This window comes from Enterobacter cloacae complex sp. 309I3, assembly GCF_050031595.1.
GTDB lineage: Bacteria > Pseudomonadota > Gammaproteobacteria > Enterobacterales > Enterobacteriaceae > Enterobacter > Enterobacter cloacae.
On record NZ_JBLGWI010000001.1, the window covers coordinates 2059009 to 2115416 of the forward strand.

Sequence of the window (56408 nt, forward strand, 5' to 3'; positions counted from 1 at the left end):
TCACGACGACCCGCGTGAGTCAGAAGATCCCTAATCCAACCTGGACCCCGACGCCGGGCATCAGAGCGCGCTCTCTGGAGCAGGGCATTAAATTGCCGCCGGTCGTACCCGCCGGGCCAAATAACCCGCTGGGGCGCTTTGCACTGCGTTTAGGCGTGGGCAATGGGGAATATCTCATCCACGGTACCAGTGCGCCGGACAGCGTTGGGCTGCGGGTGAGTTCAGGTTGTATGCGCATGAATGCCCCGGACATTAAAGCCCTGTTCGAACAGGTGCGGGTCGGCACACGGGTGCAGATTATTAATGAGCCGGTGAAGTTCTCCGTCGAGCCGGATGGCAAACGCTATATTGAAGTGCATCGTCCGCTGGCGCAGGTGGAGGGAGAAAACCCGCAGATTACACCTATTACCCATTCCGCTGACTTTGCCTCGTTTGTTTCTCAGGCAGGAAGTGACAAAGCGCTTATTGATAAAGCCTTGTCGCGCCGGGCGGGGATCCCGGTCGCCGTATCGGCGGCTAACGGCCCGTCGGCCAGCAACAACGTGCAGTCCGTGCAGAACAGCCGTGTCTCTGCTGCGGTAACGGAAGAGGATGGCGAGAAGGTGACGCAGTAGGGGGTTTGACGCAGGCAAAAAAAATGGCGCACAATGTGCGCCATTTTATTAACAGGTACTATTACTTACGGTATTTAGTAGCCTGGTTGTCCAGACGCTGGTTAGCGCGAGCTGCGTCGTCTTTAGCAGCCTGAACGTCGGAACGCATTGCGTTCACGTCGTTGCTCAGCTGGTCAACTTTAGCGTTCAGAGTCTGAACGTCAGAAGACAGCTGATCGATTTTAGCGTTGCTGGAGCAACCTGCCAGCAGAGTAGAACCCAGGATTACCGCGCCCAGTACCAGTTTAGTACGATTCATTATTAATACCCTCTAGATTGAGTTAATCTCCATGTAGCGTTACAAGTATTACACAAACTTTTTTGGGTTGAGAATATTTTTTTGATGGGAATACGCCTATTTTTGATCGTTCGCTCAAAGAAGCAACGAATTCGGCATTTTTGTCGAAAAAGCTATGTTAAAAAAGGCATTTTTCATCGGATTCGTCTTACATAAATCGCGATTAAATAGAAAAACCCGATTTGCTTTTTGAATAGAGTTGGCTAATACCACGAATAAAAAAAGCGCCCCGAAGGACGCTTTTTATCAAAAACTAATTCGTTTGAACATTATTACAGCACGTGAACAGAGGCGGTATTGGTTGTACCACTCGGTACCAGTGCACCCGATACCATTACCACCACGTCGCCTTTCTGTGCCAGGCCGCTTTCCAGCGCCAGTTCTTTACCCTGAATGTAGAAATCGTCAGTAGAGGCGATCTCTTTCACCAGATGCGCAACAACACCTTTGCTCAGCACCAGCTGACGCGCAGTGGTTTCATTGGTGGTCAGCGCCAGGATGGTAGCATCCGGGAAGTATTTACGTACGGCACGCGCAGATTTACCGCCCTGCGTTGCAACCACGATCAGTGGCGCTTCCAGCTTCTCAGCCGTTTCTACCGCACCGCGGCAGACCGCTTCAGTGATGCGCAGTTTGCGGCTGTCGTTGTTGAAGTCCAGACGGCTGGTCATCACGCGGTCAGTACGCTCGCAGATGGTGGCCATAATGGACACCGCTTCCAGCGGATATTTACCTTTCGCGGATTCGCCAGACAGCATGACGGCATCAGTACCGTCGAGGATGGCGTTCGCCACGTCGCCTGCTTCTGCGCGGGTTGGACGTGGGTTTTTGATCATGGAGTCCAGCATCTGGGTGGCAGTGATAACCACTTTACGTGCGCGGACACATTTCTCGATCATCATCTTCTGCGCGAAGATCACCTCTTCAACCGGGATTTCAACACCCAGGTCGCCACGCGCAACCATGATACCGTCAGACGCTTCGAGTATTTCGTCGAAGTTGTTCAGGCCTTCCTGGTTTTCGATTTTGGAGATGATCTGGATCTTCTCGCCGCCGTGCGCTTTCAGGTGCTCACGGATTTCGACCACGTCGGAACGTTTACGGATGAAGGAGGCAGCTACGAAATCAACGCCTTGCTCGCAGCCGAAGATCAGGTCTTGCTTGTCTTTTTCAGCCAGTGCTGGCAGCGCGATAGAAACGCCTGGCAGGTTAACGCCTTTGTTTTCGCCCAGGTCGCCGTTGTTCAGCACTTTACAGATGACTTTGTTGCCTTCGATGGCGGTCACTTCCATTCCGATCAGACCATCGTCTACCAGCACGGTGTTACCCACAGACAGATCGCTGGTGAAGCCTTCATAGGTTACCGCAACGATTTCGCTGTTACCGACCACAGACTTGTCAGTGGTGAAGGTGAAGGTCTGGCCCGCTTTCAGGGAGACGTCGTTACCGCCTTCCAGTTTGATGGTGCGGATTTCAGGACCTTTGGTATCCAGCAGGATGGCGGCTTTTTTACCGGTCTTGCTCATGACGTTGCGCAAGTTCTGGATACGCTGACCATGTTCAGCGTAGTCACCGTGAGAGAAGTTCAGACGCATAACGTTCATGCCGGCGTCCAGCATTTTGGTCAGCATCTCTTCAGATTCGGTTTTCGGGCCGATGGTACAAACAATTTTCGTCTTTTTCATGACAGTCTTAGTCTTTAAGTTGGGAAGGATATGGAAATCTCGCTCCGGGGGCGCACCGCCGCGGAGTCAAACCTGTGTTGCAAAAGAGTATATGACACGCACTAAGGATAGGAGACATCAAATGAGCGTGCAGAAGAAAGTGTGCCTGAGTGACAGCCCAACGAAGGAGAGGAGAAGTTGTACGTTGTTTTTTGTATTCCAAGCGCTGAAACCATTCACCAGGGATTTGGCGCGCATTATACGCTGATTTTAAGATAAAAGGAAAATGGAAACGGTGTTTCAGAAATAATCTGTGCAGTTTCACATAATATTGTTATCAATGCGTTAAGGCATAATGACATCTTATGGCGGCAGGCGAGGGGCCTGCCGCCTTTTGCTTATTTTTCCAGCGCCTGACTCAGATCGGCAATCAGATCGTGTGCCTCTTCGATCCCCACGGACAGGCGGATCAGCTGCGGCACAATGCCGTTAGCCAGACGCTGCTCGCGCGGAATTGAGGCGTGGGTCATGCTGTAGGGCTGACTCACCAGGCTTTCCACACCGCCGAGACTTTCTGCGAGGGTGAACAGCTTCAGCTTGCGGATCACCTCCGTCGCACGTTGCGCATCGCCTTTCACCACGACGGAAATCATCCCGCCCGGCAGCGCCATTTGCCTGCGGGCGAGCTGATAGTGCGGGTGCGAATCCAGCCCCGGATAGAACACCTTTTCGACCTGCGGCTGCTGCGCAAGCCATTGCGCAATCGCCAGCGCGTTGCTGCTGTGCTTTTCCATCCGCAGAGCCAGGGTACGCATTCCGCGCAGCGTCAGAAAACTGCTGAAGGGATCGAGCACGCCGCCGATGGCGTTTTGCAGATAACCCAACCGTTCCGCCAGCGCCGGGTTATCGCCCACCACCGCCAGCCCGGCTACCACGTCGGAATGGCCGTTCAGGTATTTGGTGGCGGAGTGCACTACGATATCAAAACCCAGCTCCAGCGGACGGTGAATGACCGGGGAGGCGAAGGTGTTATCCGCCACGCTTATCACGTTATGGCGGCGGGCAATGGCCCCGATGGCTGCCAGGTCGGCCAGTTTCAGCAGCGGGTTAGTCGGCGTCTCCACCCAGATCATGCGCGTTTGGGGACCAATGGCGGCTTCCAGCGCGGCCAGATCGTCGGGCTTTACCCAGCTGACCCGCAGCCCGGTGCTGCGCTTGCGCACGTTTTCAATCAGACGGTAGGTGCCGCCATACACGTCATCAATGGCGACGATATGGCTGTCTTTATCCAGCAGCTCCAGTACGGTGGAAATGGCGGCCAGACCGGAGGCAAAAGCATAGCCGCGCGTGCCGCCTTCCAGTTCGGCGATGGCGGTTTCCAGCGCATGGCGGGTAGGATTGCCGCTTCGGGAATATTCGTAGCCGGTATGCTCCCCCGGCGACGGTTGCGCAAACGTCGAGGTGGCGTAAATGGGCGGCATGACCGCGCCGTGTTGATCGTTAACCTGGCCGCTGTGTACGCTGAGCGTGGCGAGATTTTTCATTCTTGTTTCCTTATTGCTGTAGACGGTTGCGCCAGGCGGTGAGGAGGTCGCTGCGGGTGATCAGACCCAGAAAACGGTCATTGTCATTAATCACCGCCACCAGACCGCGGTCAAAGATGGCGTGCAGGGCGCTTTCCGGCGCGTGCTTATCAAGAATCTCCACCTGTTGCGTCATGGCCGCCGTGACGGGGAGGGCAAAGCGAGCCCCGTCACCGCCAATGTGGCGCAGCAGATCCCACTCATCAATAATGCCTACCACCTTGCCGTTCTCCAGCACCGGCAGCTGCGAGATGTCATACAGGCGCATGCGTGCCAGTACGGTGGAAAGCGTGTCGTCCGGGGCGGCGGTGACGGTGGCGCCCTCGTCGTGGCGCAGCGCAATGTAGTCGGAGAGATCGCCTGCCTGCGGGCGAGACATCAGCCCCTGCTGGCGCATCCAGTCATCGTTGAACATCTTTGAGAGGTATTTGTTGCCGCTGTCGCAGGCGAAGGTCACCACGCGTTTCGGCGTGGTCTGTGCCTGGCAATACTTCAGCGCGGCTGCCAGCAGGGTTCCGCTGGAGGAGCCAGCCAGAATGCCTTCCGTTTTCAGCAGCTCGCGCGCGGTGGCGAACGCGTCGCGGTCGGTGATGCGCCAGGCGCGATTCACCCCGTCAATGTGGGCCAGTGGCGGAATAAAGTCTTCGCCAATTCCCTCAACCAGCCAGGAGCCCGCGTCGCGGTAGCGTCCGGTTTCCACCTGGTCGGCCAGAACCGATCCTGCCGGGTCTGCGAGGACAAACTCAGTGTGCGGAGAGTGTTCGGCGAACCACGCCTGCAGGCCACCCAGCGTGCCGCCTGATCCCACGCCCACCACGATGGCGTCGATCCTGCCGTTAAGCTGTTCAAACAGCTCCGGCGCGGTGGTGGTACGGTGCGCCAGCGGATTGGCTTCGTTGTTGAACTGGTCGATGTAAAACGCGCCGGGCAGTTCACTCGCCAGACGCCGGGCGTAATCCTGGTAATAGGCGGGATGGCCCTTATTGACGTCCGAACGCGTCAGTACCACCTGGGCACCCAGCGCGCGAAGGTGGAAGATTTTCTCGCGGCTCATTTTGTCCGGTACCACCAGGATCAGCGAATAGCCTTTCTGGGCGGCGATCAGGGCCAGACCCAGGCCGGTATTCCCCGCCGTGGCCTCAATAATCGTGCCGCCCGGCTGCAGCTGGCCGGTGCGCTCCGCTTCATTAATCATCGACAGCGCCACGCGGTCCTTTATAGAGCCACCCGGGTTCTGGTTCTCCAGTTTCAGAAACAGCGAGCAGAGGCCGGTGTCCAGTTTATGCAGCTGGATAACCGGTGTTTGGCCAATCAGTTCAGTGACGGAGTGGTAAATCGTCATGGTTTTTTCCTTTCAGGAGGTCATGACGGGATGATAGGGCGGTGAAAATTTCGCAAAAAAGAACGAATCTCTGCTTTTTAGAACAGAAAAGAATATAAATGGTGTTTTTGGATGTCAGGATAGCAAGACGTAAAGTGCTCCGGATGTGAGGATGGCTATATCAACAGAATATGTTGAAAAAATGCGCGTTTTTGGCGTGGGTCGCCCCTGACATATGCATCGTGCAGATAAACATTGCTGAAATTGGTCTAAACGGGTCTCGCCCGCGACAGGCAGTGTTTATTCCCTCTGGTTATAACACATGCTTTTTTGTTCATTTAAAAGCAAGTAACGGCTGATTACTATCGTTTGGACATCCATACTTCTAAACCGCCAGGGCGGACGGATAACGAATAAGAATGATTGTTCTCAGCAATATTTCTAAGGTCTTTGACAACGGCAAGGTGGCGCTCACGGCCGTTGATAACGTCAATCTGACGATTGAGCAGGGGCAGATATACGGCATTATTGGCTACAGCGGCGCGGGGAAAAGTACGCTTATCCGCCTGTTAAATGGCCTGGAAAAACCGAGCAGCGGCAGCGTGACCATTAACGGTCAGGACATTTCTGCCGCAAAGGGGGAAGCGCTGCGACAGGCTCGTCTGAAGATCAGCATGGTGTTCCAGCACTTCAACCTGCTGTGGTCGCGAACGGTAGCGGAAAACATTGCCTTTTCGATGCAGATCGCCGGGGTGCCAAAGGCCAGGATTCAGGCCCGCGTGGCCGAGCTGGTGGAACTGGTCGGGCTGAAAGGCCGCGAAAATGCGTATCCGTCGCAGCTCAGCGGCGGGCAAAAGCAGCGAGTGGGCATTGCGCGTGCGCTGGCGAACAACCCGGACGTGCTGCTCTGTGACGAAGCCACCTCTGCGCTCGATCCACAGACCACCGATCAGATCCTCGATCTGCTGCTGGACATAAACCGTCGGTTCAGGCTGACCATCGTCCTCATCACCCACGAGATGCACGTGGTGCGCAAAATCTGTGACCGGGTGGCGGTGATGGAGAACGGTAAAGTGGTGGAAGAGGGCGACGTGCTGAGCGTCTTTACCCATCCGCAGCAGCCGATTACGCAGCAGTTTGTCCGCCAGGTGAGCCAGTACGCCGAGGAAGAGACCTTTAATACCGAGCTGGCAAACGATCTGGAAGGGACGGTCATCCGTCTGACCTTCACCGGGCACAGCACACATAAACCGATTGTGGGTGAATTGACGCTGCGCTACGGCCTGCCGTTTAACATTCTGCACGGAAAAATGACCCAGACGGCGCACGGCGTGTTTGGCCAGCTGTGGGTACACGTGGTGGCATCCGATGAACAACTGAACAATATCCTCGCCGACCTGAAGCACAGCGATATTGAAGGCGAGGTGATTAAACATGGCTGAGAATCTCTTTCCGCATCTGAAGTGGGATCAGCTCTGGGCGGCAACGCTTGAGACGCTGTACATGACCGCGCTCTCCGGTGTGGCGACCTTTGTGCTGGGGATCGTACTGGGTCTGGCGCTGTTTTTAACCGCCCGCGGCGGATTGTTCCACAACCGCACGGTCTATAGCGTCATTTCGATTGTGGTGAACGTGTTCCGCTCTATCCCGTTCATCATTCTGATTGTTTTGCTGATCCCGTTCACCAAGACCGTTGTTGGCACCATCCTGGGAGCTAATGCGGCACTGCCTGCCCTGATTGTGGGCGCCGCACCGTTCTACGCCCGCCTGGTGGAGATCGCCCTGCGTGAAGTTGACAAAGGGGTCATAGAAGCAACGCGCTCAATGGGGGCACGACTGAGCACCTTAGTGTTTCGGGTTTTACTGCCGGAATCATCACCCGCACTGGTTTCTGGTATTACGGTGACGCTGATTGCGCTGGTGAGCTACAGCGCAATGGCCGGGGTGATTGGCGCCGGTGGGTTGGGAAATCTGGCTTATCTGGAAGGATTCCAGCGCAACCATGGTGACGTCACGCTGGTGGCAACGGTGACCATTTTGATCATCGTTTTTGTTATCCAGTTCTGCGGCGACATCATTACCTCACTGTTAGATAAACGCTAATAAATACACACAGGAACCATCATCATGAAAAAGACACTGACACTGATCGCCGCAGCAACCCTCAGCGCCCTGAGCTTTGCCTCCTGGGCTGACACCCTCACCGTGGGCGCGTCCAATACGCCACATGCTGAAATTCTTGAACAGGCGAAGCCGATTCTGGCGAAGCAGGGTATCGACCTGGAGATCAAACCGTTCCAGGACTACATTCTGCCCAACACTGCCCTGGCGGGTCATGACATTGACGCGAACTACTTCCAGCACATCCCTTATCTGAACAGCGTGCTGAAAGATCACGAAGGCGATAAGGACTATGATTTTGTCAGCGCAGGCGCGATCCACATCGAGCCCATCGGCATCTACTCCAAAAAATACAAGTCGCTGAAAGACCTGCCGGAAGGCGGCAAAATCATCATGCGTGATGCCGTTTCTGAAGAGGGGCGTATTCTCTCTATCTTCGAAAAAGAAGGGGTGATCAAGTTGAAGCCTGGCATCGACAAAGTGACCGCGCGCATCAGCGACATCGTGGAGAACCCGAAAAAGCTGCAGTTCACCCCTAACGTGGAAGCGTCTCTGCTGCCGCAGATGTATAACAACGATGAAGGCGCGGCGGTTGTGATCAACGCCAACTACGCGATTGACGCCGGTCTGGATCCGGTTCACGACCCGATTGCAGTTGAGAGCGGTGAAAACAACCCGTATGCCAATATCATTACCGTGCATCGCGGTGACGAGAAGAAGAAAGATATCGTTGCGCTGGTGAACGTGCTGCACTCCAAAGAGATTCAGGACTGGATCCGCACCAAGTACAAAGGCGCGGTGATCCCGGTAAATAACTAATTAATTGATTTAGCTTAGGAAGCCCGGTGAGTTTCTCGCCGGGCTTCTTTTTTGTATCCGGGCGAGGGATCATTTAAGCTGACGGTTTAGGGCAACGGAGTGGATCGCCATGGGCAATGTGACCAAAGACGAAGAGTTGTACCAGGAGATGTGTCGGGTGGTAGGGAAGGTCGTTCTGGAGATGCGTGACTTAGGGCAGGAGCCCAAGCATATCGTGATTGCCGGGGTACTGCGTACGGCGCTGGCGAACCAGCGCGTAAAACGGAGCGAGTTAACCACCCAGGCGATGGAGACAGTGGTTAAAGCGCTGGCCGGGTAAGGCACCTGCGTTTCGCGAGTTACTCAAATCCTGCATATTAACTGTCGTTATTGTTATTTCCCCTTCCTGATGGAGGCGTGTTTTACTGAAGTCAGGTAAAGCGAGAGGGGTACAGACGATGAAAAAGTGGATAAGCACGTTACGGCGGTTTTTTGCGACCCGGCACGCGAATGCGGAGAACAGCGCGCAACGTGTTCTTGAGTCGATACTGCCTGTCGCCAGTCTGTATGGCGTGGACGTGGCCAACATTGACCCGGAGTGGTTCCATGATAAAACGTCACGCTGAACTGCGCCGCACGCGCGAAATGTACTGGAATGAGTTGTGCATCGACGCTGTAAAGCGTGGATGAGCGGAAAAATACGCTGGGAAATCCTCGGTTAACGCAGGCCGTTTTGTTACCAATATCTCCTTTCACAGATGGAGATGAAGATGAAACGGACTGTATTCACGCCCGCCCTTTTAGCCACCGCGTTACTGATTGCCATGCAGGCGGCCCATGCCGGGCCACAGGCGCATGTGGTCTGCAGTTACTCCCACACCCTCGGCGATGACGCCATCATGATGTTTGGTATGCCCAACCAGGCCATGTGGCACGATTTCTTTGGCAATACCCATACCGATGCCTTTTCAACCCGGGAAACCTTGCGCCAGCATGAAGAGACGACCTGTGATAACAAGGCCGACGGCTCTGCCTACTGGGCGCCTTCTCTGAGATTACCCGACGGAACGGTGGTCAAACCGGCCTATCAAAAAACCTATTATCAGGCCTCGAAGGTTGATGCCTATCCCTTGCACCCGTTCCCGGCCGGGCTGTCGCTGCTCGCCGGGGATCATCACGGCAGCACGCCCAACCCCCATATCAGCTTTTTATGCGCGAACGGGAATGGCTATAGCAGCAAAATCGGGGAGGTGTGCGGGCTGCGTAAAGCTAACGATGCCGTCCAGTTTAATATTGGCATTCAATTTCCGAACTGCTGGGACGGTGTGAATCTGAAGCCCGACCACGGTCTGGCCAATGCGGCGTATGACGTTAACGGCCAGTGCCCGAGCGCGTTCCCGGTAAAAATTCCAACGGTTAATATGAATGTGGCTTACGTGCTGCATGGTATTACCCGCCTGGACACCCGTCAGGCGCAACTGTCGCTCGATCCGGTGATGCAGGGGGCTGAACGTGAAGAACGCTGGGGTAGCCTCTACACGGCGCATGCCGATTTCATGAACGGCTGGACGGACGATGCCGCCCGCTTTATGACCGAACGCTGCATGAACCGCGGTATGGATTGTGGTTCAACCGTGCCCTATGGTTATTCTATGGCGAAGGCCAATGTCTGGCTCAGCAGTCTTGAACCGAACATCTCTCAGCCTTCACCGCAGGTGTTACTGGTAGAAGATAACTGGCAGAACGGTGGACGCACAAAAAACAGCGAGACGCTGAGCCTGGTAAAATTCCATATCCCACCGCTGCCCGCCGGGCAGGATCCGTCCTTGTTTAAATACCGTGTCCGTATTTTCGGTGGGAAGGTAGAAAACAATGGGGCCGATCAGATTTTCTTTTATCCGGCCAGTAATGACTGGGATCCTGCGACCGTGAAGTGGTCGTCGCGTCCGGCCTGTAATTACCGTTCAGATGCCGTGCTTTATCTGAACCATGTTCGTGAATACCGGATGGTCGACGTGGATAAAGCCGTGCGTAAGGCGCTGGCGGAAGGGAAAACCGAGATCTCGTGGTATATCGGTGGCGATCGCCAGGGGAATCATTATCAGTTTGAACCAGCCTCATCACCAGACGGGTTAATGCTCATGCTGACTGGCTTTAAACATACACCGGAGGTCTGACCCTACGTTTTTTTGTTCTTAACAGGGTTAGCTGGTAAGGTCTCGGCATTCGCCACTGTCCCTGTTAACGCAATGACCACCAACAGCATGATGAAACGCGCTATCGTTCTTTGGGCGATAGCGTGCACACTCAGCGGCGTACTGCTCTACGCCGAACAAATTCGCCGTCAGTTCTGGGAACGAGACCGTGAGTTCTCGGCGTTATTTTCCGAATTAAGCGCGGTCCTGACGCAAAATGAATCGGTCTTACCGCTTCTGAATGGCGATGAAGACATTGCCGACCTGCGCAAAAAATTCCCCCATCTGCTCGCGCTGGAAAAAACGACGGGACGCCCACTGGATGCGGCGCGGGTGGAGCCTGCCCACGAGATGCAGTACTGGCTTTATAACCCCTGGCGTCAGATCCGCGTGCGGGTGGATCTCGGCCCGATTCTGAATGCGCATCATCCGTTTACCCATCTGGGGATACGCTTTATACCGACCGGAGAAGAACGGCCCTCTGACGCATTCTGGCACTGGCAACGCTCCTTCCCGCAACATACGCAACCTTTTACGCTTGAAGCGGATTCCCGGCCGGACTGGTTTGGCGTCCGCTGGTCTGTTTACCCCTTGTTGTTTATCGGCTGGGGGATAGTGATTGCGCTGGCAAGCGTGGTGCTCTGGCAGCGTAAAGCGCGTAAAGACGCCGAGCAAAGGGCGCGCTATTACCAGCACGCCAGGCTCAACACCCTGGGGGAGATCACCGCCGGTATTGTGCATGAGATAAACCAGCCGCTGACCGCCGTCCAGACGTGGATCCAGGGCGCACAGCGTCAGTTACAGCAGGAAAACGGCCAGGCCGTGTCGCAGGCGCTGTCGGCTGCGCTGACGCAAACGCAGCGTATTAGCGCATTATTAACCCGTTTTCGCGAGCACGTTGTGAAGGAGAAAGTCACCCTGCGGGAAACCGATCTGGCAGCATGCTGGCTGCAGGTGGTGAACTTACTTGAGCATGAGCGCAGGGCTGAACATATCTCGGTCAGTCATGCGTTTGCCCCCGGGGCCACCACCGTGCTGGCCGACCCGCTCTGGCTGGAGCAGGTGCTGCATAATCTGCTCAGCAATGCGATTCAGGCCCAACAGGCGAGTCCTGCTGGCTGGGTAAAGATTGAAAGCCACAAAACCGAGAGCGGCATTCAGATTACCGTGACGGACGGCGGGCCAGGCTTTAGCCCGGAGGCGTTACAAAATGCCTTTATGCCGTTTTACAGCGGCCGGGAAGAGGGCATTGGACTGGGAATGACCTTAACGGAATCATTAATGACGCGTATGAATGGATCGATTACGCTGGGCAATGCACCGCAGGGCGGGGCAGAGATCCGGCTACAACTGGCAAACGGAAAGGAGGCTACGGTTGGATAACACAATCTGGCTGATTGATGATGATGAATCCATCAGAGAGTCGATGGCGTTTTTGCTTTCGGGCATGGGGTGGCCGGTCAGGACGTTTGAAAGCGTTGATGCCTTTACCGCGGCCCATGCACGGGACGCGGAGCTGGTAGGCTGCATGCTGCTGGATATGCGGATGCCGGGCAAAGGCGGGCTCACCTGGCTTGAGGAGGGAAAATGGCCCTGGCCCCTGCTGCCGGTGATCATCATGACCGGGCACGGGACCGTAGATGCCTGTCGCAGGGCATTTCGCAACGGCGTGTTTGAGTTTTTCACCAAGCCGCTGGATGCCGATAAGCTTATCGAAACGGTAGGGTTAGCCTTTGAGGAGAGTCAGCGCCGGTTTGCCGGCTGGCAGGAAACCTCCCGGGTGAAAGCGCGCTTCGCACAATTAACCGCGCGGGAGCATGAGGTGCTGGGGGAGTTGATGAAAGGGCTCAGCAACAAAGAGGTGGCCGCCCGGCTGAATCTCTCGCCACGGACGGTGGAAGCGCACCGCGCGGCGGCGTTTACCAAGCTTGGCGTTGGCAGTCTGGTTCAGGCAATACGCGAATACGATAAATTGCAATCCGTATAACTACCAGGTTGAGTGCGTATTCAACCGAATTATGTTTCATCGCCCGGCGGGGTACGCTCTGCCACGTATCCCAACACGCGAGGAAGTGCGATGAAAAAATTAATGATGGTTGCGGCACTGGCCGCAGGTAGCGTAAGTCTGACGGCACAAGCCGATACGTTAAACCAAAAGAGTCTCTCGCTGGCGCAGGCGAATGCGCTGGCCACGTCCGCCATTCAGGCGTGTACGGCAAAGAATTATCAGGTGACGGTCACCGTGGTTGACCGTGCGGGCGTGGTGAAAGCCGTGCAGCGTACGGACAATGCCGGTCCTCATACGGTTAAAGCCAGCGAAATGAAAGCCTGGACGGCGCTCAGCGCAAAGAATGCCTCAGGCAAAGTGATGGAAGCGGCGCAGAGCAACGCCGGCGCGCAAAACATGCGTGATATTCCGGGCTTCCTGCTGCTGGCGGGCGGCCTGCCGGTGAAAGAGGGCGATGAGGTGATCGGGGCGATTGGCATCGGCGGTGCGCCGGGTGGTCATCTTGATGAAGCCTGCGCGCAGGCGGCCATTGACGGGCTGAAAAAGTAACATAAAAAAAAGCACCGGGTTAACCGGTGCTTTTTCATCAGATCTTGCAGGCATCGCCGCAGTCGTCATCCGCAACAATCGCCTGGGCTTTTTTATCTGCGTCGTCCAGACGTTCCGCATTACGCTCTTCTGCTTCATCCAGTCCGTTAAAGACCAGGTTTTCGAGATCAATTTCCATGTGGCACCTGCTTTGTTCAGTTTTTGATACTGGCACAGTATAGGGCAAAAAAGGCCAGCAATGTACCTCGCAGCACATATGGACAATCCCTGCCATACTCTCTGCTTTATGGCTGAGGAATGCATATGATGACACTCTGCAAAACCTGCGGTACTGCGTATGACACCACGCCGGAAACATGCCCGATTTGCGAGGATGAACGCCAGTATGTTCCGCACAGCGGCCAGGCGTGGATTGACTTTGCTACCGTGACTTCCACCCACAGCAACAAATGGCAGCAACTGGAGCCACAGCTGTTGAGTATCAAAACGGTGCCTGCCTTTGCGATTAACCAGCGCGCGCTGCTTTTGCGTACCCCGCACGGCAATATTCTCTGGGACTGTATTGCCAACCTCGACCCGGCAACCAAAACGCTCATTACTGCGCTCGGCGGCATCAGCGCGATTGCGATCTCGCACCCACACTATTACACCACCATGCAGACCTGGGCTGCGGTATTTAATGCACCGGTGTACCTGCACGCCAGCGACAGAGAGTGGGTCATGCGCGGCAGTCCTGCCATTCAGTTCTGGGAAGGGGATGCGCTGGAACTATTCCCGTCGGTCACCTTGCTGCGTCTGGGGGGACATTTTGCAGGCGGCACGGTGCTGCACTGGCAGGAGGGCGAAGGCGTATTGCTGGCGGGGGATATTCTACAGGTCACGCCCGGAAAAGACGCCGTTTCGTTTATGTGGAGCTACCCGAATATGCTGCCCCTGCCAGCCCGCACCGTTGAGCGGATTACCGGACTTCTGGAAGGCAAAAAATTTGCCCGCCTGTACGGTGCCTTTGAGGGACAAAACATCCCGGCAAACGCGGACGAGATTGTGCAGCGGTCGGGCCAGAAATATATTGCTTGTCTCAGGTAAAGCACGATGGGTAAACTTCACGAGTGTGATCCCGATCATACCTAAACAACAACAGATAAAAGAGAAATTGCTATGCAACATATCATTGAAGGTTTCCTCAACTTTCAAAAAGAGATTTTCCCGCAACGTAAAGAGCTCTTCCGCAGTTTAGCGTCCAGCCAGAATCCCAAAGCGCTGTTCATCTCATGCTCCGACAGCCGACTGGTACCAGAACTGGTCACTCAGCAAGAGCCAGGACAGCTCTTTGTCATTCGAAATGCTGGCAACATTGTGCCGCCGTTCGGGCCAGAGCCGGGCGGTGTCTCCGCAACCATCGAATATGCCGTTGTGGCGCTTGGCGTGACGGATATTGTGATTTGCGGTCACTCCAACTGTGGGGCGATGAAGGCGATTGCGGATAACGCGAACCTCGAGCCGATGCCTGCCGTCTCCCACTGGCTGCGTTATTCTGATGCCGCTAAAGCGGTGGTGGAGAAGAAAAGCTGGGATCAGCCGATCGACAAAGTGAATGCAATGGTGCAGGAGAACGTCTTTGCGCAGCTGAGCAACATCAAGACCCATCCATCCGTTGCTGTGGGTCTGCGCAATAACGCCCTTCGCCTGCACGGCTGGGTGTATGACATTGAGAGCGGTGAAATTCGTGCGCTGGATAAAGCGACGAAAACCTTCGTTTCTCTGTCTGAGAACCCGGAAGTGTTCTTCGAATAATGACGATCAGGGCATGGAAGCCCTGTCAGCTATCGAAATACGGCAATCTCCTGCGTAACCCAGAAGCGGGTTTTTCCGCCGCTTTCGCCATCGACCCGGCAATCTCCGCACACTCGGCCAGTCCCTGAACGAAGGGATGATCGTGCATCAGCCACGGTATCGCGCCAAACGCGATTCTCCCGCGCACCGTTTCTGGTGCTTTAAGCGTGTAATCCTCGCCAATATCAGGGATCTCGTCGCCTGTCGCCTGCAGCTGTTTGCGCAGTGTCGGGAAAGGCAGATCCTCTGTTTTCAGCGGTTTTTGCCCGCGGGCATCAATAAACACGTCAAAGAGATAGGTGTTGTCTTCAGTCGCGATCGCCGTCTGGGCACGACCGACATCCAGCGTGTAATCATCACCTAATGCGACAACGCTGATGATCCCGGCCTCGCGCAGCGCAAGCAGCCGACGGATAGACTGCGGTGGAATGGCGGCGTAGTTGTCGATAAACACCCGCGCCAGTCCCTGTTTGAAACGTTCCCGGTCCTGCTCATTAAGATGCGGCACGATCTCCTGAACCACCTCGTGCAACCGAAGCACGGTGTAGCGCCAGGGCACCGTTCGCCGCTCACGTTTGTTGCGTTCGACCTCATTCAGATTGGCTTCTGCCCAGCTAAACGGGCCATGCTGTTTGCGGTCCTCAAACCAGGCATCGCGAAGGGTGTCCGCATCCAGGGCGCGCAGCCCGATTTTCTCACACCATGCCGGGTCGGCGAGTTCCAGCTCTTTTACCATCAGGGCAAAAATACGATCCAGCAGGCCGTCAGACCCTTTGGCGATTTCATTCTCAACGACAAATTCAGTTAATACCGACAGCGGCTCGTAAGGAATAGGGCAGTAAAAATCGGCCTCAGGCAGAATGCCTGTCCGGGACATGAGGACTATTTTTAACGCCTCGCTGCCTTTATCCAGAACGAATTTGTCATCAACAAAGGCGCCATGCTGCATAACAACCGCCATGGCGGCGTCCAGTCCGCTTAATGAGGTCCCCATAATCCCCACCCGACAGGCTGGGATATCGGCGTCCATCAACCCGGACCAGGGGCTTGGGAAGAAGGTGCGCGTGGCCTCATCCTCATCAGGCCAGACGTGGCCGGTGGCGATGACGGCAAGATTGAAGCGTTCAGGTAAGCGGCTGTTATTTACCGAAAGCGTAACGCCGTCTTTGTCGGTGGCGATATCCGTCACCTCGGCGGATTCATGGATATCGACCTGAAATCCCAGCCTGCGGGCCTCTTTGACCACCCTCAGAAAACTGTCACGAAAATATTCCCCCAGCAGGATTCGGGGCAGAAACTGCCGATCGTGCAGGGAAGCTTTATCGACGTGATAGCGGGCGAGATGGGCTGCACTCTGCTCTTTTAACCAGTCGAGGTAGGTCATAAAAACGGGTGGGATTTCAATGCTGGCAATATTCGCCAGCATCAGACGCGAGTTTTCATCAATTCGATAGGGCATGCCCACGCCCGCTTCCTCGGCTTTTTCGAAAATGGAAACGGCCAGTGGCGTTTTATGCTTCAGGAGCGCGTAAAAGGTGTAAATCCCTGTGGGGCCGGAGCCGATAATGGCGATTTTTTTCATCGACACTGTTCCTGCTTTTTTTTGTCATATGAAAAGCGTAGCAGGAGAAAGCGTAAAAAATCAGGCGATTGGGATTATTCAGACTACAAGAAGAGGATTTGCACCATTTCAGGACTGAAATGGTGCGTCCGAGTGGACTCGAACCACCGACCCCCACCATGTCAAGGTGGTGCTCTAACCAACTGAGCTACGGACGCAGAATGGTGCGTTCAATTGGACTCGAACCAACGACCCCCACCATGTCAAGGTGGTGCTCTAACCAACTGAGCTATGAACGCAACGTGTTGTCGGTGACAACGGGGACGAATATTAGCGGCACAGCACCGCAGTGGCAAGAGGCAAAATGCATTTTTCTCTCTGATTTCACGCGATTGCTTCATTACCGCGCAAAGTGAAGAGAAAGTAGCCGCCAGCAGGCGGCTACTGTGTATTTAACGTGCGGCGCGTTGCAAAATTACCGTGGATGGCTGACGTTGCAGGAAGCGCATACGCAGCATCATCATGATAGCCGCAGAGGTCAGACCGATGATAAAGCCGATCCAGAACCCTGCGGGCCCCATACGATCCACCACCAGATCGGTGAGCGCGAGAATGTAACCGCTCGGCAGACCCAACACCCAGTAGGCGATGAAGGTAATAAAGAAGATGGAGCGGGTATCTTTATAACCACGCAGTACGCCGCTGCCGATCACCTGGATGGAGTCGGAGATCTGGTATACCGCTGCCAGCAGCATCAGATGCGATGCCAGCATCACCACTTCCGGGTTGTCATTATAGAGCAGGGCAATTTGCTCCCGCAGTGCGACGGTGAAAAGCGCGGTGCAGACCGCCATACAGACACCCACGCCCAGCCCGGTGCGCGCAGCCGTTTGTGCATCAAGGGTTGAGCCTTGCCCCAGACGAAAGCCGACGCGGATGGTGACCGCGGCCGCCAGCGACATCGGCAGGACGAACATCAGCGAGCTGAAGTTCAGCGCAATCTGGTGTCCGGCCACGTTCACAATGCCCAGCGGCGACACCAGCAGGGCGACCACGGCAAACAGAGTCACTTCAAAGAACAGTGCCAGTGCAATGGGCAGCCCAAGCTGTACCAGACGCATCATAATGTGCCAGTCCGGCGTGCTGAACGAACGCTCATTACGGATATCACGCAGGGAGCGGGCGTGTTTAACAAAGGTAAGTATGCTAAAGAACATCACCCAGTACACCGCCGCTGTTGCCACGCCACAGCCTACGCCGCCAAGCTCCGGCATACCAAAATGGCCGTAAATAAAGATATAGTTCACCGGAATGTTGACCAGTAAACCGATAAAGCCCATGACCATCCCCGGCTTGGTTTTTGCCAGGCCTTCGCACTGGTTACGCGCCACCTGGAAGAAGAGATAACCCGGGACACCCCAGAGCAGGGCGCGCAGATACCCCACGGCTTTGTCTGCCAGAGCCGGGTCGATATTATGCATGGCGCGAATGATATGCCCGGCGTTCCAGAGCACGATCATAATCAGTATGGAGACAAATCCAGCCAGCCAAAAGCCCTGGCGCACCTGATGGGCGATACGTTCACGTCGGCCGGAACCATTCAGCTGGGCGATAACCGGCGTGAGTGCCAGCAGCAGGCCGTGACCGAAGAGAATGGCCGGAAGCCAGATAGAGGTTCCGATTGCCACGGCGGCCATATCGGTGGCGCTGTAGCCACCGGCCATCACCGTATCCACAAATCCCATTGCGGTCTGGGCCACCTGCGCGATGATCACCGGGATAGCCAGTGCCAATAACTGCCGCGCTTCATTCATGTACTTCTGCACGTGAACACCTTTATTTTGTAGTTATATGAGAGACTAAAAAAGCCGCCGTAACTGGCAGCAAGAAGAAAAAGCAGAGGGGGTGCCAGCTATTGTAGCGGGCTTTAGCTATTAATCTAGTGAAAAAATCGCCAGAAAATGCGCTGCTCTGGCAACCTGTATTTCCAACTGTTATTGTGGTGGGATTAAACGGTGTCACCACCGTCCGGAAAATACAGGAGTTGTAAGCATGTTTACTGGTATTGTGCAGGGCACCGCTAAAGTGGTGTCCATTGATGAAAAACCTAATTTCCGTACCCACGTCGTTGAGCTGCCAGAATATATGCTGGATGGCATCGAAACCGGTGCCTCGGTTGCGCATAACGGCTGCTGCCTGACGGTGACCGAAATTAACGGCAACCAGATTAGCTTTGATTTAATGAAAGAAACGCTGCGTATCACCAACCTGGGCGAACTGGTGGTGGGCGATACCGTAAACGTAGAGCGTGCGGCGAAGTTCAGCGATGAAATTGGCGGCCACCTGATGTCGGGCCATATCATGACCACCGCCGAAGTGGCGAAAATTGTCACCTCTGAAAATAACCGTCAAATCTGGTTTAAAGTGCAGGATCCGTCATTAATGAAATACATCCTGTATAAAGGATTTATTGGTATTGATGGGATTAGCCTGACGGTCGGAGAAGTGACGCCGACGCGTTTTTGCGTGCATTTAATTCCGGAAACGCTACAGCGTACGACGCTGGCGGCGAAAAAACTGGGGCAGCGTGTGAATATCGAAATCGATCCGCAAACCCAGGCGGTCGTGGATACCGTCGAGCGTGTGCTGGCGGCGAAAGAGGCGGCCATAATAAAGGCCACCGAAGAAGAATAAAAAATAACCCCGGATACCCGGGGTTATTTTTTAGCGCGGCACACGTAAGCCGTGTTCAATCCCGCGACTAAAGACCACCTGCCAGAGCTGAATATCTCGCGCGCGGAACGCACCTGCGCAGGCATTCAGATAATAGCTGAACATCCGTTTAAATCGTTCAGAATAGTTGTCTGCAATCTCAGGCCACGCTTGCTGGAAACGTTCATGCCACGCCATAAGCGTGGTGTCGTAATCCGCGCCAAAGTTATGCCAGTCTTCCATAATGAAGTGGCTTTCGCTGGCGTTGGCAATCTGGCGAACGGAAGGCAAACAGCCATTCGGAAAGATGTATTTATTGATCCACGGGTCAACGTTATTGTCCGTGCGCTTAGAGCCTATGGTGTGCAGCAGGAAAATGCCGTCGGGTTTTAAATTACGATCCACCACCTCAAAATAGGTGTCGTAATTTTTCGGCCCCACGTGCTCAAACATGCCCACGGAAACAATGCGATCAAACTGCTCGTTGAGGTCGCGGTAATCCTGCAGACGGATATCAACGTCGAGACCCTGGCAGCGCTCCCGGGCCATTTTTTGCTGTTCGGCTGAAATGGTTACGCCGACCACGCTGACGCCGTAGTGCTTCGCCATAAAATACGCCAGACCGCCCCAGCCGCAGCCGATATCCAGCACACGCATGCCGGGCTGCAGCTGCAGTTTCTCGCTAATCAGACGCAGTTTATCCTGCTGGGCTTCTTCGAGGGTTGTCGCCTTTTTCCAGTAGGCGCAGGAGTATTGCATGAAGGGATCCAGCATGCGGCTGAACAAATCGTTACCGAGGTCGTAGTGCTCTTTGCCCACGATCCACGCCCGCTTTTTGCTTTGCAGATTGAACAAACGGGCGGAGGCGACGCGCAACGTATCTTTTATATTGCGGGGGAGCTGGTTCTCCAGACCGGCGCGCAACACGCTGGCAAAGAAAATATCCAGCCGCTCGCAATCCCACCAGCCATCCATATAGCTTTCGCCCAGCCCTAACGATCCCTCGCGAAGTACGCGTTTAAAAAAATCGGGATGTTTGACCTGCGGATCGGAGGGTGAAGATCCGTTGATAGTGATGCCTGCACGACCTAACAGTTCACTGACGATCCGGGACCAGTTATCGTCCGGAACGCTGACTTCTTCTATACACGATGAACTCATAGCTTCTCCATCACCTTACTGTGATCAGAACCTTCAAACAGCGTAGACGCTTTTTATGGTTTGTGAGAAATCTCACGGTAAATACCGCGAGGCTAGTATCCGACGTAGAACAGAGGAAGGGAGATAACCCTTGCCGAAATGCCTTCCATGGTAAAACGGGAGCACTCCGGCTCCCGTTAACACTTAATATTTATCGTATTTAATCGAACCAAATTTAGTATAGGCCTCAAAATTTGGTGATTCAATAGAAAATTCTTAGCAACCTAATCACTGAAATGTTACATATTTTCCCCAGTGATTACGCGTGCGACGTTTCCGCCTGAGCATGGTTCTCAAGCTCGCGCTGTGCGGCGGATTGCATGCGATAACCCATTACTGCCAGCGCAACGGTGACCAGCATCACGCTGGTGGTAGTCAACAGCGGGGTGGCAATCAGCGCTGACACCACCAGGCTTGCCAGGAAGCACAGGCCGAGCTGCAGGGTATTTTGCAGCGCCGCGGCGCGTCCTGTCGCCTGCGGGAAAGGACGTAACGCCTGTGCGACCACGATAGGGTAAATGGCACCGTTAGCCACCGCCATCACGCAGAACGGAATCAAAATCTCCGCCAGACCGACGCCCGGAATAAACCCGACGGCCCAGGTGGCGCCCACGCTCAAGGCAAACAGCGCCAGCAGCCAGGGCAGCATCTGCTGGCCTTCCCATTTCTGCAGCGCCGCACGGCAGCCGTATCCGCCCAGCAGGAAGGCGATGGTCTGCGGGACATAGCTCAGGCCAATGGCGGCCGGGCTGTATCCCATATCGTGCAGAATAAACGGCGAGCCGGTGAGCCAGGCGAAGAAGCTCGCCGAGCAGGCGGCATAGACCAGGACGTTACCACGATACGCTTTGGCGCTCAGCAGGGAGAAGAACGTGATCGGTTTGGCGTCAGCATGCGCCTCTTTTTTACGCGCGGGCTTGAGGGCAAAAGCCGGCAGCATCAGTACCAGTGTGATGGCAAACAGCGTGGCAAAAATGGCCTGCCAGTCAAAGTGCGCGAGGATCCAGCTGCCCAGCAGGGGAGCGAGGGCGGGTGACAGGCCAACCAGCGGCATAATGGTGGCGAAAATTCGGTTGGTACGGTTGGCCGGGTAGTAGTCGGTCACGAGAGCCTGCCAGGTTACCGCCGCGGCACAGACGCCGACGGCCTGCACAAAGCGCAGCACCAGCAGCCAGGTCGCATCGCGTACCCATAACATTCCCAGACAGCCTGCGGCAAAAATGGCCAGGCCCAGTAACAGCACCGGTTTACGCCCGAAGCGATCGGAGAGCGGGCCCCAGAGCAGCTGTGCGATGGCAAAACCGGCGAGGAACAAACTCAGGCTGGCGCTGATGGCCGCGGCTGGCGTTTGCAGATCTTCCTGCATCGCCGCAAACGCGGGCAGGTACATATCGGTGGCCAAAAAGCCCAGCACGCTCAAACCGCCGAGCCAGACTAAAAATCCATTCCTGGGTTGCATTGTTTTATTCTCCTTGAGGAGGCAGGTAGACACTGGCGCAGAGTGTAGGGAGTGCAAAGCGGGTTGTGAAACGCTAATATTTGGCGATTGCATTCAAATTTTTTGCAGGCAGAAAATGTGGTCAGATTATTCTCTTGAAGTAGTGGATGCTGTCGCGCGTAACGGCAGCTTTAGCGGTGCGGCGCAGGAGTTGCACCGCGTCCCTTCGGCTATCAGCTACACGGTGCGGCAGCTTGAAGAGTGGCTGGCGGTTCCGCTGTTCGAACGGCGGCATCGCGATGTGGAATTAACGCCTGCTGGCGCGTGGTTTTTGAAAGAAGGGCGTTCTGTTATCAAAAAAATGCTGATCACCCGCGAACAGTGCCAGCAGATCGCCAACGGCTGGCGCGGACATCTTTCCATCGCCGTGGACAATATCGTTAAGCCGGAGCGTACCCGGCAGATGATCGTGGATTTCTATCGCCATTTTTCAGACGTTGAACTTCGTGTCTCGCAGGAGGTATTCAACGGGGTCTGGGACGCGCTGGCGGACGGCAGGGCAGAGATGGCGATTGGCGCAACCCAGGCGATCCCCGTCGGGGGGCGCTATGCGTTTCGCGATATGGGCATGTTGAGCTGGAAATGCGTCGTGGCACACGATCATCCGCTGGCTGCCCTGGAGGGACCGCTGAGTGACGACACGCTGCGCAACTGGCCGTCGCTGGTGCTGGAGGATACCTCGCGCTCGTTGCCAAAACGTATTACCTGGCTTCTTGATAATCAGCGGCGGGTGGTAGCGCCGGACTGGGAATCCTCCGCGACCTGCCTCAGCGCCGGGCTGTGCGTCGCGATGGTTCCCGTCCATTTCGCTAAGCCGAGAATCGATACCGGTGAATGGGTCGAGCTGACGCTGGAGAATCCGTTCCCGGATGCGGCCTGCTGCCTGACATGGCAACAAAATGATGTGTCGCCCGCCATGGCATGGCTACTGGATTATCTGGGAGACAGCGAAACGCTTAACCGGGAATGGCTACGGGAGCCAGCTTAGCTGGCTCCACACGAGATTAACGACGGTAGTCGCGGAATGGACCATCCGCAACGGAACGGCGCTCGATAAGGCGCGGGTGAACTTCAATGGACTGCGACTCTTCACGTTTGTTGACGATCCTGTCCATCAGCATATTGAAGGCCGTTTCACCGAGGGAGTCCTTCGGCTGGTGGATGGTGGTCAGCGCAGGCGTAAAGAAGCGCGCGTTGCGCACGTTGTCATAGCCGATCACGGAGATATCCTGCGGCACGCGCAGGCCCAGCTCATCGGCTGCACACAGGGCCCCCATCGCCATGATGTCCCCGCCGCAGAACACCGCCGTTGGACGATGCGGCTGAGAAACGATCTGCTGCATGGCGCGGTAGCCAGACTCCGGCTCAAAGTCGCCCTGCACGATCCAGTTTTCCGGCACGGTGATCAGCGCTTCTTCCATCGCCTTCATAAACCCGGCCAGACGGCCAGCACCGGTGTTGCGCTCGAGCGGCCCCGGGATCACGCCTATTTCACGGTGACCGCGTTCAATCAGATAGCGGCCCGCCATATAACCGCCTTCGAAGGCGTTATCGATGACGGAGTCGGTAAAGTCGGCGCGCGCTTCGCCCCAGTCCATCACCACCATTGGGATATGACGATACTCTTCCAGCATGGAAAGGACGGATTCCGGGTATTCGGAACACATCACCAGCAGGCCATCCACACGCTTTTGCGCCATCATCGACAGATAGGCGCGCTGTTTTTCAATATTGTTCCACGCGTTGCCGAGGATAAGGGTATAGCCTTTCTGGAAACAGTTTTTCTCAACCGCTTCGATGATTTCGGCAAAATAGGCCGCTTCACTGCTGGTCGCCAGCAAACCAATGGATTTGGTGTGATTAACTTTAAGGCTACGCGCAACGGCACTCGGCGAGTAGTGCAGTTCTTTGATTGCCGCCCAGACGGCGTTGCGCGTCTCTTCCGCCACGAAGCGGGTTTTGTTAATTACATGTGATACGGTTGTAGTGGAAACGTTTGCGCGTTTTGCTACGTCTTTAATTGTTGCCATTAAATGTCACTCCAGACCATATCCTAAACTCCTGAAAACCTTGAAGGTAAACGTTTGCCTTCTCTCACCCTTATCACGCAATCTTGAATTGCGGCACGCCAGGAAAACGACACGGGACGTCAGGAGGGGGGCAATGGCCGGTACGCTAATAAATTTAGCGTGGAATTTTGTCCTATCTTGATGAAAAGGGGAAGAGCTAAAGTGGTTATCCGTTTAAATCCTGGAAGATTTTTGACGTAAATTGTGTAAAAATGAGCAAGCTCACTTTTCGTGGGGGGATTAAAAGGAGAAAAATTGATGAGTTCCGATCTGAAGTTTTCGCTGTTCACCACCGTTATTGTGCTGGCGCTGATTGTTGCTGCAGGTCTGACGGCTGCACTGCACTGATTTACGCGGAGGGGGCGTTCGCTCTCTCCCGCTTGCCCTGATTGTTACATCTCCGGCAAAAATCTTTTGCCAATTTGTTAACTTCTCATTTTTTGTGATTGATGTCATGCTTTCGGCTTCTTTGTTCTGTGTCACCACATGACACGGCATCCGGAGTTGACGCATGAAAATCAATTTTCCCCTGCTGGCCCTGGCGATTGGCGCTTTTGGGATTGGCACCACTGAATTTTCCCCTATGGGACTCTTACCGGTTATCGCCCGCGGTGTGGACGTCTCTATCCCTGCAGCCGGGATGTTAATCAGCGCCTATGCCATTGGTGTGATGGTAGGGGCACCGCTGATGACGCTGTTGCTTTCCCACCGAGCGCGCCGCAATGCGCTGATTTTCCTGATGGCTATCTTTACCCTTGGCAACGTGCTCTCCGCCATTTCGCCTGATTACACCACGCTGATGCTGTCACGTATCCTGACAAGCCTTAACCACGGCGCTTTCTTTGGGCTGGGGTCGGTGGTGGCGGCAAGCGTGGTGCCCAAACACAAGCAGGCGAGTGCCGTGGCAACCATGTTTATGGGCCTGACCATCGCCAACATTGGCGGCGTTCCTGCGGCCACCTGGCTGGGTGAGGTCATTGGCTGGCGTATGTCGTTCCTCGCAACCGCCGTACTGGGCGTTGTCGCGATGGTGGCGTTGTTCTTCTCTCTGCCGAAAGGCAGCGCTGGTGAGCGTCCTGAAGTTCGTAAAGAGCTGTCGGTACTGATGCGTCCGCAGGTCCTTTCTGCGCTGCTCACCACCGTGCTGGGTGCCGGGGCGATGTTTACCCTTTACACCTATATTTCGCCGGTGCTGCATGACATCACTCACGCGACGCCGATCTTTATCACCGCGATGCTGGTGCTGATTGGCGTGGGCTTCTCGATTGGTAACTATCTGGGCGGGAAATTTGCTGACCGCTCCGTGAGCGGAACGCTGAAGGGTTTTCTGACCCTGCTGATTGTCATCATGATTGCCATTCCCTGGCTGGCGCGTAATGAGTTTGGCGCGGCCATTGCGATGGTCGTCTGGGGTGCGGCCACCTTTGCCGTGGTTCCGCCGCTGCAGATGCGCGTAATGCGTGTCGCGCATGAGGCGCCGGGTCTTTCATCGTCGGTGAATATTGGCGCGTTCAATCTGGGCAATGCGCTCGGTGCCGCAGCGGGCGGTGCTGTGATTTCGGGTGGTCTGGGATACAGCTTTGTGCCGGTGATGGGGGCCATTATTGCCGCGCTTGGCCTGCTGTTAGTGATGATGTCGGGTCGTAAACAGCCTGAAGCGGCCTGTGCTGCCGAATAAAAAAACGCAGAAGGGGAAACCCTTCTGCGTCTCTCTTACGCGGCGAAGTTCTTCGCCACAAAGTCCCAGTTAACCAGTGCCCAGAAGTGCTCCAGGTAGTTAGGACGCGCGTTACGGTAATCAATGTAGTACGCGTGTTCCCAGACATCCACGGTCATCAGCGGAGTCGCGCTGGTGGTCAGTGGTGTACCCGCGTTAGACGTGGAGACGATAGCCAGTTTGCCATCGGCCTCTTTTACCAGCCATGTCCAGCCAGAACCGAAGTTTTTGATTGCGGCATCGGTAAATTTCGCTTTGAACTCCGCAAAGCTGCCAAAGGCGGCGTTAATCGCAGCAGCCAGTTCGCCGGTCGGCTCGCCGCCAGCATTTGGTGCCAGGCAGTGCCAGTAGAAGGTGTGGTTCCACACCTGAGCAGCGTTGTTGAATACGCCACCGTCTGAACTGCGGACGATCTCTTCCAGCGTTTTGCCTTCAAAATCGGTGCCCTTGATCAGGTTGTTCAGGTTGGTGACATAGGTCTGGTGATGTTTGCCGTAATGATATTCCAGGGTTTCCGCAGAAATGTGCGGTGCCAGGGCGTCTTTTGCATACGGTAGTGCAGGTAATTCGAACGACATTGCTTCTCTCCTTATTGTATTTTGCGTTGCCAATAACCACACAGACAACAAGGACAGGATAGCAAATTGAAAGGGTATGCAAAAGAGGAACTTACCCTGCCGTAGTGACGGCAGGGCAGGGTTTAGCGGATGGTTTTCGGCGTCATGACGCGGCGTGCGCCGACGTAGTGACGCACCCAGTAGTCTTCGCTAAGCGAGGTGATCTGAATGTCCTGGCCGCTTCGTGGGGACTGAATAAACTTCCCGTTACCCACATACACGCCGACGTGATCAGCCGTACCGCGACCCTGGGTGCGGAAGAAGACCAGATCGCCATTTTGCAGCTCGCCACGGTTAACGGGGGCGGCGTCGCGCAGGTGGTACATTTCATTGGCGGTACGCGGAATGCGGAATTTCACCAGATCTTTATAGGCGTAATACACCAGCCCGCTGCAGTCAAAACCGGTGCGGGGAGAGGTACCACCCCAGCGATACGGTTTGCCAATTTGCCCCATCAGCTTATTCATCGCCGTTTTTTGCGCTTTCTGTACCCGAACCTTATGCGCGTCGGCAATTTTTGTCACTTTCGTGCATTTGGCTTTATGCCCTTTGCGCGTGGTGCATTTTTCCGTTACGAGGTTGGCAGCAGTTTTTGAGGCTTTACGTTTCGATGCGAGGGCAGTGCGGGAAGATGTTAATTTCGATTTGCTGGAGGCGGTCTTTTTCGTTTGAGCGGTTGTTTTTTTCTTTTCGTTCTTACTGGTAGTCTTTTTTTTACGTTCTGTGGTTTTTGCCAGATGCGTTTTTTGCACAGCAGAGTGCCGCGCCTGTTGAGAGGCGTTTGCCGCTGGCGTGAAAGAGAGTGATGTAAACAGTAAAGCACAGAGCGTGATCGAGATTTTATTTATCCGCGCCACTGGGCAGTCCCCTGATAAATGCAGGTCATCAATAATACCCGCGTGTGATTTACAAAGCCCGTCGATTCTAATCCATAAAAACCCGAGAAGTTAATAGCATTTTTCAATCTAAAAACCTGTTTCGTTAGCAAGTGCAAAAAAATTCATCGATTTGTCGCACAATTGTTCACGCCCTAAGCAAAACCCTGCCTGCCGCGGGGTTAAGCACCATTTACAATGCAACTTTTCGGCACTCGCGATAAAATAGCTATACGTGACAAAAATGTTATTTTCCGATGCCAGTCTGAACCGCTACAATGTCAGACTAATGCCGTAACAGAAGTTAAAGGAAGCAAGACATGAGCACCACTATTGAAAAAATCCAGCGCCAGATCGCTGAAAACCCGATTCTGCTGTATATGAAAGGTTCTCCGAAGCTGCCAAGCTGTGGCTTCTCCGCGCAAGCGGTTCAGGCGCTGTCTGCCTGTGGTGAACGTTTTGCTTACGTTGATATCCTGCAGAACCCGGACATCCGCGCTGAGCTGCCAAAATACGCGAACTGGCCGACGTTCCCGCAGCTGTGGGTCGACGGTGAACTGGTTGGCGGTTGCGATATCCTGATTGAAATGTATCAGCGCGGCGAACTGCAGCAGCTGATCAAAGAGACGGCTGCGAAGTACAAAACCGAAGAGCCGGACGCAGAGTAATTTTCTGCGCAAATAAAAAAGCGACCTTAAGAGGTCGCTTTTTTTTATTCTTCGCTGTCGCCCATCGCCAGCGGCCAGCCGCCCAGACGCTTCCAGCGGTTGACTATTTCACAGAACAGCTCTGCGGTGCGCTCCGTATCATACAGCGCGGAGTGCGCCTGCGTGCCGTCAAACTCAATCCCGGCCGTAATACAGGCTTTTGACAAGACCGTTTGTCCCAGCGCCAGGCCACTCAGTGCGGCGGTGTCAAAGGTCACAAACGGGTGGAAGGGGTTACGCTTAAGAGAGGCTCGCTCGGCGGCGGCCATCGTAAAGCTGTGATCGAACGTGGCGTTATGTGCCACCATAATGGCGCGGCTGCAGTTGCTCTCTTTCATGCCTTTACGCACCATTTTGAAAATGGCGTGCAGCGCGTCATATTCGCTCACCGCACCGCGCAGCGGGTTATGCGGATCGATGCCATTAAACGCCAGCGCCTCTGGCTGCAGGTTTGCGCCTTCAAAGGGCTCAACGTGGAAATGCAGCGTGGTGTCCGGTGTAAGCCAGCCCTCTTCATCCATCTTCAGCGTGATGGCGGCAATTTCAAGCAGCGCATCGGTTTTAGCGTTAAATCCGGCTGTTTCGACATCAATGACAACAGGATAAAAACCACGAAAACGGTCGCACAGACCGGTAAGTTGAGCGTTATCGGACATCAGGGTCTCTTACAAGGGGAAAAAAGCAGAGCGCATTATGGCAAATTTTGGCGTGGGATGCAGTAAAACAACGGGCGCACAGTGCGCCCTGAGGGATCAGTTGCCCAGACCGCGACCGGCGTCTTTGGCTTCAATCAGCTCGATTTTATAACCGTCTGGATCTTCAACAAACGCAATCACGGTGGTGCCGCCTTTTACCGGGCCCGCTTCACGCGTGACGTTGCCACCGTTGCTGCGAATGCGTTCACAGGCTTCTGCCGCGTTGTCCACTTCCAGCGCGATGTGGCCATACGCCGTGCCCAGCTCATAGCTGTCGACGCCCCAGTTATAGGTCAGTTCGATAACCGCTTCATCCGTTTCCGGGCCGTAACCCACGAATGCCAGCGAGTATTTGTATTCCGGGTTTTCGCTGGTGCGCAGCAGCTTCATACCCAGTACGTTAGTGTAGAAATCGATGGAACGTTGCAGATCGCCAACGCGCAGCATGGTGTGAAGTAGGCGCATAATTTCCTCATTAACCAATGGAGTAGAGTATCTTTTTGAACAGAAACGATGTTTTAGTATAGCGGCGAAAGGCCGCCGCTATCAATGCACAACGGAGAGATTACAGCGTAGGGTAGTCGGTATAGCCTTCCGCGCCGCCGCCGTAGAAGCTTTCCGGGCGCTGTGGGTTCAGCGCTGCTTTCTGCTGCAGACGGGCAACCAGGTCCGGGTTGGCAATGTAATCACGACCAAAGGCCACGGCGTCGATCAACCCTTTATTAATCAGATCTTCGGCTTTCTCAGGCGTATAGGCCCCCGCACCGATGATCACCCCGTGGAAACGCTCGCGCACTTTCTGGCGGAAGGCCTCAGAGTAAGGCTGACCACCGGCCCAGTCCGGCTCGGACATGTGCAGATACGCGATACCGCGTTTCGCCAGTTCTTCAATCAGATACAGCGCGTCCGCTTCTTCGTTCGGACCGTTGTCGACGTTCTGGAACGTACCGATTGGGGAGACGCGAATACCAATACGGTCCGGGCTCCACTCCTGACAAACGGCATCAACCACTTCCAGCACCAGACGGGCGCGGTTTTCGACGCTGCCACCGTACTGGTCGGTGCGGTGGTTGGACGACGGTGAAAGGAACTGGTGCAGGAGGTAACCGTGCGCGGAATGCAGTTCAACCAGATCAAAACCGGCTTCGCGGGCGTTAGCTACGGCCTGACGGAAATCGTTCACGATACCCGGGATCTCGTCCAGCTCAAGGGCGCGTGGCGTTGAGGTATCGACGCGGATCGCGTTACCGTTTTCATCGCGCAGGGAAGTGCGGGTATTCGCATTCAGGGCCGACGCGGAAACCGGCGCCTGACCGCCAGGCTGAATGCTGCTGTGAGAGATACGACCGGTGTGCCACAGCTGAACCGCAATGCGACCCTCTTCGGCGTGAACGCCAGCGGTGATTTTCTTCCAGGCGGCAATCTGCTCCGGGCTGTGCAGGCCTGGTGCGCCGGCATATCCCTTCGCCTGTGCGGAAATCTGCGTGGCTTCAGTGATGATGAGGCCAGAGCTGGCGCGCTGACGATAGTATTCACCCATCAGTGGGGTTGGGATATCACCCGGCTCAATGCTGCGCAGACGGGTGAGTGGGGCCATAAACACGCGGTTTGGTGCGGTGACGGCGCCCACTTTCAGTGGGGTGAAAAGTTTTTCAGCTGACATAACGACTCCTGAGTAGACCAGTCGACTAGTAATTAAGTAAATAAAAACGCCTGCTACACGCCAGGCGCAGTAATGCTGCTATTAACATGTGCCAGTGCGCTTTCCAGCGGCACGGCACTGCGGGAAATTTTGGCCTGCAGGTTCGCCCCTAACCAGAGCGAATATAAAACCTGCGCCTGCGTTAACGCCTCACCGGCGAAGGCCAGCGTTTTTTCACGGCGGCCATTCTCAAGCGCCTGCGCCAGCAGGGTGATAACGCCGCTGGCACCTTTATCCATTGCCGCGCGCATATCTTCGGAGAGATCGCACACTTCTGCAGAGAGTTTTACCGTCAGGCAACCGCTGATAATGCCCTGCTGACAGAACTGGTTCAGCGTTTCCTGATAGTAGTTGAGAACACGATCCCGATAGTTTCCTTCACCACTGGCGAAATGGGTAGCCAGGCGTTGATGGTAGCTGGCATAGTGCCGCTCTAGCATCGCCACGCCAAACGCCTCTTTGGATCGGAAGTAGTGATAAAACGACCCCTTTGGCACTTCAGCGGTTTTAAGTAACTCGCTTAACCCCATACCGGTAAACCCGCGATGCATGCAAAGCCGCTCGCCGGTCGCCAGTAAATGTTCGCGTGTATCGTGTTCAGTATTTCTGCTCATGACCAAACTCTAATAGACCGTTCGGTCTATTGCAAGGGCGTTTACTGACGACATGCGCGCAGGATATCCAGTTGCTGCTGATAAACCGTTGATTTCACATCCATCATACCCAGTACGGTAGAGAACAGATTATCCTGCGAAACCGCATTTTTTGCTGCGTAGTCGCGCAGGCACTGCGCGTTGATACCAAAGTTTTTCGCGTAGTCCGGTGATAACCAGAACATGAACGGAATGTGCGTTTGTTGCTCTGGCGCCAGCATGTACGGCGTGCCGTGCAGATAAATTCCGCTTTCGCCCAGCGATTCGCCGTGGTCGGAAAGGTAAATCAGCGCGGTGTTCATATTTGCCTGACGTGCCTTCAGCGCATCGATGGTTTTGCTGACCACGCTGTCGGTATACAGAATGGTGTTGTCATAGGTATTCATCAGCGCCTGGTGATCGCAATCCTGAATCTCATTGGTGTCGCAGGTTGGGGTGAATTTGCGGAAATTGTCCGGGTAACGGTGATAGTAAGCCGGGCCGTGGCTGCCCATCAGGTGGATAACCAGTACGGTGTCCTGTTTCAGGCCGTCCAGCACGTTGTCGAGACGGTAGAAGTTCACATCATCAATACAGGACTTGTCTTTGCAGAACTGATCCAGGTTCCACTGGGTCATATCGGTATGGGGTACGCGGTCGCAGGCACCTTTACAGCCGCCGTCATTGTCGCGCCACAGCAGGTTGATTCCCGCGTGTTTGAGCACATCGAGCAACCCTTCCTGGTGATGCGCCAGGTCGGCATCGTATTTGCTGCGCGTCATCCCGGAGAACATGCAGGGAACGGAAACGGCCGTTTCGGTACCGCATGACGTGGCCTGCGGGAAGTTGATGACATCCTGCTTTTTCAGTTCCGGGTTCGTTTCACGGCCATAACCATTCAGCGAGTAGTTCGCGGCACGTGAGGCCTCACCGACAACCAGCACCAGAACTGTTTTCTTGTTCTGTCCTGCAATCAGCGGGCCTTTATGCGCATCTTCACCTATACGCACCAGCGTTTGGTCACCTTCGAACCAGCGCATTTTGCTGTATTTCATCATGGCGCTGATGTAGTTAGCTGGGGTGACCATCTTGACGATGCTCTTATTGTTGCGAAACAGCGACGCATAATCTTTATAAAACACGGCGGCGACGAGGATGATCACCAGCAGGGCGCCAAGCATGGCGGCAACGCGCATCAGCAGCGCATACCACCATTTTCCGGTCTGAATACGCGTCATCGCCAACACCACGGAAGGAACCAGTCCTGCTATGACAATCCACAGAATCATCTGCGGCGTGACCAGCGCTGTGGCTTCCTGAGAGTTGGTTTCGAACACGTTAACAATCATGTTCTGATCGATCACCGCGCCATAGGTATACATAAAGTACGTTGCCGCGGCACAGCCGACGGTTAAGACGATCAGCAGCGGCTTACGGATAAAGGGGATATTGAGCAGGCTGAAGACAATCACCCAGCCGCAGAACAGCACCAGCGGCACGGACGCGGCAAAAAGGATATCGTGAAGCCTTGCCGGGGCAATAATGGCCCAGCTACGTTGAATAAACAGTGCGTTTATCAGCGTAAAGAAAAGCGCACAACCCAGAGTGAATTTTATATCGTTACACTGTAACTTCTTCGTTAACCACATCGAAAAGAAACCTGTCATCATATTGATGAGGCGAGTATAGAGAGGGAAGATTAGTGAAACCTTAATGCCACAAAACTGTGGTAAAGCCCTTGCACGTGGGGCGTTTAACGTCTTCACTGTAGGTGAGTGTCGGTATTCGGAGGTGAACGTGGCAGAGCAGCTGGAGTTTTTCCCCATCCAGAGCCCGTGCCGGGGGATTTGTCAGGTGGATGAACGCGGTTATTGCCGTGGGTGTATGCGTACCCGCGACGAGCGGTTTAACTGGCAAAATTTCAGCGACATGCAAAAGCAGGAGGTGCTTCGCCTCTGCCGCCAGCGGTTTCTGCGCAAAATACGTGCAAACAAGCCGGGTGAAACCGAAGAACCCCAGCAACCTTCACTGTTTTAACACGCTTATTGCGTATACTCATGACATCACTTCCTTGAGGAAAATGTTATGGTTCAGCGTATTACCCTTGCCCCCCAGGGGCCAGAATTCTCCCGCTTTGTGATGGGTTACTGGCGCCTGATGGACTGGAATATGTCCCCCCTGCAACTGGCGAGCTTCATTGAGGAGCACCTCGATTTAGGGATCACCACCGTCGATCATGCTGACATTTATGGCGGCTATGCGTGTGAAGCGGCGTTCGGAGAAGCCCTCAAGCTGGTTCCGGCGCTGCGTAAGCGGATGGAAATTGTCACCAAATGCGGTATTGCCACGACGGCAAAACCTGAACATACCCTTGGTCATTACATTACCGACAGCGCACACATCATCAAAAGTGCCGAGCAGTCGCTGGTGAACCTGGCAACGGATCATATCGACCTGCTGCTGATCCACCGTCCCGACCCGTTAATGGATGCCGATGAGGTCGCTGAAGCCTTCCTGACGCTGCATCAAAGCGGCAAAGTGCGTCATTTTGGCGTCTCAAACTTTACCCCGGCGCAGTTTGCGCTGCTGCAGTCTCGTCTGCCCTTTACCCTGGCCACCAACCAGGTGGAAATCTCCCCGGTGCATCAGCCATTGTTGCTGGATGGTACGCTCGATCAGCTGCAACAGCTGCGCATCCGTCCTATGGCGTGGTCTTGCCTTGGTGGCGGTCGTCTGTTCAATGACGATGAATTCCAGCCGCTGCGCAATGAGCTGGAAACCATTGCCCGTGAACTGAACGCTGAGAACATCGAACAGGTGGTTTACGCGTGGATCCTGCGTCTGCCGTCGAAACCGCTACCGATCATTGGTTCCGGTAAAATTGAACGCGTGCGTTCTGCCCTGGCGGCTGAAGAGCTGCAGATGAGCCGTCAGCAGTGGTTCCGCATCCGCAAAGCTGCGCTCGGTTACGACGTACCGTAAACCGGTAAAAATGTGACTTTCCGGTGAAATCTTTGCCTCTGGTATACACTTAAGAGGCAAAAAATAACCAGCGGAGGTCATATGAAGCGTTTTGCTCTGGCACTGGTCACGCTGGTTGTTTGCGCAGGGGCGCAGGCAGCCAGCGATGAAGTAGAAATGAATCTCGTCACCTCGCAGGGCGTAGGTCAGTCCATCGGCACAGTGAAAATCACTGAAACCGACAAAGGACTGGAATTTGCGCCCGATCTCAAGGCCCTGCCTCCCGGCGAACATGGTTTTCATGTTCATGCTAAGGGGAGTTGTCAGCCCGCGTTAAAAGAGGGTAAACCCTCGGCAGCAGAGGCGGCAGGCGGCCACCTTGACCCACAACATTCCGGTAAGCATGAGGGCCCGAACGGAATGGGCCATCTGGGCGATCTGCCCGTGCTGGTGGTAAATAATGACGGCAAAGCCACGGATCCGGTTGTGGCGCCACGCCTCAAAAAGCTGGATGAGGTGAAAGGCAAGGCGCTAATGATCCACGTCGGCGGCGACAATATGTCCGATCAGCCGAAACCGCTTGGTGGTGGTGGGGCACGCTATGCCTGCGGGGTGATCTGATCCCCAATCGTCCCCGGCGGTGGCGCTTGTTCCAGCTGCGAGAGGGAACAGTGCAGCCGCCAGATTATCGACGCTAAATCACGCGCGGCGGGCTGATGGTGGTGAGCAAGACTGTCGCAGATCCGCTGCAGTTCAGTCAGCGTCGCTTCCAGCGGGCGTTGCTGAACGCCGCGTTCACTCATCACATCGCGTAGCAGAGAGATGCACACGTCGCGCACCTGCGACAGCGGATCGGAGCGTGTCTCCCATGCGCGAAGTTGCCAGACCACGTGGGAACAGTTCAGCAAGACCACTCCCCAACGCAGCAGCCAGCGGCGGGAAAGCGAGTCCTGGCTGTTATTTAGCTGGCTGACATGGTGGTACACCAGCGATTCATACTCACTTTCACGCAGATGCGGTTTACGGCTGAGCTGATCGACAAACCCTCGTCGAAGCTCGCGGATATGGCGTCGGCTTTTACGCGCGTCTGAGCCGGGGCGTAATACGGCAAAAGCCAGCCACGCCAGACCCACCCCCAGGATTTTTGCCAGATTATCATTGAGAAAATCGGCGTAATCATAAACCGGCGGGTTTGTGACTGAGATAAACGAGCCCATAAAGACAATCAACTGACCCCAGAGTCCCGCCAGTTTTGGCATTTGCAGCTTCAGAAGCTGCATCGTGGTTAATAGCGGAAACAGAAACAGCAGGAACTGCCACAGGTCGCTTATCTGCACCATCAGGCCGAACTTGACCACAAAGCTGAACAGCGATAACAACACCAGCGTGCGCAGCAGCAGCGTAAGCGAGTTGAACGGCGAGGCGGCGACGGAGTAGAGCACGCAACTGATGGCGGCCAGCGTGAGCGCGGCGGAGCCAGATTCCCACTGCGTGGTGATGCTCCATGCCCCCACCAGCGTCAGGGCGCAAAAGGTTCGAAAACCGCTCCACAGCGCTTCCAGATAGTCAGTGTGCCGCGCCAGCGCCGGGCTACTGGGAACGGCGAATTCCGTTATCGGCGTGGCATTTTCAACGGCCTTGATCCAGCGACTGCTACGCAGATACAGGCGGCAAAAGTAGTTCAGACGCTGCCAGAAGGCGCGGTGGCGATAATCGTACTCATCTTTCGGCGCAAGCGGGGCGATAATGCGGGCCACCGTGTAGATGTCGGCATCCGGGCGGGCAAGGGCTGCGAGCAGCGTTTCAATGATGGCGCGGGTGTTTTCCGGTGGCGTTGACCAGTTGAGTAACATCCGGCGCAGGCTGGAGATCGCACTGGTCATCCGTAGCTGCTGGTGAAGCAGGTAGTTCAGCAGGGTATTCTGGCGGCGAAAACGATAATGGCTCCAGAAGGCCTGAATGCGTAACAGATTCATGGTCAGGATCTGACCAATCACCTTTTCATGCGCCAGGCGAATCTCATCGTTAGTATCCGGCTGCCAGAGCAGGCTCGCATGTTCCAGCAAGCGGGTATGCATGGTCTTCAGCGCCGTGATAAGCGCGGTGCCGTCGGAGGTGCTGGGCAGGATCATCATCATAAACCCGCCGCTCAGAATACCGACAATAACTTCACAGACGCGCGCCTGGGCGATATCCCATAACTCGGTGGTATCGAGAACGTTAACTACCGGAAAGGCAATAATTGCGGCGGTATAGCCCGCCAGCTGGAAGGCGTAGGCGACGTTGTTGGTAAAGTGGGCGCAGGCCCAGGTACAGCATCCCAGCCATGCCGCCATGCTCAGTAAAAAAAGCCACGGATCGTTCAGGGTATGGCCTGCAATGATCAGCGCCGCAGTGGCACCGAGCAGGCTGCCCGCGATGCGCCCAAGGCTTTTACTGATCACTCCGCCAACGGTCGGGAAGCTCACGACCGCCGCGGAGGTCATGGCCCAGTAAGGCTCGTCAAGGTTCAGATAGTAGGCGACGGTCAGCGCAAGGCACATGGCAATGCCATTGCGCAGGGCGTAGCGCCACTGAGGGCGCGTTGCTTTCATCCACGGCAGATTTCGCCAGGAGAAGGCATTCATCAGGGTGTTCCGATCGAGACAGTACAGGTTGTGCCGGAGACCAGCGTTAACCCCTGCGGTAAGCGGTCAAATTCAACCCGAACCGGCACGCGCTGGGCCAGACGCACCCAGGGGACATTAGGTTTGATGTCGGGAACCAGGCCTGAATCGGTTTCAACGCTCTGATCGTAAATGGCACGGCCAATGCTGGAAACGTGACCCTGTAACCTTTGCGAGCCGCTATAAAGCGTTATCGTGGCAGGGGCACCTTCCCGAATGTGGCGAAGTTTGGTCTCTTCAAAATAGCCCACGACGTAAAACGAGTGGCTGTCGACCAGCGCGAAAATCGGTTGGCCGGTGGTGGCATAATTACCCACGCGGGCAGAGAGGTTCGTCACCCAGCCATCGACAGGGGCCTGTACCACGGTTTGCGTCAGTTCCCATTGCGCCTGTTTGAGCGTTGCCTCTGCCACATTGACGTTGGCCTGCATCGCCTTGACGTTGATGTTGGCGGTATCCAGGTCTTCGGCAGAGATATAGTTTTGTGATAAATGCCGACGACGCGTGGCTTCGTTGTTCGCTTTCGCCAGTTCAGTCTGGGCCTTAGCCAGCTGGGCCTGGGCGTTTAGGATCGCGATATGGTAAGGGGTGTCGTCAATGCGGAATAAAACATCTCCCTTTTTAACGAACTGGTTATCCTTAACCAGAAGCGCCGTGATACTGCCAGATACCTGCGGGGTGATACTCACCTGCTCAGCGCGAATTTTACCGTCGCGTGTCCAGGGTGACTGCATATAAAAATTCCACAGCCACCAGCCGGCAACCAGGGCCAGAGCCAGGACAAAGAGGGTGGAAAAGTACTTCAGCGTTTTCAGGGGCATAATCACCACACAATCAGCACAGCAAGGCCAAGAGACACGGAGAGGGCGAACAGGGAGAGATCCATCAGCATGGGGTGCCAGATCTCGCCAGAATACATCCAGTCGCGGAGCAGACGATGTGCGACAAGCCAGATCACAAAGCCCACCAGAACGGCTTTAAACAGGGGAGGAAAGTAGACTGATGCACCGAAGATCAGGTCCTGAAGGGGCAGCCCCTCTGAGCGATGAAAAAACGTCACGAGCAGAGATCCTTTGCAGTGAACAGAATGCCGGGATGGCTTGTCTTAATGAGATGGAACATCACTTTTCAGTGTAAGTCATACTTTTAAATTTGATGAATGTCGTAATGCATTTGTTTTGGCAATACAAATGCTGCACACTATTCTAAAATCAGTATAATAACTTAGCAAGCTAATTATAAGGAGATGAAATTGGAATCGCCATTAGGTTCTGATCTGGCAAGGTTGGTACGCGTCTGGCGTGCTCTGATTGACCATCGCCTGAAACCTCTGGAATTGACACAGACGCATTGGGTCACGCTGCACAACATTCATCAGCTGCCGCCCGACCAGTCACAAATTCAACTGGCAAAGGCGATTGGTATTGAGCAGCCGTCGCTGGTGCGTACGCTTGACCAACTGGAAGAGAAGGGGCTGATCTCCCGACAAACCTGTGCCAGCGACCGTCGCGCCAAGCGAATTAAACTCACTGAGAAAGCGGCTCCCATTATCACTGAAATGGAAGCAGTGATTACCAAAACGCGCGGTGAGATCCTGTCCGGGGTTTCCCCTGCGGAGCTTGAAATGCTCATCAGTCTGATTGGACGCCTTGAGCAGAACATTCACGACCTGCAGGCACGCGACGCCTGACCTTATCAGGCCTTGCATTCGCAAGGCCTTTTATCATCTGGAGACGATCACCCGGTTGCGACCCGTCTCTTTCGCCTCATACATCGCTTTATCAGCCTTTTCCACACACTCTTCAGCCGTCGTCTCCACGGACGTTGCCGTAAAGACGCCCATGCTGATGGTAATGGGCTCCGGAAGCTGTCCCCCGCTGCTGGTCTTATCAAAGCTGCTCAGTTTCAGGCGGATGCGTTCCGCCACCTGGTACGCGGCTGCTGAAGGGGTGTTGGTTAACATCAACACAAATTCCTCACCGCCAATACGTGCGGCAATATCCTGAGGCCGTACGGAATCCATCAGCAGATGCGCCACAAACTGCAACACTTTGTCGCCCTGCAGATGGCCGTAGCAGTCGTTGATGCGCTTGAAGCGGTCGAGATCGCTGACGATAACCGAAACCGGACGGCTGGCTTTACAGGCACCGAGTGCCTGGTTTAGCGAGTCGTAAAAATAGCTGCGATTGTAGAGGCGGGTCAGAGGATCGCGAATCGAGTTTTGATACGACTGTTGATATTTCAAATGCGAGTCGCGATAGAGTCTAAAGACATCATAAAGCAGAACAAAAATAATCAATAACGTCGCAACAGTTTCAAATAAGCGCGCTCGATACCAGGAAATATCCTCCGCGTGTCCGCCTGCTAATAGCATCGCGAGCGTCACGATATAACAGACACATAAAAAATTACCGCCCACCCAAAAAATATTGCGTACGCGGGTAATAACCATTAGCGTTGCTAATGTCACCACCCAAAGAATAATCAAGACGATATTTATTGCATGGCTCCAGAGAACCATAAATTGATGGGTTTCATTATCCACCAGGTCTAACGACATTAATGATGAGTGGCTGGAGCTAAGCCAGGCCAACAGCACCATGCCCACCATAAACAGAAATGTACCGGCAACAATGGCGATATGCGCCGCACGTGAAAGCGGATTATCCCTGACGATATATAGCAGGGCCGACGCAATCATCAGCACCGCCATTAACAGATGGCGGTACATAAAGAAGATCATCGTATCGTTATAGTCCACGACGTTGAGCTGGTAGAGATCAAGCCAGGCCGGGAAACTGGTAAGCGTACCCACCATCAGCATGGCTGAACCGGCAAAGGCAAAAGCGATAGCAATCAGGTACAACCGTCTTCTGTCACACCAGTATTTCATGGCCATAAAGCAGGCAATAAACAGATGGAATACCAGTAAAAAAATGGTGAGTGTAGGGAATAAAAGCGGTGAGAAAGAGGGAACCCATTCGACCAGTTTTAAAAATAAAATTTGTAATATTCCAATGACGACAATGCACCCTAAACAGAATGGAATATAGGGTTTTTTCACGTACCGGGAGATCGCAAGCATAAGTATGTTTCAACGAAAATAATAAATAAAAAAGTTAATTGAGATTAGCCTAATGCAAAAGAGAGGGGAATACTTTGCGCAGGAACAAGATACGGCGTGGTTAATTATTCATTGCCTGAATAAATTTTGTAAAACTATTTATTATAATGATGCTATTTGTAAAAGGATGCGGCCTGGCAGCCACATCCTTTTTATGAATTAACGCGGAGAAACGGTAACCTGGCTACCGTTGCTTGCCAGCACGACGCGCTGACCTGCAGAGAAGCGGGTGCTGCCCTGTTTCTGCACAACCATAATGGTGCTGCCGTCGTCTTTACGAATTTCCAGCTCTACGCCCTGGGTTTTATTCATCGCACCCTGAACGCCCTGGCCTGCTACGCCACCCGCAACGGCACCTGCCGCAGTCGCCAGAGAACGGCCTGTACCACCGCCTACGGTGTTACCCAGGAAGCCACCCAGAACCGCACCGCCGATGGCACCCATGACGTTGTTCTCGTCACCACCCTGAATTTGAACAGGACGTGCGTTAACAATCGTACCGTAAGTCACGTTCTGAACCTGTTTCGCTTCAGAAGCGCTATAAACGTCGCCAGAAAGTGAACTGTCATTCACACAGCCAGCCAGAGTTAAACCAATCAGCGAAACGCCCAGTACACGTAAAATCATTTGAATCTCCTGTTCACCAAAAACGCCCAATCCGGGCATCCGTTATGGCTAAATTATATGGCATAAAGGGCCATCGTTCATATCTTTGCACTAACAATCGGAAAATTGTACTTGAATTTGACTTAACGAGAGATAAACAAAATTTCGACGCGTTACCTCACTGAGAGTGTTAAAAAATATTATCGCCTAATGGCAAAGCGGGGCTGTTTATGGTTGAGTGGTTATCCTTAGCCCACGCAACGTAAGGAAAGCGCATGAAATCGGGTCGCTATATTGGTGTGATGTCTGGCACCAGTCTGGATGGGGTAGATGTCGTTCTGGCCGCCATAGACGAAAACATGGTGGCACAACAGGCAAGTCTGACCTGGCCTATCCCTGTTTCGCTGAAAGAGGAGATCCTGAGCATCTGCCAGGGGCAACAGCTGACGCTTTCGCAGCTTGGACAGCTTGATGTCAGGCTGGGGGCGCTGTTTGCCGATGCGGTGCTGGCACTGATGCATAAAGAGAATCTCCGGCCGCAGGATGTGGTCGCGATTGGCTGTCACGGGCAGACCGTCTGGCACGAACCCACTGGCGATGCGCCGCATACCCTGCAAATTGGCGATAATAATCAGATTGTGGCAAAAACGGGCGTCACGGTCGTGGGTGATTTCCGGCGTCGCGACATCGCGCTGGGCGGGCAGGGTGCGCCGCTGGTGCCGGCCTTCCACCAGGCGTTGCTGGGGCACTCGTCAGAGCGCCGTATGGTGCTTAACATTGGCGGTATTGCCAACCTGTCGATGCTGATCCCGGGCCAGCCGGTACGGGGATATGATACCGGCCCGGGTAACATGCTGATGGATGCCTGGATCTGGCGTCAGTGCGGTAAACCGTATGATAAAGACGCGGAGTGGGCGAGTGAAGGCAAAGTCATTATCCCGCTGCTGCAGTCCATGCTTAGCGATCCCTGGTTTGCCCTGCCGGCACCAAAAAGCACGGGACGCGAGTATTTTAACTATGGCTGGCTTGAACGTCAGCTGGCTCGGTTCCCGGCGCTGGCACCGCAGGATGTTCAGGCGACGCTGGCCGAGCTCACGGCGGTCTCCATATCAGAACAGGTACTTTTGAGCGGTGGCTGCGAACGTCTGCTGGTCTGCGGGGGCGGAAGCCGCAACCCGCTGGTGATGGCGCGCCTTGCCGGCTTGTTGCCGGGCACCGAAGTGACAACCACCGATGAAGCCGGCATCAGCGGAGACGACATGGAAGCGCTGGCCTTCGCCTGGCTTGCCTGGCGCACCGTTGCCGGGCTGCCGGGGAATTTGCCCTCAGTCACCGGCGCACGCGAAGCCAGCGTTCTCGGTGCCATTTTCCCGGCCAATCCCCGCCATAATCAGAGTTAACTGAAATTCAGCGCAGCGCGTCGCCGGTAAAATAAAAGGGAACAGGAGGGCCCATTAGCCCTCCAGGACCAGGATAGTCTTCGGAATACGCTCATGAAAAAACTTCTTCTTATTGCTGTACCTGTCTTGCTGTCAGGCTGCAGCGTCTATAACCAGCTCGTTGAGCGCATGCAGACCGACACGCTGGAATATCGCTGTGATGAAAAGCCGCTGACCGTCAAGCTTAATAACCCACGCCAGGAAGCCAGCTTTGTCTATGACAATAAATTGCTGACGCTCAAGCAGGGGATCTCCGCCTCCGGCGCGCGCTACAGCGACGGTATTTACGTCTTCTGGTCGAAAGGTGACAGCGCCACCGTCTACAAACGCGACCGCATCGTGCTGAACAATTGCCAGCTCGAAAATCCGAAGCGTTGAGATTTTCACAGGGGCGGCGCACAATAGCGCCACCCAATCTCAACGTCACCTTATGCCATGTCTGATAACGACGAACTGCAGCAAATTGCGCATCTGCGCCGTGAATACACCAAAGGCGGCCTGCGTCGCCAGGATCTTCCCGCTGAACCTCTGGTGCTTTTTGAACGCTGGCTGAAACAGGCCTGCGAAGCAAAACTGGCCGACCCAACGGCCATGGTGGTTGCCACGGTGGACGAAAATGGTCAACCGTATCAACGTATCGTGCTGCTTAAGCATTATGACGAGAAAGGGCTGGTATTTTACACCAACCTGGGCAGCCGCAAAGCGCACCATTTAGAGAACAATCCCCGAATCAGTCTCCTGTTCCCCTGGCATATGCTGGAACGCCAGGTCATGGTCACAGGCAAAGCGGAGCGCCTTTCCACGCTGGAAGTGGTGAAGTACTTCCACAGCCGCCCGCGTGACAGCCAGATTGGCGCCTGGGTCTCAAAACAGTCCAGCCGAATTTCCGCCCGCGGTGTGCTGGAAAGCAAATTCCTTGAACTGAAGCAAAAATTCCAGCAGGGCGAAATTCCACTGCCCAGCTTCTGGGGCGGTTTCCGCATCCCGATCGAGCAGATTGAGTTCTGGCAGGGGGGCGAACATCGCCTGCACGACCGCTTTTTATACCAGCGCGACAACGGCGGCTGGAAAATCGACAGGCTTGCACCGTAATCCCCGAAATTTGTTGATTTAAGCGCTAGCGCACGCCGCGCTTGCGCTTTATTCTATGGTCCTTTCGCATCAGGCGAAAAGTCGTGTACCGGCAAAGGTGCAGTCGTTTATACATGGAGAATTTGATGGCAAGCAGTAACTTGATTAAACAATTGCAAGAGCGGGGCCTCGTGGCCCAGGTGACGGACGAGGAAGCGTTAGCAGAGCGACTGGCGCAAGGCCCGATCGCGCTCTATTGCGGCTTTGATCCCACCGCTGACAGCTTGCATTTGGGGCATCTTGTTCCATTGTTATGCCTGAAACGCTTCCAGATGGCAGGCCATAAGCCTGTGGCCCTGGTGGGCGGCGCGACCGGTCTGATCGGCGACCCAAGCTTTAAAGCCGCTGAGCGTAAACTGAACACCGAAGACACCGTGCAGGAGTGGGTGGATAAGATCCGCAAACAGGTTGCACCGTTCCTCGACTTCAACTGTGGTGATAACGCCGCGATTGCCGCCAATAACTACGACTGGTTTGGCAGCATGAACGTGCTGACCTTCCTGCGTGACATCGGCAAACACTTCTCTGTTAACCAGATGATTAACAAAGAAGCGGTAAAACAGCGCCTGAACCGTGACGATCAGGGTATCTCCTTTACTGAATTCTCTTATAACCTGCTGCAGGGCTACGACTTCGCCTGTCTGAACAAACTGCACGGCGTCTGCCTGCAGATTGGCGGTTCTGACCAGTGGGGTAACATTACTTCCGGTATCGATCTGACCCGTCGCCTGCATCAAAACCAGGTGTTTGGTCTGACCGTTCCGCTGATCACCAAAGCCGACGGGACTAAATTCGGTAAAACCGAAGGCGGTGCGGTATGGCTCGATCCGAAGAAAACCAGCCCGTACAAATTCTATCAATTCTGGATCAACACCGCGGATGCCGATGTTTACCGCTTCCTGAAGTTCTTCACCTTCATGGACATTGAAACCATCAACGCCCTGGAAGAAGAAGATAAAAACAGCGGTAAAGCACCACGCGCGCAGTATGTGCTGGCGGATGAAGTGACCAAACTGGTTCACGGTGAAGAAGGTCTGGCTGCGGCGAAACGCATTACCGCAAGCCTGTTCAACGGTACGCTGAGCGATTTGAGCGAAGCTGACTTCGAGCAGCTGGCGCAGGATGGCGTACCGATGGTTGAGATGGAGAAAGGGGCTGACCTGATGCAGGCGCTGGTGGACTCTGAGCTGCAGCCGTCTCGCGGGCAGGCGCGTAAAACCATTGCGTCTAACGCCATCACCATCAACGGTGAAAAACAGGCTGACCCGGAATACACCTTCGCCGACAGCGATCGCCTGTATGGCCGCTACACGCTGCTGCGTCGCGGCAAGAAAAATTACTGTCTGGTCTGCTGGAAATAAATAAAAGTCTCCAGGGGCGTGGGAAACCACGCCCTTTTTGTTTTTTCAGGGTTTGGTAAGCATAAAATGAAGAACATCCTCGCCATTCAGTCCCACGTTGTTTTTGGACATGCTGGCAATAGCGCGGCGGAATTCCCGATGCGCCGCCTCGGGGCTAACGTCTGGCCCCTCAATACCGTACAGTTCTCAAACCATACACAATACGGCAAATGGACCGGCTGCGTGATGCCGCCTTCGCATCTCACGGAGATCGTGCAGGGCATTGCCGATATCGACCAGCTCAAACGCTGTGACGCGGTTCTGAGTGGTTACCTGGGCTCCGCAGAGCAGGGGGAGCATATCCTCGGCATCGTTCGCCAGGTGAAAGCAGCCAATCCCGCAGCAAAATACTTCTGCGACCCGGTGATGGGTCATCCGGAAAAAGGCTGCATTGTGGCGCCTGGCGTGGCTGAATTCCATGTTCGCCATGCGTTACCTGCCAGCGATATCATCGCGCCCAACCTGATTGAGCTGGAGATCCTTTGCGAGCATCCGGTTAACAGCGTCGCAGAGGCGGTAAGCGCGTCTCGTGAACTGATAGCCCAGGGGCCTGAGATTGTGCTGGTGAAACATCTCGCCCGCGCAGGGCTGAGCAGAGACCGCTTTGAGATGCTGCTGGTGACCAAAGACGAAGCCTGGCACATCAGCCGTCCGCTGGTAGATTTTGGCCTGCGTCAGCCAGTGGGCGTGGGAGATGTGACCAGCGGGCTGTTGCTGGTGAAACTGCTACAGGGTGCGACGCTGCGCGAAGCGCTTGAGCATGTGACTGCAGCGGTGTACGAAATTATGATTGCGACGAAAGAGATGCAGGAATACGAACTGCAGGTAGTGGCGGCACAGGATCGTATTGCGCAGCCGGAGCACTATTTCAGCGCAACACAGCTCTAAACTATGCCGGGTAAGCGTCAGCGCCACCCGGCAACGCAGGCCGCTCGGTTAATTCAATCCTTCCGCTTTCAGCGCCGCGGCCACCGCAGGGCGCTCCGCCATACGCGTCATATATGCTGCGATATGGTCTAACCCGTCCAGATTCAGCTTAACAGCACGCGCCCAGCGCAGCACGGTAAAGAGATACGCATCGGCAATGGTGAAGCGTGCCCCGCAGATATACTGATCGTCCTTCAATGACTCATTGACGTACTGCAGCTTTTTCTCCAGCAGGGTGCGAACGGTCGGTTTGTACTCTTCCGGCGTGTCCGGGCGGAACAACGGCGTAAATCCTTTATGCAGTTCGGTTGCAATGTAGTTCAGCCACTCGAGCGTTTTATAGCGTGAAACCGTACTTACCGGGGCCAGCAGCTGGCGATCGGGCACGCTGTCTGCCAGGTACTGCATAATGGCGACGCCTTCTGTCAGCAGGGTACCGTCATCCAGAAGCAGGGCCGGAACTTGTCCCTTCGGGTTAATCGCAAAAAAATCGTCGCCGTTTTCCAGGCGCTTTTTCATCAGGTCAACGCCGTCCAGCGTGAAATCTTTGCCGCTCTCGCGCAGGGTAATATGGGAAGCAAGAGAGCACGCGCCCGGTTTGTAGAACAGTTTCATCGGTAACTCCTTTTTGCTGAGGTTTCAGCTATGTTAGTGCGCAAGCAAACAAAAAAAAAGCCGCTAATAAATTAGCGGCTCATCGTTTCTCAATAACGTCACGCGGTAGCGGTTTCGGTCGCTTTCGTCGCTTTGTCGTCGTCCTGAGTCATGCGGTTCAGCTTCGGTGCCGTCAGCAGCATCAGCGCCGCGATAACCGCCGTTGCGATACCAATCTGCAGGAAGACGGTGCCGTACACATTCAGGGAGACCAGCGGGTCAGTCACGTTCTCAGGCACCGCCATCAGGTTTGCGATTTTACCTGCGATGATGGCTGCACCGGCAGTGGTCAGGAACCAGCTACCCATGATGAAGCCCATCAGACGCTGTGGCACCAGCTGTGCAACCATCGCCAGACCCAGACCGGAGATCATCAGTTCACCGATAGACTGCAGGGCATAGCTCAGGATCAGCCAGTTAACGGAGACGATACCGGCGTCAGTCGCAAATTTGGTACCCAGTGGCAGCACGAGGAACGCACCAGAGCACAGCACCATACCGATGGCGAACTTGTGCGGCATTGGCAGACGGTCACCCATCTTGTTATAGATAGCCGCCAGAATTGGGCTACCAATCATGATCCAGAACGGGTTCAGCGCCTGATACTGCTCCGGCTCGAACGCGATACCCAGGATGGAGTGCTCAACGTTGCGAATAGCGAAGAAGTTCAGCGAGGTAGGCATCTGGCTGTAGAGCACGAAGAAGATAATCGCTTCCAGCATCAGGATGAAGGCCACAATCATCTTGCGACGGGCCGCACCCTGCATCGCGAAGGCTTCTTTCGCGAAGATGATGACGATACCCAGTGCCACCACGCCCAGAACGGCACGTGCAACACCCTGGTTATGCAGCAACCAGGTGGCGATGGCCGCGAGGATAACAACACCCACGATGGTGGCCAGCAGTTTGCCCATATGCACCGGTTCGAAATCAGGTTTTGAACCGTAGTCCTTAACCCAGCTACGGCAGAACAGGAAGTTCACAACGGTAATCAGCATACCGACAAAGCTCAGCGCAAACGCCACGCTCCAGCCGAATTTTGCGGCGAGCCATGGGGTTGCCAGCATGGAGAAGAATGAACCAATGTTGATGGACATGTAGTACATGGTGAATGCACCGTCCAGACGTGGGTCATCTTTGCTGTAGCAGGTAGAGAGCAGGGATGACGGGTTCGCTTTGAACAATCCATTACCAACGGCGATGGTTGCCATACCCATATAGACTACGGCTGCGTCATGACCAGACCAGGCAACCAGACCATAGCCGATTGCCAGAACAATGGCGCCCAGCATAATGACACGCTTCGTACCCAGAACTTTATCACCAAGCCAGCCGCCAATCGCGACCAGACCGTAAACGAGGGCACTGAATGAAGAGAACAGCGTGATGGAATCGGCTTCGGACATACCCAGCTGTTTTACCAGGTAAACCGCCATGATCCCTTGCAGGCCGTAATAACCAAAACGCTCCCATAACTCGATAGAGAAGATGAGATAGAACGCTTTTGGCTGTTTAAAAGCGTTCAAACTCACGCTTTCATCTGTTGGTTTATTGTTTGCAGTTGACACATATACCTCTTTTTTTACATCCCATATTAACGGGGGTGTTCATAGCGTGATGGCCGGAGTCCATCCGCTTTATAGTTATATTGGGAGGAGAAACGGCGGGTAATGTTCACTATCCTGACCCGTCTGGCAATACGTTTGTAATAATCTGTTACATATAACTGAGCCGCTATAATCCTCGGTTTCTGCAAATGTTATTCAGCGTTAAATTTTACACAATGGGTTTTGTTGGTTTTTTTGACTGCGAAAAACCGGCGGAGAGGGTTGTTTGGCGATATGTTCTGCTATTTACCGTTAAATGCAGTCATATAGCCCATATTCTGAAAAATGAGTGGTCTTATCTGCGGCCATTGAAGGATTACATCTTGTCTGGCAAAGGGTTTAGGTGGGATCTGACAACAAAAAATCAACATGAAGTTATCAGAGTGATCGCGATCACAAATGTATAGAAATTTTCGGTAGTGAAAAAACTATTAACCTGTTTGAGCGTTAAATAACCGAACAATTGACAGGGCGTAAGAGAACATATGCGGACAACTTGCGGCCTAAAGGAAGGTTTTTAGTTAAGCCTTCCTTTAGTAAGGTCTTGATGATGCGAAAGTAAAAAAGAATAACGCCGCTCAGGGATACACTTTTTCTTTATATTCGCAGAGATCTTCAATGATACATGAGCCGCAGCGAGGCTTTCTGGCAATGCAGGTATAACGGCCATGCAGGATAAGCCAGTGATGACAGTCGACTTTGAATTCAGCGGGAACCACTTTTAACAGTTTCTCCTCCACCTGTTCGACATTTTTACCCGGAGCGAAGTTGGTTCGGTTAGCGACACGGAAAATATGGGTATCAACCGCGATGGTCGGCCAGCCAAACGCGGTGTTCAGTACCACATTCGCCGTTTTACGTCCCACACCCGGCAACGCTTCCAGCGCCTCGCGATCTTCCGGCACTTCACCACCATGACGCTCCAGCAAAATGCGGCAGGTCTTAATGACGTTCTCCGCTTTGCTGTTAAACAGCCCGATGGTTTTGATATAAGACTTCACCCCTTCCACGCCCAGCTCCAGCATGGCTTTCGGGGTATTGGCCACCGGATAGAGCAGGGCGGTGGCCTTATTCACGCTCACGTCAGTGGCCTGAGCCGAAAGCAGCACTGCGATCAGCAGCTCAAACGGCGAAGTGAAATTCAGCTCAGTCGTCGGGTGCGGGTTTGCGTCCCGAAGACGGGTGAGGATCGCAATGCGCTTTTCTTTGTTCATGAGGCTTTCCCGGGTATCCCTTCCTGCACGCTGCGCTCAGCCGCGCGGCGCTTACGTTTTTCATCAATCAGGTATTTTATCGCCAGCATCATGCCAAGGCCAATAAACGCACCCGGTGGCAGCATAGCCAGCAGGAACGGCGTATCCGTATGAAACACCTCGATGCGTAAAACTTTAGCCCAGCTTCCCAGCAGCGCGTCTGCGCCGTCGAAGAGGGTACCGTTGCCAAGAATTTCACGCAGTGAGCCCAGAACGAACATCGCGCAGGTGGCTCCCATTCCGATGGAGAAACCATCCAGGGCCGACATCGCCGGGGTGTTCTTCACGGCAAAGGCTTCTGCACGCCCCACCACGATACAGTTGGTAACGATCAGCGGAATAAAAATCCCCAGTGACTGATACAGACCGAACGCGTAGGCATTAATCAGCATCTGAACGACGCTCACCACTGACGCGATGATCATGACGTAAATCGGAATACGGATTTCCGACGGCGTCCAGCGGCGCAGGGTGGAAATGGAGAGGTTGGTCAGGGTCAGCACCAGCGTGGTGGCAAGCCCCAGCCCCAATGCGTTGGTAGCGGTGGATGTCACCGCCAGCAGCGGGCACAATCCCAGCAGCTGTACCAGTGCGGAGTTGTTCTTCCACAACCCCTGGACAATGACCTCTTTAACCTGGCTCATGCTCACTCCTCACAGGCTGGAAGATTGTTAATCTGCGCAGGCAGCGTTTCTGCATACAACCCGGCACGTTTTACGGCATTCACGACGGCACGCGGCGTAATGGTGGCCCCGGTGAACTGGTCAAACTCGCCGCCATCTTTCTTGACGGCAAACGCCGGGTCCGCTTCGCCGTGGATCACCTTACCGGCAAAATGCAAAATCCAGTCGCTCAGGCGTGTCTCAATTTTATCCCCAAGGCCCGGCGTTTCGTGGTGTTGAGTCACGCGGGTACCCAACACGGTACCGGAAAAATCGGTACCCACAAGTAGCTGAATGGCACCGGAATACCCGTCTGGTGCCGTGGCCTCCATCACCACGCCCACCGCGTTATCGCCTCTACGGGCGATATAGAGACGATGCGGGCCTTTACCTAACTGCGGCGCCTGTACCACGAAACAGCTTTTCTGCAGGTCATTATCGTAGAAATCAGACGGCATCACCTGATCGAACAGCGCGCGTTGCTGCTTCGCGGCCTGTTCATCAATGGTCGTTTTGGTCAGTTCGTTCACCAGTGCCGTCATCCCGGTGAGGACAGCAGCGAAAATGGCCAGCGTGACGCCATGTTTTTGCATTGTTTTCAGCATCGCGAAACCCTTACCGATGGCCGTACACGCGCGGGCGCGTGTAGTAGTCAATGAGCGGAACGGTGATGTTGGCAAGCAGGACGGCGAACGCTACGCCATCCGGGTATCCGCCGAAACTGCGGATCAGCCACACCAGCAGACCGGCCAGCGCACCGAAGATCAGACGACCGCGATTGGTGGTCGAGGCGGTCACCGGATCGGTCAGAATAAAGAACGCGCCCAGCATGGTGGCGCCAGAGAGCAGATGCATCTGCGGGCTCGCCAGGGATTCAGGAGAGAAGAGCCAGCCCAGCGTGGAGCAGACCGCGAGCGTGACCAGGAAGCTCACCGGAATATGCCAGCGGATCGCTTTCTGCTGCAGCAGGAACAGGCCGCCCAACAGATATGCCAGGTTAACCCACTGCCAGCCAGCACCGGCCAGCACGCCGCTGTAAATGGCTGATTGCATGATTTGCTCAACGCTGTGCCCGGCACGCAGGGACGTTTTAAACGTATCGAGTGGTGTAGCCTGGCTGACACCATCCACACCCATACGCAACGCATTCATATCGGCACCGGACGCCGTATGGCCGGAAAAGATCACCTGAAGGGCATCCATAAAACCCGGCACCGTGGCGGCGATATCGTGCGGCGGCAGCCAGCTGGTCATTTGTACCGGGAAGGAGATAAGCAGTACCACGTAGCCGACCATCGCCGGGTTAAAGGGATTGTGGCCCAGCCCACCGTACAGCTGTTTGGCAATAATCACCGCAAACACCGTACCGAGCACGATCATCCACCACGGCGCACACGGCGGAATACTGATGGCCAGCAGCAGGCCCGTCAGCAGGGCGGAGTTATCGCTGAGAATACGGGAGATGTTCATCTTACGCAGCTTCAGCACCAGCGCTTCGGCCGCTACGGCGCTGGCACAGCCCAGCACTAACTGGAACAGGGTTCCCCAGCCGAAAAACCAGAACTGAACGGCAATACCCGGCAGCGCGGCCAGGCAGACCAGCATCATAATGCGCGACGTCTGGCGCTGGTTATGGGTGTAAGGGGAACTTGCGATTCTGAAAACCATTTAATCCTCGTTAACTGCTTGCTGTGCGGCTTTCTTCGCCTGAACGCGTGCAATCGCGGCGGCGACGGCGGCTTTGCGTGGATCGTCGTTCGCGGCAGGCTGTTGTACTTCCTGCTGAGCCGCTTTCCGTGCTTTGGCGCGGGCGATGGCTGCTTCGACAGCGGCTTTGCGCGGGTCGACTGGTGCCTCTTCTGCAGCTGGTTGTGGTTGCTGCGCCGCTTTCCGTGCTTTGGCCCGGGCGATGGCCGCTTCGACAGCCGCTTTACGCGGATCGACCGGCGCCTCTTCTGTGGCCGGTTGCGGTTGCTGCGCCGCTTTCCGCGCTTTAGCGCGGGCTATCGCGGCTTCAACGGCGGCTTTGCGCGGGTCTGCGGCCTCTTGCTCAACGACCACCTGCTGCTCTCCCTCTTTCCGTGCTTTGGCGCGGGCGATGGCCGCTTCAACGGCCGCTTTACGCGGATCGACACGGGTTTCTTCCGATTGCCCTGTTTGCGCTTTTTCCGCCTGACGCGCGCGTGCCGCGGCCTTACGCGCTTCACGTGCGGCAATGGCTTCGCTGTTATCTGGCTTCTCACCGGCGGAGATCACCACAGGTTGCGCTGCGGTCGCTTTTTTCTCGCGCACGCGAGCCAGCGCCGCGTTAATGGCATCCTGATCTTTCTCGCCTGGCTGAACGGCAGCCTGCTTATGACGCTCCTGACGGGCCAGTTTTTCACGCTCCAGACGAGCCTGGCGGGCTTCAAAGCGGGCTTTCGCTTCGGCAGCGCGTTTTTCTTCCATCGAGATGGCATAAATCTCGGCCTTCTCCTGACGGAAGTACTGCACCAGCGGAATGTTGCTAGGGCAGACCCAGGCGCACGCGCCGCATTCGATGCAGTCAGCCAGATTATGCGCTTGTGCTTTATCGTGCAGCTGACCTTTGCTGTACCAGTACAACTGCTGTGGAAGCAGATCGGCCGGGCAGGCATCGGCGCAGGCGCTGCAGCGGATGCAGCCTTTCTCTTCCTGCTCTTCACCCATTTCGGTGGGGGAGGGGGCGAGCAGGCAGTTAGTGATTTTTACGACCGGAACGTCCAGCCACGGCAAGGTAAAGCCCATCAATGGACCGCCCATGATCACCATCTGATCGCTGCCGGGACAGAATCCGGCCTGCTCCAGAAGATGACGAACCGGCGTGCCCAGACGCGCCCAGACGTTCCCCGGACGAGACACTGACTCGCCCGTCAGCGTCACCACGCGTTCGGTCAGGGGTTCACCGTCAATCACCGCGCGTTTCACGGCGTAGGCGGTACCCACGTTTTGCATCAGCACGCCAATATCCGACGAGCGGCCGCCGTGGGGAACCTGCTTTCCGGTGAGTATTTGCGTCAGCTGTTTTGCCCCGCCCGACGGGTACTTGGTCGGAATGACGCGCAGGCTGATATCGTGGCTACCGGCGAGCACCGCGCGCAGCATGGAAATGGCCTGCGGTTTGTTATCCTCAATGCCAATTAGCACTTCACGAGGCTGCAGCACATGGGCGAGGATACGGATCCCCTCCACGACCTGCGCGGCGCAGTCCTGCATCAGGCGGTCATCGGCGGTGATATAGGGTTCGCATTCGGCGGCGTTGATAATCAGGGTCTGAATTTTATCGCCGCCACCGCGCAGTTTGACGCCGGTCGGGAACCCTGCGCCACCCAGCCCGGCAACGCCGAACTGATGAATACGGTCGATAAGCGCTTCCCGGCTGCGGGCGCGGTAGTCGCTCCAGCCATCACGTTCGATCCAGCGGTCTTCGCCGTCGGCTTCAATAATGACGCTCAGTTCGGAGAGGGCTGACGGATGTGCAACGGTGTGAGGGGTAATCGCCACCACTTTACCGGATGTCGGGGCGTGGATCGGCAGCATACGCCCACGACCAAAGGTCAATGGCTGGCCGCGAAGGACGGTATCGCCTTCTTTAACGCACAACTCACCCTCAGCGCCAATGTGCTGCTTCAGCGGCATGACGAAACGGGTCGCCAGCGGAATTTGACGCAGCGGCGTGCCGCTGGACTGGGTTTTCATCTCTGGCGGATGGATCCCGCCGTCAAAGTCCCAAATCTTCTCTTTTCTGAAAGCAGAAAATAACTTAAGCATGTTGTTCCACAGGAATATTGCGAACCGGAATGGTTTGAAGATCCCACTTCCAGCTTTCGGTAGTCGTTTCAACCGGGCGCAACTCAATACATTGCGTCGGGCAGGGTGCCACGCAGAGGTTACAGCCGGTGCACAGATCCGCCACAACGGTGTGCATGGCGCGGGTGGCGCCAACAATGGCGTCGACAGGGCATGCCTGAATACACTTGGTGCAGCCAATGCAGTTCGCTTCGTCAATCACCGCGAGGGCACGCACGGGCTCCTGCACCTGCGCATCGCCATCAATGGGTTGCGGGTCGACGTTTAGCAGCGCTGCAATTTTCAGCATTACCGCTTCGCCACCTGGCGCACAGCGGTTGATTTTCTCACCCTGAATACCCACGGCTTCTGCATAGGGACGACAGCCAGGATAGCCGCACTGCCCACACTGGCTTTGCGGTAAAAGCTCATCGATTTTTTCAACAATAGGATCGTCCTCTACCGCGAATCGGCGGGAGGCGTAACCCAGAATCAGGCCAAACACCAACCCCAGCACGCTGATGGAGACGATGGCAATCCAGATGGTATTCATTACAACTTCACCAGACCACTAAAGCCCATAAAGGCCAGAGACATTAAACCTGCGGTCACCAGCGCAATCGCGTTTCCGCGAAAGGGCGCAGGGATATCCGCTGCGGCGAGGCGCTCACGAATAGAGGCAAACAGCACCATCACCAGCGAGAAACCGACGGCGGCAGAAAAACCGTACAGCGCCGACTGCATGAAATTATGCCCGAGATTAATGTTCAACAGCGCTACGCCAAGAACGGCACAGTTGGTGGTGATCAACGGCAGAAAGATACCCAGCAGGCGATAGAGCGCCGGGCTGGTTTTACGCACCACCATTTCGGTAAATTGCACCACTACGGCAATGACCAGAATAAAGGCCAGCGTACGGAGATAGACTAAACCCAGCGGGATGAGGATCCAGGTATCAATCAACCAGGCGCAGATGGACGCCATCGTCATCACGAAGGTGGTTGCCAGCCCCATGCCCATTGCCGTTTCCAGCTTTTTGGACACGCCCATAAACGGACACAGGCCAAGAAACTTCACCAGAACGAAGTTGTTAACCAGCACTGTGCCGACAAAGAGCAGTAAGTAATCGGTCATTATTCAGCCTGAAATAAAAAAGCCGCCTATTATCGGATAAACCACAACAGGCGACAACAGGTTATCTGTAAGGTTATTACGGATTCACGAAGGTGTTCTTCACCCGCGTCGAACGCTTGAAATAGGGCACCAGAAGCGCCGCCGCCAGTAACGGGAAAAGCAGCTGACGAACGGCCAGCGCATCCGAAACCGGTGAAAAAGCAAAGGCTTTCACCGCCAGCAGTACGGAAACGAGCAGCCAGATGATGTAGTGCTTAGGCACATTTTTGCGGCGTTTAAAGAACGCAATGGTTAGCCACAGCGTGTAGTACCACATGCCTATGGCGAAGACGAATGACACGAACCACAGCGTAATATTCAGCACACTTTGCGACATCAGGGTCTGGATTGCATGAGGGGTAACCAGCGCGGTGGTATAAAGCAGCAGCGCAAGTGATGCGCTTAATAAGGCAACCAGCAGCCATGCCAGTGGGGCGATTAACCAGCCTCCAATTCTTTCTCCAGGCGTTGCGGTCATGAACTCTCCCATAAATCTGCGCGAAATGTTGTACAGCCAGTTTGCAGGGCGGAGAGTATATAACATTTCGCGCGGATGGCTACTTTCTTATAAAACGTAACGCCATACGGACTTAGGCACTTCGCCGACGTTAAACAAACGGCCACCGGAGACCAGCTCCGCACGGCGATGATCCGCTGCACGATACATATTGATGATGTCCTGATTATCCGACAGCGTGTAGTTCAGGTGGTCAAACAGTTTTTCCAGGCTCTCAAGGGAATTGATCTTGCGAAATTTTAATAAATAGTCCTGAACTGTCATATTAATAAGTTTCCATATAAAAGTGAGTCATACCCGTTAAGGTAATTCGTTTGAATAATAAACGGATTAATAAAGACGTAAACTGCCCACTCAGGTAACGCGACTAAATTAGGAGTTTTCTTTGCGAAAGATTCAGGCATCAGATGATGCCTGGAAGAGAAGGTTAACCGTGTTCACCGGGAGTGGCAATAAGTAACTGACATATTATGTCACTCTTTATTACCGTAACCGGTTACTTAGGTTGGGCGACAGTGACAGGCTCCGGCGGTTGGTAGTTATCGATGTGGCTGGCAACGCCAAGCAAAATGACCGATACCCCAAGAACAATCCATCCCGCTAATTCAATGATTCGATTAATAATTGACGTCATAATTCGTGTTTGTAATTTATCCATAAATACCGGTTGCAAATGTTACAGCGCCAGGGGGGAGACAGCAAGTGCTTTGGGAACGGTTCCCTTAAGCACAATCAGCGGGTTAACCCCATATAACAAAAACAACCGGAGCAGGATGCTATTTTAAGTCATATGGCACATGCTTAATCTGTCATGAGGCCAGGTTAGCCAGTGTGAAATAAGAACATCACAGGAGAGGGCAACACTATGAGTGATAGCATCCGTGTCGGGCTTATTGGTTACGGGTATGCGAGCAAAACATTCCATGCGCCGTTAATTGCCGGTACGCCGGGAATGGCGCTGGCGGCGGTGTCGAGCAGCGATGCCACCAAGGTGCATGCCGACTGGCCCACCGTTCCGGTTGTCTCTGAGCCTAAGCACCTTTTCAATGATCCGAATATCGATTTAATTGTGATCCCCACGCCGAACGACACCCATTTCCCGCTGGCGAAGGCGGCGCTGGAAGCAGGTAAGCATGTCGTCGTCGATAAACCCTTTACCGTGACGTTGTCTCAGGCACGCGAGCTGGACGCGCTGGCGAAAAGCCTTGGCAGATTGCTGTCGGTGTTTCATAACCGCCGCTGGGACAGCGATTTTCTCACGGTAAAAGCGCTGCTCAGCGAGGGAACGCTCGGGGAGATAACCTTCTTTGAATCGCATTTTGATCGTTTCCGGCCGCAGGTGCGAAACCGCTGGCGTGAGCAAGCCGGGCCAGGCAGCGGCATCTGGTACGATTTAGCCCCACACCTGCTCGACCAGGCCGTGAATCTGTTTGGCCTGCCGGTGAGTATGACGGTCGATCTGGCCCAGCTCAG

62 protein-coding genes and 2 tRNA genes (2 of these 64 only partly in view) are annotated in these 56408 nt (G+C 54.8%); 27 read left to right on the forward strand and 37 right to left on the reverse strand.

From position 1 onward, the window contains the following. On the forward strand, window positions 1-614 hold the 3' portion of the coding sequence (ldtE, locus tag ACQG22_RS09795; protein ID WP_023620680.1) for a L,D-transpeptidase LdtE. Its footprint begins 400 nt before the window's first position; the window shows 614 of its 1014 coding nt (coding positions 401-1014); its start codon lies off the left edge, out of view; its stop codon occupies window positions 612-614. A 61-nt stretch (window positions 615-675) separates the two neighbouring features. Here the strand turns inward: ldtE and lpp are convergent, their stop codons facing one another. From lpp to ACQG22_RS09820, 5 genes are all read right to left on the reverse strand, one after another. Beyond that, the gene (gene lpp, locus ACQG22_RS09800) at window positions 676-912 is read right to left on the reverse strand and encodes a murein lipoprotein Lpp (RefSeq protein WP_001082307.1); all 237 of its coding nucleotides are present in this window, start codon (window positions 910-912) and stop codon (window positions 676-678) included. A 311-nt stretch (window positions 913-1223) separates the two neighbouring features. Next, window positions 1224-2636, reverse strand: coding sequence for a pyruvate kinase PykF (gene pykF, locus ACQG22_RS09805; RefSeq protein WP_013096950.1), 1413 nt, complete (start codon window positions 2634-2636; stop codon window positions 1224-1226). Window positions 2637-2643: 7 nt separating this feature from the next. Further along, complete coding sequence (locus ACQG22_RS09810) at window positions 2644-2940, reverse strand: hypothetical protein (RefSeq protein ID WP_418250441.1); 297 nt, start codon at window positions 2938-2940, stop codon at window positions 2644-2646. Between the two features lie 73 nt (window positions 2941-3013). Next, window positions 3014-4159, reverse strand: coding sequence for a trans-sulfuration enzyme family protein (locus tag ACQG22_RS09815; protein WP_058679100.1), 1146 nt, complete (start codon window positions 4157-4159; stop codon window positions 3014-3016). 10 nt (window positions 4160-4169) lie between these two features. Continuing rightward, on the reverse strand, window positions 4170-5540 hold the full coding sequence (locus tag ACQG22_RS09820; protein WP_013096948.1) for a pyridoxal-phosphate dependent enzyme: 1371 nt from the start codon (window positions 5538-5540) through the stop codon (window positions 4170-4172). Between the two features lie 398 nt (window positions 5541-5938). On the opposite strand from ACQG22_RS09820, the gene ACQG22_RS09825 reads away from it, so the two are divergent. The 9 genes from ACQG22_RS09825 (at window position 5939) to ACQG22_RS09865 (ending at window position 13190) form a co-directional block, all read left to right on the forward strand. Beyond that, complete coding sequence (locus ACQG22_RS09825; protein WP_020688322.1) at window positions 5939-6961, forward strand: methionine ABC transporter ATP-binding protein; 1023 nt, start codon at window positions 5939-5941, stop codon at window positions 6959-6961. Beyond that, window positions 6954-7622 carry a methionine ABC transporter permease gene (locus tag ACQG22_RS09830; protein WP_013096946.1) on the forward strand — a complete coding sequence of 223 codons (669 nt, stop codon included), beginning with the start codon at window positions 6954-6956 and terminating at the stop codon, window positions 7620-7622. Before ACQG22_RS09825 ends, ACQG22_RS09830 begins: the two co-directional genes overlap by 8 nt. Window positions 7623-7646: 24 nt before the next feature. Further along, window positions 7647-8459, forward strand: a complete 813-nt coding sequence (locus ACQG22_RS09835) for a MetQ/NlpA family ABC transporter substrate-binding protein (protein WP_013096945.1) — start codon at window positions 7647-7649, stop codon at window positions 8457-8459. Window positions 8460-8568: 109 nt separating this feature from the next. Continuing rightward, window positions 8569-8778, forward strand: a complete 210-nt coding sequence (gene fumD, locus ACQG22_RS09840) for a fumarate hydratase FumD (protein WP_013096944.1) — start codon at window positions 8569-8571, stop codon at window positions 8776-8778. 118 nt (window positions 8779-8896) lie between these two features. Beyond that, window positions 8897-9064: a hypothetical protein gene (locus ACQG22_RS09845; protein WP_165768973.1), complete on the forward strand. Its 168-nt coding sequence runs from the start codon at window positions 8897-8899 to the stop codon at window positions 9062-9064. A gap of 144 nt (window positions 9065-9208) precedes the next feature. Further along, window positions 9209-10615, forward strand: a complete 1407-nt coding sequence (locus ACQG22_RS09850; RefSeq protein ID WP_063252494.1) for a DUF1996 domain-containing protein — start codon at window positions 9209-9211, stop codon at window positions 10613-10615. Window positions 10616-10687: 72 nt separating this feature from the next. Continuing rightward, window positions 10688-12016, forward strand: coding sequence for a sensor histidine kinase (locus tag ACQG22_RS09855; protein WP_102752633.1), 1329 nt, complete (start codon window positions 10688-10690; stop codon window positions 12014-12016). Then, window positions 12009-12620: a response regulator transcription factor gene (locus ACQG22_RS09860; RefSeq protein ID WP_047023691.1), complete on the forward strand. Its 612-nt coding sequence runs from the start codon at window positions 12009-12011 to the stop codon at window positions 12618-12620. Before ACQG22_RS09855 ends, ACQG22_RS09860 begins: the two co-directional genes overlap by 8 nt. A gap of 90 nt (window positions 12621-12710) precedes the next feature. Further along, complete coding sequence (locus ACQG22_RS09865; protein ID WP_029883877.1) at window positions 12711-13190, forward strand: GlcG/HbpS family heme-binding protein; 480 nt, start codon at window positions 12711-12713, stop codon at window positions 13188-13190. 37 nt (window positions 13191-13227) lie between these two features. Here ACQG22_RS09865 and ACQG22_RS09870 read toward each other — a convergent pair whose 3' ends face one another. Next, window positions 13228-13368, reverse strand: a complete 141-nt coding sequence (locus ACQG22_RS09870; RefSeq protein ID WP_013096938.1) for a hypothetical protein — start codon at window positions 13366-13368, stop codon at window positions 13228-13230. 125 nt (window positions 13369-13493) lie between these two features. On the opposite strand from ACQG22_RS09870, the gene ACQG22_RS09875 reads away from it, so the two are divergent. Further along, window positions 13494-14276: an MBL fold metallo-hydrolase gene (locus ACQG22_RS09875; RefSeq protein WP_029883878.1), complete on the forward strand. Its 783-nt coding sequence runs from the start codon at window positions 13494-13496 to the stop codon at window positions 14274-14276. 72 nt (window positions 14277-14348) lie between these two features. After that, entirely contained in the window at window positions 14349-14984 is a 636-nt protein-coding gene (locus ACQG22_RS09880) for a carbonic anhydrase (RefSeq protein ID WP_013096936.1), read from the forward strand. Window positions 14985-15009: 25 nt separating this feature from the next. Here ACQG22_RS09880 and ACQG22_RS09885 read toward each other — a convergent pair whose 3' ends face one another. The 4 genes from ACQG22_RS09885 to mdtK all read right to left on the reverse strand — a co-directional run bounded on the left by ACQG22_RS09885 (window position 15010) and on the right by mdtK (window position 18410). Beyond that, window positions 15010-16605 (reverse strand): FAD-NAD(P)-binding protein, encoded by a 1596-nt coding sequence (locus ACQG22_RS09885; protein WP_248048070.1) that lies wholly within the window; start codon window positions 16603-16605, stop codon window positions 15010-15012. 120 nt (window positions 16606-16725) lie between these two features. Then, a tRNA-Val gene (locus ACQG22_RS09890) sits at window positions 16726-16802 on the reverse strand. A 4-nt stretch (window positions 16803-16806) separates the two neighbouring features. Then, a tRNA-Val gene (locus tag ACQG22_RS09895) sits at window positions 16807-16883 on the reverse strand. Window positions 16884-17036: 153 nt separating this feature from the next. After that, entirely contained in the window at window positions 17037-18410 is a 1374-nt protein-coding gene (gene mdtK, locus ACQG22_RS09900) for an MdtK family multidrug efflux MATE transporter (RefSeq protein ID WP_155022188.1), read from the reverse strand. 226 nt (window positions 18411-18636) lie between these two features. On the opposite strand from mdtK, the gene ACQG22_RS09905 reads away from it, so the two are divergent. Then, window positions 18637-19278: a riboflavin synthase subunit alpha gene (locus ACQG22_RS09905; RefSeq protein WP_369706619.1), complete on the forward strand. Its 642-nt coding sequence runs from the start codon at window positions 18637-18639 to the stop codon at window positions 19276-19278. A gap of 30 nt (window positions 19279-19308) precedes the next feature. On the opposite strand, the gene cfa is transcribed toward ACQG22_RS09905, so the two are convergent. Together cfa and punC are read right to left on the reverse strand one after the other, a co-directional pair. Beyond that, window positions 19309-20457, reverse strand: coding sequence for a cyclopropane fatty acyl phospholipid synthase (cfa, locus tag ACQG22_RS09910; RefSeq protein WP_013096932.1), 1149 nt, complete (start codon window positions 20455-20457; stop codon window positions 19309-19311). 298 nt (window positions 20458-20755) lie between these two features. Then, a complete protein-coding gene (punC, locus tag ACQG22_RS09915; protein ID WP_038419207.1) occupies window positions 20756-21955 on the reverse strand; it encodes a purine nucleoside transporter PunC in 1200 nt (399 codons plus the stop codon). A 115-nt stretch (window positions 21956-22070) separates the two neighbouring features. Between punC and punR the strand changes: the two genes are divergently transcribed. Next, window positions 22071-22982 (forward strand): DNA-binding transcriptional activator PunR, encoded by a 912-nt coding sequence (punR, locus tag ACQG22_RS09920; RefSeq protein WP_369706620.1) that lies wholly within the window; start codon window positions 22071-22073, stop codon window positions 22980-22982. Between the two features lie 16 nt (window positions 22983-22998). Here punR and purR read toward each other — a convergent pair whose 3' ends face one another. Next, complete coding sequence (gene purR / locus ACQG22_RS09925) at window positions 22999-24024, reverse strand: HTH-type transcriptional repressor PurR (RefSeq protein WP_013096929.1); 1026 nt, start codon at window positions 24022-24024, stop codon at window positions 22999-23001. A 297-nt stretch (window positions 24025-24321) separates the two neighbouring features. Between purR and ACQG22_RS09930 the strand changes: the two genes are divergently transcribed. After that, entirely contained in the window at window positions 24322-24411 is a 90-nt protein-coding gene (locus tag ACQG22_RS09930) for a YnhF family membrane protein (protein WP_020688313.1), read from the forward strand. 163 nt (window positions 24412-24574) lie between these two features. Beyond that, on the forward strand, window positions 24575-25741 hold the full coding sequence (locus tag ACQG22_RS09935; protein ID WP_023621710.1) for an MFS transporter: 1167 nt from the start codon (window positions 24575-24577) through the stop codon (window positions 25739-25741). A gap of 35 nt (window positions 25742-25776) precedes the next feature. Here the strand turns inward: ACQG22_RS09935 and sodB are convergent, their stop codons facing one another. Further along, window positions 25777-26358 carry a superoxide dismutase [Fe] gene (sodB, locus tag ACQG22_RS09940; protein WP_029882771.1) on the reverse strand — a complete coding sequence of 194 codons (582 nt, stop codon included), beginning with the start codon at window positions 26356-26358 and terminating at the stop codon, window positions 25777-25779. A 122-nt stretch (window positions 26359-26480) separates the two neighbouring features. Continuing rightward, window positions 26481-27254 (reverse strand): C40 family peptidase, encoded by a 774-nt coding sequence (locus tag ACQG22_RS09945; protein WP_095427170.1) that lies wholly within the window; start codon window positions 27252-27254, stop codon window positions 26481-26483. A 338-nt stretch (window positions 27255-27592) separates the two neighbouring features. On the opposite strand from ACQG22_RS09945, the gene grxD reads away from it, so the two are divergent. Beyond that, the gene (gene grxD, locus ACQG22_RS09950) at window positions 27593-27940 is read left to right on the forward strand and encodes a monothiol glutaredoxin 4 (protein ID WP_003832760.1); all 348 of its coding nucleotides are present in this window, start codon (window positions 27593-27595) and stop codon (window positions 27938-27940) included. 44 nt (window positions 27941-27984) lie between these two features. On the opposite strand, the gene rnt is transcribed toward grxD, so the two are convergent. The 5 genes from rnt to eptA all read right to left on the reverse strand — a co-directional run bounded on the left by rnt (window position 27985) and on the right by eptA (window position 32657). Next, complete coding sequence (rnt, locus tag ACQG22_RS09955) at window positions 27985-28635, reverse strand: ribonuclease T (RefSeq protein WP_013096924.1); 651 nt, start codon at window positions 28633-28635, stop codon at window positions 27985-27987. A gap of 96 nt (window positions 28636-28731) precedes the next feature. After that, window positions 28732-29139: a lactoylglutathione lyase gene (gene gloA / locus ACQG22_RS09960; protein WP_013096923.1), complete on the reverse strand. Its 408-nt coding sequence runs from the start codon at window positions 29137-29139 to the stop codon at window positions 28732-28734. 100 nt (window positions 29140-29239) lie between these two features. Continuing rightward, on the reverse strand, window positions 29240-30337 hold the full coding sequence (locus ACQG22_RS09965; protein WP_029882773.1) for an alkene reductase: 1098 nt from the start codon (window positions 30335-30337) through the stop codon (window positions 29240-29242). 53 nt (window positions 30338-30390) lie between these two features. Continuing rightward, window positions 30391-30990, reverse strand: a complete 600-nt coding sequence (locus tag ACQG22_RS09970; protein WP_246932050.1) for a TetR/AcrR family transcriptional regulator — start codon at window positions 30988-30990, stop codon at window positions 30391-30393. 41 nt (window positions 30991-31031) lie between these two features. Further along, complete coding sequence (eptA, locus tag ACQG22_RS09975) at window positions 31032-32657, reverse strand: phosphoethanolamine transferase EptA (RefSeq protein WP_251999773.1); 1626 nt, start codon at window positions 32655-32657, stop codon at window positions 31032-31034. Between the two features lie 148 nt (window positions 32658-32805). On the opposite strand from eptA, the gene ACQG22_RS09980 reads away from it, so the two are divergent. The 3 genes from ACQG22_RS09980 (at window position 32806) to sodC (ending at window position 34590) form a co-directional block, all read left to right on the forward strand. Further along, window positions 32806-33045, forward strand: coding sequence for a DUF1289 domain-containing protein (locus ACQG22_RS09980; protein WP_038420902.1), 240 nt, complete (start codon window positions 32806-32808; stop codon window positions 33043-33045). Window positions 33046-33093: 48 nt separating this feature from the next. Next, window positions 33094-33990: an aldo/keto reductase gene (locus ACQG22_RS09985; protein ID WP_038419214.1), complete on the forward strand. Its 897-nt coding sequence runs from the start codon at window positions 33094-33096 to the stop codon at window positions 33988-33990. An 81-nt stretch (window positions 33991-34071) separates the two neighbouring features. Next, a complete protein-coding gene (gene sodC, locus ACQG22_RS09990) occupies window positions 34072-34590 on the forward strand; it encodes a superoxide dismutase [Cu-Zn] SodC (RefSeq protein ID WP_013096917.1) in 519 nt (172 codons plus the stop codon). Here the strand turns inward: sodC and ACQG22_RS09995 are convergent. The 3 genes from ACQG22_RS09995 to ACQG22_RS10005 are packed head-to-tail and all read right to left on the reverse strand — an operon-like array spanning window position 34569 to window position 37695. Continuing rightward, on the reverse strand, window positions 34569-36596 hold the full coding sequence (locus tag ACQG22_RS09995; protein WP_130626028.1) for an FUSC family protein: 2028 nt from the start codon (window positions 36594-36596) through the stop codon (window positions 34569-34571). The two genes, sodC and ACQG22_RS09995, sit on opposite strands and share 22 nt — an antisense overlap. After that, on the reverse strand, window positions 36596-37456 hold the full coding sequence (locus ACQG22_RS10000; RefSeq protein ID WP_013096915.1) for an efflux RND transporter periplasmic adaptor subunit: 861 nt from the start codon (window positions 37454-37456) through the stop codon (window positions 36596-36598). Before ACQG22_RS10000 ends, ACQG22_RS09995 begins: the two co-directional genes overlap by 1 nt. A 2-nt stretch (window positions 37457-37458) precedes the next feature. Beyond that, window positions 37459-37695, reverse strand: a complete 237-nt coding sequence (locus tag ACQG22_RS10005) for a DUF1656 domain-containing protein (RefSeq protein WP_013096914.1) — start codon at window positions 37693-37695, stop codon at window positions 37459-37461. A gap of 186 nt (window positions 37696-37881) precedes the next feature. On the opposite strand from ACQG22_RS10005, the gene slyA reads away from it, so the two are divergent. Next, window positions 37882-38325 carry a transcriptional regulator SlyA gene (slyA, locus tag ACQG22_RS10010; protein WP_020688303.1) on the forward strand — a complete coding sequence of 148 codons (444 nt, stop codon included), beginning with the start codon at window positions 37882-37884 and terminating at the stop codon, window positions 38323-38325. A 33-nt stretch (window positions 38326-38358) separates the two neighbouring features. Here slyA and ACQG22_RS10015 read toward each other — a convergent pair whose 3' ends face one another. Both ACQG22_RS10015 and slyB read right to left on the reverse strand, forming a co-directional pair. Beyond that, the gene (locus tag ACQG22_RS10015) at window positions 38359-39720 is read right to left on the reverse strand and encodes a sensor domain-containing diguanylate cyclase (protein WP_040023036.1); all 1362 of its coding nucleotides are present in this window, start codon (window positions 39718-39720) and stop codon (window positions 38359-38361) included. A gap of 198 nt (window positions 39721-39918) precedes the next feature. After that, on the reverse strand, window positions 39919-40386 hold the full coding sequence (slyB, locus tag ACQG22_RS10020) for an outer membrane lipoprotein SlyB (RefSeq protein ID WP_013096912.1): 468 nt from the start codon (window positions 40384-40386) through the stop codon (window positions 39919-39921). 254 nt (window positions 40387-40640) lie between these two features. Here slyB and anmK point away from each other — a divergent pair, with 254 nt between their 5' ends. The 5 genes from anmK to pdxY all read left to right on the forward strand — a co-directional run bounded on the left by anmK (window position 40641) and on the right by pdxY (window position 45223). Then, window positions 40641-41765: an anhydro-N-acetylmuramic acid kinase gene (anmK, locus tag ACQG22_RS10025; protein ID WP_062857212.1), complete on the forward strand. Its 1125-nt coding sequence runs from the start codon at window positions 40641-40643 to the stop codon at window positions 41763-41765. Between the two features lie 93 nt (window positions 41766-41858). Continuing rightward, window positions 41859-42182, forward strand: coding sequence for a C-type lysozyme inhibitor (mliC, locus tag ACQG22_RS10030; RefSeq protein ID WP_013096910.1), 324 nt, complete (start codon window positions 41859-41861; stop codon window positions 42180-42182). Window positions 42183-42239: 57 nt separating this feature from the next. Next, window positions 42240-42896: a pyridoxamine 5'-phosphate oxidase gene (gene pdxH / locus ACQG22_RS10035; protein ID WP_013096909.1), complete on the forward strand. Its 657-nt coding sequence runs from the start codon at window positions 42240-42242 to the stop codon at window positions 42894-42896. Between the two features lie 125 nt (window positions 42897-43021). Continuing rightward, complete coding sequence (tyrS, locus tag ACQG22_RS10040) at window positions 43022-44296, forward strand: tyrosine--tRNA ligase (RefSeq protein ID WP_014831636.1); 1275 nt, start codon at window positions 43022-43024, stop codon at window positions 44294-44296. Window positions 44297-44362: 66 nt separating this feature from the next. Further along, the gene (gene pdxY / locus ACQG22_RS10045; RefSeq protein ID WP_013096907.1) at window positions 44363-45223 is read left to right on the forward strand and encodes a pyridoxal kinase PdxY; all 861 of its coding nucleotides are present in this window, start codon (window positions 44363-44365) and stop codon (window positions 45221-45223) included. A 48-nt stretch (window positions 45224-45271) separates the two neighbouring features. Here pdxY and gstA read toward each other — a convergent pair whose 3' ends face one another. The 12 genes from gstA to blr all read right to left on the reverse strand — a co-directional run bounded on the left by gstA (window position 45272) and on the right by blr (window position 55557). After that, a complete protein-coding gene (gene gstA / locus ACQG22_RS10050) occupies window positions 45272-45877 on the reverse strand; it encodes a glutathione transferase GstA (RefSeq protein ID WP_102752627.1) in 606 nt (201 codons plus the stop codon). A 98-nt stretch (window positions 45878-45975) separates the two neighbouring features. Next, window positions 45976-47484, reverse strand: a complete 1509-nt coding sequence (gene dtpA, locus ACQG22_RS10055; protein WP_013096905.1) for a dipeptide/tripeptide permease DtpA — start codon at window positions 47482-47484, stop codon at window positions 45976-45978. 617 nt (window positions 47485-48101) lie between these two features. Beyond that, complete coding sequence (gene nth / locus ACQG22_RS10060; protein ID WP_020688297.1) at window positions 48102-48737, reverse strand: endonuclease III; 636 nt, start codon at window positions 48735-48737, stop codon at window positions 48102-48104. After that, window positions 48734-49420, reverse strand: coding sequence for an electron transport complex subunit E (locus ACQG22_RS10065; RefSeq protein WP_023622212.1), 687 nt, complete (start codon window positions 49418-49420; stop codon window positions 48734-48736). Before ACQG22_RS10065 ends, nth begins: the two co-directional genes overlap by 4 nt. A gap of 2 nt (window positions 49421-49422) precedes the next feature. Next, the gene (gene rsxG, locus ACQG22_RS10070; RefSeq protein WP_047352548.1) at window positions 49423-50043 is read right to left on the reverse strand and encodes an electron transport complex subunit RsxG; all 621 of its coding nucleotides are present in this window, start codon (window positions 50041-50043) and stop codon (window positions 49423-49425) included. A gap of 10 nt (window positions 50044-50053) precedes the next feature. Beyond that, window positions 50054-51106, reverse strand: coding sequence for an electron transport complex subunit RsxD (rsxD, locus tag ACQG22_RS10075; protein ID WP_369706621.1), 1053 nt, complete (start codon window positions 51104-51106; stop codon window positions 50054-50056). Further along, window positions 51107-53227: an electron transport complex subunit RsxC gene (gene rsxC, locus ACQG22_RS10080; RefSeq protein WP_369706622.1), complete on the reverse strand. Its 2121-nt coding sequence runs from the start codon at window positions 53225-53227 to the stop codon at window positions 51107-51109. Beyond that, window positions 53220-53798 (reverse strand): electron transport complex subunit RsxB, encoded by a 579-nt coding sequence (gene rsxB, locus ACQG22_RS10085; RefSeq protein ID WP_369706623.1) that lies wholly within the window; start codon window positions 53796-53798, stop codon window positions 53220-53222. Before rsxB ends, rsxC begins: the two co-directional genes overlap by 8 nt. Beyond that, window positions 53798-54379: an electron transport complex subunit RsxA gene (rsxA, locus tag ACQG22_RS10090; RefSeq protein WP_013096898.1), complete on the reverse strand. Its 582-nt coding sequence runs from the start codon at window positions 54377-54379 to the stop codon at window positions 53798-53800. The genes rsxB and rsxA overlap by 1 nt, the downstream gene beginning before the upstream one ends. Window positions 54380-54455: 76 nt before the next feature. Next, on the reverse strand, window positions 54456-54896 hold the full coding sequence (locus ACQG22_RS10095; RefSeq protein WP_013096897.1) for a DUF2569 domain-containing protein: 441 nt from the start codon (window positions 54894-54896) through the stop codon (window positions 54456-54458). Window positions 54897-54983: 87 nt separating this feature from the next. Then, window positions 54984-55199: a transcription modulator YdgT gene (gene ydgT, locus ACQG22_RS10100; protein ID WP_013096896.1), complete on the reverse strand. Its 216-nt coding sequence runs from the start codon at window positions 55197-55199 to the stop codon at window positions 54984-54986. Between the two features lie 232 nt (window positions 55200-55431). Then, window positions 55432-55557 carry a division septum protein Blr gene (gene blr / locus ACQG22_RS10105; protein WP_168112406.1) on the reverse strand — a complete coding sequence of 42 codons (126 nt, stop codon included), beginning with the start codon at window positions 55555-55557 and terminating at the stop codon, window positions 55432-55434. A gap of 243 nt (window positions 55558-55800) precedes the next feature. Between blr and ACQG22_RS10110 the strand changes: the two genes are divergently transcribed. After that, window positions 55801-56408, forward strand: the 5' portion of a protein-coding gene (locus ACQG22_RS10110) for an oxidoreductase (RefSeq protein WP_048971248.1). It continues 433 nt past the right edge of the window; 608 of the gene's 1041 nt are visible here — the first part of the coding sequence; its start codon is at window positions 55801-55803; its stop codon lies beyond the right edge, outside the window.

Coding starts and splice junctions, on each gene's coding strand:
- rsxB (WP_369706623.1), bottom strand. CDS start 53,798: ATGAATACCATCTGGATTGCCATCGTCTCCATCAGCGTGCTGGGGTTG.
- ACQG22_RS09930 (WP_020688313.1), top strand. CDS start 24,322: ATGAGTTCCGATCTGAAGTTTTCGCTGTTCACCACCGTTATTGTGCTG.
- ACQG22_RS09825 (WP_020688322.1), top strand. CDS start 5,939: ATGATTGTTCTCAGCAATATTTCTAAGGTCTTTGACAACGGCAAGGTG.
- rsxD (WP_369706621.1), bottom strand. CDS start 51,106: ATGGTTTTCAGAATCGCAAGTTCCCCTTACACCCATAACCAGCGCCAG.
- pdxY (WP_013096907.1), top strand. CDS start 44,363: ATGAAGAACATCCTCGCCATTCAGTCCCACGTTGTTTTTGGACATGCT.
- slyB (WP_013096912.1), bottom strand. CDS start 40,386: ATGATTTTACGTGTACTGGGCGTTTCGCTGATTGGTTTAACTCTGGCT.
- ACQG22_RS10065 (WP_023622212.1), bottom strand. CDS start 49,420: ATGAGCCAGGTTAAAGAGGTCATTGTCCAGGGGTTGTGGAAGAACAAC.
- ACQG22_RS09985 (WP_038419214.1), top strand. CDS start 33,094: ATGGTTCAGCGTATTACCCTTGCCCCCCAGGGGCCAGAATTCTCCCGC.
- ACQG22_RS09835 (WP_013096945.1), top strand. CDS start 7,647: ATGAAAAAGACACTGACACTGATCGCCGCAGCAACCCTCAGCGCCCTG.
- rsxG (WP_047352548.1), bottom strand. CDS start 50,043: ATGCTGAAAACAATGCAAAAACATGGCGTCACGCTGGCCATTTTCGCT.
- ACQG22_RS09845 (WP_165768973.1), top strand. CDS start 8,897: ATGAAAAAGTGGATAAGCACGTTACGGCGGTTTTTTGCGACCCGGCAC.
- eptA (WP_251999773.1), bottom strand. CDS start 32,657: ATGTGGTTAACGAAGAAGTTACAGTGTAACGATATAAAATTCACTCTG.
- ACQG22_RS10095 (WP_013096897.1), bottom strand. CDS start 54,896: ATGACCGCAACGCCTGGAGAAAGAATTGGAGGCTGGTTAATCGCCCCA.
- grxD (WP_003832760.1), top strand. CDS start 27,593: ATGAGCACCACTATTGAAAAAATCCAGCGCCAGATCGCTGAAAACCCG.
- fumD (WP_013096944.1), top strand. CDS start 8,569: ATGGGCAATGTGACCAAAGACGAAGAGTTGTACCAGGAGATGTGTCGG.
- punR (WP_369706620.1), top strand. CDS start 22,071: ATGTGGTCAGATTATTCTCTTGAAGTAGTGGATGCTGTCGCGCGTAAC.
- ACQG22_RS09850 (WP_063252494.1), top strand. CDS start 9,209: ATGAAACGGACTGTATTCACGCCCGCCCTTTTAGCCACCGCGTTACTG.
- ACQG22_RS09935 (WP_023621710.1), top strand. CDS start 24,575: ATGAAAATCAATTTTCCCCTGCTGGCCCTGGCGATTGGCGCTTTTGGG.
- ACQG22_RS09970 (WP_246932050.1), bottom strand. CDS start 30,990: ATGAGCAGAAATACTGAACACGATACACGCGAACATTTACTGGCGACC.
- ACQG22_RS09820 (WP_013096948.1), bottom strand. CDS start 5,540: ATGACGATTTACCACTCCGTCACTGAACTGATTGGCCAAACACCGGTT.
- ydgT (WP_013096896.1), bottom strand. CDS start 55,199: ATGACAGTTCAGGACTATTTATTAAAATTTCGCAAGATCAATTCCCTT.
- ACQG22_RS09885 (WP_248048070.1), bottom strand. CDS start 16,605: ATGAAAAAAATCGCCATTATCGGCTCCGGCCCCACAGGGATTTACACC.
- ACQG22_RS09880 (WP_013096936.1), top strand. CDS start 14,349: ATGCAACATATCATTGAAGGTTTCCTCAACTTTCAAAAAGAGATTTTC.
- tyrS (WP_014831636.1), top strand. CDS start 43,022: ATGGCAAGCAGTAACTTGATTAAACAATTGCAAGAGCGGGGCCTCGTG.
- sodC (WP_013096917.1), top strand. CDS start 34,072: ATGAAGCGTTTTGCTCTGGCACTGGTCACGCTGGTTGTTTGCGCAGGG.
- ACQG22_RS09875 (WP_029883878.1), top strand. CDS start 13,494: ATGATGACACTCTGCAAAACCTGCGGTACTGCGTATGACACCACGCCG.
- lpp (WP_001082307.1), bottom strand. CDS start 912: ATGAATCGTACTAAACTGGTACTGGGCGCGGTAATCCTGGGTTCTACT.
- ACQG22_RS10000 (WP_013096915.1), bottom strand. CDS start 37,456: ATGCCCCTGAAAACGCTGAAGTACTTTTCCACCCTCTTTGTCCTGGCT.
- cfa (WP_013096932.1), bottom strand. CDS start 20,457: ATGAGTTCATCGTGTATAGAAGAAGTCAGCGTTCCGGACGATAACTGG.
- ACQG22_RS10015 (WP_040023036.1), bottom strand. CDS start 39,720: ATGCTTGCGATCTCCCGGTACGTGAAAAAACCCTATATTCCATTCTGT.
- ACQG22_RS09815 (WP_058679100.1), bottom strand. CDS start 4,159: ATGAAAAATCTCGCCACGCTCAGCGTACACAGCGGCCAGGTTAACGAT.
- ACQG22_RS09995 (WP_130626028.1), bottom strand. CDS start 36,596: ATGAATGCCTTCTCCTGGCGAAATCTGCCGTGGATGAAAGCAACGCGC.
- punC (WP_038419207.1), bottom strand. CDS start 21,955: ATGCAACCCAGGAATGGATTTTTAGTCTGGCTCGGCGGTTTGAGCGTG.
- rsxC (WP_369706622.1), bottom strand. CDS start 53,227: ATGCTTAAGTTATTTTCTGCTTTCAGAAAAGAGAAGATTTGGGACTTT.
- slyA (WP_020688303.1), top strand. CDS start 37,882: ATGAAATTGGAATCGCCATTAGGTTCTGATCTGGCAAGGTTGGTACGC.
- anmK (WP_062857212.1), top strand. CDS start 40,641: ATGAAATCGGGTCGCTATATTGGTGTGATGTCTGGCACCAGTCTGGAT.
- ACQG22_RS09905 (WP_369706619.1), top strand. CDS start 18,637: ATGTTTACTGGTATTGTGCAGGGCACCGCTAAAGTGGTGTCCATTGAT.
- gstA (WP_102752627.1), bottom strand. CDS start 45,877: ATGAAACTGTTCTACAAACCGGGCGCGTGCTCTCTTGCTTCCCATATT.
- purR (WP_013096929.1), bottom strand. CDS start 24,024: ATGGCAACAATTAAAGACGTAGCAAAACGCGCAAACGTTTCCACTACA.
- rsxA (WP_013096898.1), bottom strand. CDS start 54,379: ATGACCGATTACTTACTGCTCTTTGTCGGCACAGTGCTGGTTAACAAC.
- ACQG22_RS09965 (WP_029882773.1), bottom strand. CDS start 30,337: ATGTCAGCTGAAAAACTTTTCACCCCACTGAAAGTGGGCGCCGTCACC.
- ACQG22_RS09865 (WP_029883877.1), top strand. CDS start 12,711: ATGAAAAAATTAATGATGGTTGCGGCACTGGCCGCAGGTAGCGTAAGT.
- pykF (WP_013096950.1), bottom strand. CDS start 2,636: ATGAAAAAGACGAAAATTGTTTGTACCATCGGCCCGAAAACCGAATCT.
- ACQG22_RS09870 (WP_013096938.1), bottom strand. CDS start 13,368: ATGGAAATTGATCTCGAAAACCTGGTCTTTAACGGACTGGATGAAGCA.
- rnt (WP_013096924.1), bottom strand. CDS start 28,635: ATGTCCGATAACGCTCAACTTACCGGTCTGTGCGACCGTTTTCGTGGT.
- nth (WP_020688297.1), bottom strand. CDS start 48,737: ATGAACAAAGAAAAGCGCATTGCGATCCTCACCCGTCTTCGGGACGCA.
- ACQG22_RS09855 (WP_102752633.1), top strand. CDS start 10,688: ATGACCACCAACAGCATGATGAAACGCGCTATCGTTCTTTGGGCGATA.
- pdxH (WP_013096909.1), top strand. CDS start 42,240: ATGTCTGATAACGACGAACTGCAGCAAATTGCGCATCTGCGCCGTGAA.
- mliC (WP_013096910.1), top strand. CDS start 41,859: ATGAAAAAACTTCTTCTTATTGCTGTACCTGTCTTGCTGTCAGGCTGC.
- ACQG22_RS09830 (WP_013096946.1), top strand. CDS start 6,954: ATGGCTGAGAATCTCTTTCCGCATCTGAAGTGGGATCAGCTCTGGGCG.
- sodB (WP_029882771.1), bottom strand. CDS start 26,358: ATGTCGTTCGAATTACCTGCACTACCGTATGCAAAAGACGCCCTGGCA.
- gloA (WP_013096923.1), bottom strand. CDS start 29,139: ATGCGCCTACTTCACACCATGCTGCGCGTTGGCGATCTGCAACGTTCC.